Origin of the sequence: Oryzomicrobium sp., from assembly GCF_021287045.1 — a bacterium.
GTDB lineage: Bacteria > Pseudomonadota > Gammaproteobacteria > Burkholderiales > Rhodocyclaceae > Oryzomicrobium.
On sequence record NZ_JAJTBG010000004.1, the window covers coordinates 113069 to 169881 of the forward strand.

Annotated in this window: 50 protein-coding genes and 1 tRNA gene (2 of these 51 running past the window's edge); 17 read left to right on the forward strand and 34 right to left on the reverse strand. The window is 67.5% G+C overall.

Annotated elements, in window-relative coordinates; translation table 11 throughout:
- Together LWW89_RS05680 and LWW89_RS05685 are read right to left on the reverse strand one after the other, a co-directional pair.
- Positions 1-482, reverse strand: partial view of a potassium channel protein gene (locus LWW89_RS05680; RefSeq protein WP_293262489.1) — the start only. Its footprint begins 550 nt before the window's first position; only the first 482 of its 1032 coding nucleotides appear in the window; it begins with the start codon at positions 480-482; the stop codon falls past the left edge of the window.
- Between the two features lie 42 nt (positions 483-524).
- Positions 525-1079 (reverse strand): DUF2062 domain-containing protein, encoded by a 555-nt coding sequence (locus LWW89_RS05685; protein ID WP_293262492.1) that lies wholly within the window; start codon positions 1077-1079, stop codon positions 525-527.
- Positions 1080-1217: 138 nt separating this feature from the next.
- Here LWW89_RS05685 and LWW89_RS05690 point away from each other — a divergent pair, with 138 nt between their 5' ends.
- From LWW89_RS05690 to LWW89_RS05725, 8 genes are all read left to right on the forward strand, one after another.
- Positions 1218-3686 (forward strand): DNA internalization-related competence protein ComEC/Rec2, encoded by a 2469-nt coding sequence (locus tag LWW89_RS05690; protein ID WP_293262495.1) that lies wholly within the window; start codon positions 1218-1220, stop codon positions 3684-3686.
- Positions 3687-4105: 419 nt separating this feature from the next.
- Complete coding sequence (locus tag LWW89_RS05695; RefSeq protein ID WP_293262498.1) at positions 4106-5020, forward strand: alpha/beta hydrolase; 915 nt, start codon at positions 4106-4108, stop codon at positions 5018-5020.
- Positions 5021-5022: 2 nt separating this feature from the next.
- Entirely contained in the window at positions 5023-5832 is an 810-nt protein-coding gene (locus tag LWW89_RS05700; RefSeq protein WP_293262501.1) for an alpha/beta hydrolase, read from the forward strand.
- 299 nt (positions 5833-6131) lie between these two features.
- Positions 6132-6686: an iron transporter gene (locus LWW89_RS05705; protein WP_293262504.1), complete on the forward strand. Its 555-nt coding sequence runs from the start codon at positions 6132-6134 to the stop codon at positions 6684-6686.
- Between the two features lie 3 nt (positions 6687-6689).
- Positions 6690-8297, forward strand: coding sequence for a carbohydrate porin (locus LWW89_RS05710; RefSeq protein WP_293262507.1), 1608 nt, complete (start codon positions 6690-6692; stop codon positions 8295-8297).
- 15 nt (positions 8298-8312) lie between these two features.
- Positions 8313-8690: a cupredoxin domain-containing protein gene (locus tag LWW89_RS05715; protein WP_293262510.1), complete on the forward strand. Its 378-nt coding sequence runs from the start codon at positions 8313-8315 to the stop codon at positions 8688-8690.
- A 63-nt stretch (positions 8691-8753) separates the two neighbouring features.
- Positions 8754-9596 carry an FTR1 family protein gene (locus LWW89_RS05720; protein ID WP_293262513.1) on the forward strand — a complete coding sequence of 281 codons (843 nt, stop codon included), beginning with the start codon at positions 8754-8756 and terminating at the stop codon, positions 9594-9596.
- Entirely contained in the window at positions 9589-11028 is a 1440-nt protein-coding gene (locus LWW89_RS05725) for a 4Fe-4S binding protein (protein ID WP_293262516.1), read from the forward strand. The genes LWW89_RS05720 and LWW89_RS05725 overlap by 8 nt, the downstream gene beginning before the upstream one ends.
- Before the next feature lie 99 nt (positions 11029-11127).
- On the opposite strand, the gene LWW89_RS05730 is transcribed toward LWW89_RS05725, so the two are convergent.
- The 10 genes from LWW89_RS05730 to LWW89_RS05775 form a co-directional block, all read right to left on the reverse strand.
- The gene (locus LWW89_RS05730) at positions 11128-11688 is read right to left on the reverse strand and encodes a TlpA disulfide reductase family protein (protein WP_293262519.1); all 561 of its coding nucleotides are present in this window, start codon (positions 11686-11688) and stop codon (positions 11128-11130) included.
- 2 nt (positions 11689-11690) lie between these two features.
- On the reverse strand, positions 11691-13820 hold the full coding sequence (locus LWW89_RS05735; protein WP_293262522.1) for a TonB-dependent receptor: 2130 nt from the start codon (positions 13818-13820) through the stop codon (positions 11691-11693).
- A gap of 394 nt (positions 13821-14214) precedes the next feature.
- Entirely contained in the window at positions 14215-15099 is an 885-nt protein-coding gene (gene nadC, locus LWW89_RS05740; RefSeq protein WP_293262525.1) for a carboxylating nicotinate-nucleotide diphosphorylase, read from the reverse strand.
- Positions 15100-15153: 54 nt separating this feature from the next.
- Positions 15154-15834: a nucleotidyltransferase family protein gene (locus LWW89_RS05745; protein ID WP_293262528.1), complete on the reverse strand. Its 681-nt coding sequence runs from the start codon at positions 15832-15834 to the stop codon at positions 15154-15156.
- Between the two features lie 10 nt (positions 15835-15844).
- A complete protein-coding gene (locus tag LWW89_RS05750) occupies positions 15845-16918 on the reverse strand; it encodes an XdhC/CoxI family protein (protein ID WP_293262531.1) in 1074 nt (357 codons plus the stop codon).
- Between the two features lie 23 nt (positions 16919-16941).
- A complete protein-coding gene (locus LWW89_RS05755) occupies positions 16942-19182 on the reverse strand; it encodes a xanthine dehydrogenase family protein molybdopterin-binding subunit (RefSeq protein WP_293262534.1) in 2241 nt (746 codons plus the stop codon).
- Positions 19183-19191: 9 nt separating this feature from the next.
- Positions 19192-19695, reverse strand: coding sequence for a (2Fe-2S)-binding protein (locus LWW89_RS05760; RefSeq protein ID WP_293262537.1), 504 nt, complete (start codon positions 19693-19695; stop codon positions 19192-19194).
- Positions 19696-19991: 296 nt separating this feature from the next.
- A complete protein-coding gene (locus LWW89_RS05765; protein WP_293262540.1) occupies positions 19992-20798 on the reverse strand; it encodes an ABC transporter substrate-binding protein in 807 nt (268 codons plus the stop codon).
- Positions 20799-20906: 108 nt separating this feature from the next.
- Complete coding sequence (locus tag LWW89_RS05770; protein ID WP_293262543.1) at positions 20907-22178, reverse strand: aminotransferase class I/II-fold pyridoxal phosphate-dependent enzyme; 1272 nt, start codon at positions 22176-22178, stop codon at positions 20907-20909.
- 274 nt (positions 22179-22452) lie between these two features.
- Entirely contained in the window at positions 22453-23667 is a 1215-nt protein-coding gene (locus tag LWW89_RS05775) for an MFS transporter (RefSeq protein WP_293262546.1), read from the reverse strand.
- A gap of 143 nt (positions 23668-23810) precedes the next feature.
- Here LWW89_RS05775 and LWW89_RS05780 point away from each other — a divergent pair, with 143 nt between their 5' ends.
- Together LWW89_RS05780 and LWW89_RS05785 are read left to right on the forward strand one after the other, a co-directional pair.
- Positions 23811-24722 (forward strand): LysR substrate-binding domain-containing protein, encoded by a 912-nt coding sequence (locus tag LWW89_RS05780; RefSeq protein WP_293262549.1) that lies wholly within the window; start codon positions 23811-23813, stop codon positions 24720-24722.
- A 666-nt stretch (positions 24723-25388) separates the two neighbouring features.
- Complete coding sequence (locus tag LWW89_RS05785; protein WP_293262552.1) at positions 25389-26819, forward strand: autotransporter outer membrane beta-barrel domain-containing protein; 1431 nt, start codon at positions 25389-25391, stop codon at positions 26817-26819.
- Between the two features lie 134 nt (positions 26820-26953).
- Here LWW89_RS05785 and LWW89_RS05790 read toward each other — a convergent pair whose 3' ends face one another.
- Positions 26954-28456 carry a DASS family sodium-coupled anion symporter gene (locus LWW89_RS05790; protein WP_293262555.1) on the reverse strand — a complete coding sequence of 501 codons (1503 nt, stop codon included), beginning with the start codon at positions 28454-28456 and terminating at the stop codon, positions 26954-26956.
- Positions 28457-28820: 364 nt separating this feature from the next.
- On the reverse strand, positions 28821-29093 hold the full coding sequence (locus tag LWW89_RS05795; RefSeq protein ID WP_334158843.1) for a helix-turn-helix transcriptional regulator: 273 nt from the start codon (positions 29091-29093) through the stop codon (positions 28821-28823).
- A 276-nt stretch (positions 29094-29369) separates the two neighbouring features.
- Here LWW89_RS05795 and LWW89_RS05800 point away from each other — a divergent pair, with 276 nt between their 5' ends.
- Positions 29370-31097 (forward strand): diguanylate cyclase, encoded by a 1728-nt coding sequence (locus LWW89_RS05800; RefSeq protein WP_293262561.1) that lies wholly within the window; start codon positions 29370-29372, stop codon positions 31095-31097.
- On the opposite strand, the gene LWW89_RS05805 is transcribed toward LWW89_RS05800, so the two are convergent.
- Together LWW89_RS05805 and LWW89_RS05810 are read right to left on the reverse strand one after the other, a co-directional pair.
- Positions 31084-32025, reverse strand: coding sequence for a sodium-dependent bicarbonate transport family permease (locus LWW89_RS05805; RefSeq protein ID WP_293262564.1), 942 nt, complete (start codon positions 32023-32025; stop codon positions 31084-31086). The two genes, LWW89_RS05800 and LWW89_RS05805, sit on opposite strands and share 14 nt — an antisense overlap.
- A 179-nt stretch (positions 32026-32204) precedes the next feature.
- Entirely contained in the window at positions 32205-32405 is a 201-nt protein-coding gene (locus LWW89_RS05810) for a hypothetical protein (RefSeq protein ID WP_293262567.1), read from the reverse strand.
- Positions 32406-32526: 121 nt separating this feature from the next.
- On the opposite strand from LWW89_RS05810, the gene LWW89_RS05815 reads away from it, so the two are divergent.
- Positions 32527-32751, forward strand: a complete 225-nt coding sequence (locus LWW89_RS05815; RefSeq protein WP_293262570.1) for a hypothetical protein — start codon at positions 32527-32529, stop codon at positions 32749-32751.
- Here LWW89_RS05815 and mnmC read toward each other — a convergent pair.
- The 3 genes from mnmC to prfB all read right to left on the reverse strand — a co-directional run bounded on the left by mnmC (position 32736) and on the right by prfB (position 37570).
- Positions 32736-34715, reverse strand: coding sequence for a bifunctional tRNA (5-methylaminomethyl-2-thiouridine)(34)-methyltransferase MnmD/FAD-dependent 5-carboxymethylaminomethyl-2-thiouridine(34) oxidoreductase MnmC (mnmC, locus tag LWW89_RS05820; RefSeq protein WP_293262573.1), 1980 nt, complete (start codon positions 34713-34715; stop codon positions 32736-32738). The genes LWW89_RS05815 and mnmC overlap by 16 nt on opposite strands.
- A gap of 82 nt (positions 34716-34797) precedes the next feature.
- Positions 34798-36312: a lysine--tRNA ligase gene (gene lysS / locus LWW89_RS05825; RefSeq protein ID WP_293262576.1), complete on the reverse strand. Its 1515-nt coding sequence runs from the start codon at positions 36310-36312 to the stop codon at positions 34798-34800.
- Positions 36313-36465: 153 nt separating this feature from the next.
- Positions 36466-37570, reverse strand: a protein-coding gene (gene prfB / locus LWW89_RS05830) for a peptide chain release factor 2 (RefSeq protein ID WP_293262579.1) whose coding sequence is annotated in 2 segments (ribosomal slippage) — positions 36466-37488 and positions 37490-37570 — 1104 coding nt in all. Because the reading frame shifts where the segments join, the coding sequence is not laid out codon by codon here.
- A 180-nt stretch (positions 37571-37750) separates the two neighbouring features.
- Between prfB and LWW89_RS05835 the strand changes: the two genes are divergently transcribed.
- The gene (locus LWW89_RS05835; RefSeq protein WP_293262582.1) at positions 37751-38743 is read left to right on the forward strand and encodes a DMT family transporter; all 993 of its coding nucleotides are present in this window, start codon (positions 37751-37753) and stop codon (positions 38741-38743) included.
- Here the strand turns inward: LWW89_RS05835 and LWW89_RS05840 are convergent.
- The 14 genes from LWW89_RS05840 to LWW89_RS05905 all read right to left on the reverse strand — a co-directional run bounded on the left by LWW89_RS05840 (position 38740) and on the right by LWW89_RS05905 (position 52349).
- Positions 38740-38979 (reverse strand): hypothetical protein, encoded by a 240-nt coding sequence (locus LWW89_RS05840; protein WP_293262585.1) that lies wholly within the window; start codon positions 38977-38979, stop codon positions 38740-38742. The genes LWW89_RS05835 and LWW89_RS05840 overlap by 4 nt on opposite strands.
- A gap of 4 nt (positions 38980-38983) precedes the next feature.
- The gene (locus LWW89_RS05845) at positions 38984-39298 is read right to left on the reverse strand and encodes a hypothetical protein (protein ID WP_293262588.1); all 315 of its coding nucleotides are present in this window, start codon (positions 39296-39298) and stop codon (positions 38984-38986) included.
- Between the two features lie 126 nt (positions 39299-39424).
- Complete coding sequence (locus LWW89_RS05850; protein ID WP_293262591.1) at positions 39425-40690, reverse strand: transglutaminase domain-containing protein; 1266 nt, start codon at positions 40688-40690, stop codon at positions 39425-39427.
- 87 nt (positions 40691-40777) lie between these two features.
- A complete protein-coding gene (locus LWW89_RS05855) occupies positions 40778-42244 on the reverse strand; it encodes a PhoH family protein (RefSeq protein WP_293262594.1) in 1467 nt (488 codons plus the stop codon).
- A 97-nt stretch (positions 42245-42341) separates the two neighbouring features.
- Positions 42342-42812 carry a peroxiredoxin gene (locus LWW89_RS05860; RefSeq protein WP_293262597.1) on the reverse strand — a complete coding sequence of 157 codons (471 nt, stop codon included), beginning with the start codon at positions 42810-42812 and terminating at the stop codon, positions 42342-42344.
- A 154-nt stretch (positions 42813-42966) separates the two neighbouring features.
- Positions 42967-44439: a methyl-accepting chemotaxis protein gene (locus LWW89_RS05865; RefSeq protein WP_293262600.1), complete on the reverse strand. Its 1473-nt coding sequence runs from the start codon at positions 44437-44439 to the stop codon at positions 42967-42969.
- A 224-nt stretch (positions 44440-44663) separates the two neighbouring features.
- Complete coding sequence (locus tag LWW89_RS05870; RefSeq protein ID WP_293262603.1) at positions 44664-45566, reverse strand: polysaccharide deacetylase family protein; 903 nt, start codon at positions 45564-45566, stop codon at positions 44664-44666.
- A gap of 87 nt (positions 45567-45653) precedes the next feature.
- A complete protein-coding gene (locus LWW89_RS05875) occupies positions 45654-46697 on the reverse strand; it encodes a bifunctional UDP-4-keto-pentose/UDP-xylose synthase (RefSeq protein WP_293262606.1) in 1044 nt (347 codons plus the stop codon).
- A 32-nt stretch (positions 46698-46729) separates the two neighbouring features.
- Complete coding sequence (locus LWW89_RS05880; protein WP_293262609.1) at positions 46730-47671, reverse strand: formyltransferase; 942 nt, start codon at positions 47669-47671, stop codon at positions 46730-46732.
- Positions 47672-47690: 19 nt separating this feature from the next.
- Entirely contained in the window at positions 47691-48686 is a 996-nt protein-coding gene (locus LWW89_RS05885) for a glycosyltransferase (protein ID WP_293262612.1), read from the reverse strand.
- A 26-nt stretch (positions 48687-48712) separates the two neighbouring features.
- Positions 48713-49840, reverse strand: a complete 1128-nt coding sequence (locus LWW89_RS05890; RefSeq protein ID WP_293262615.1) for a DegT/DnrJ/EryC1/StrS aminotransferase family protein — start codon at positions 49838-49840, stop codon at positions 48713-48715.
- Positions 49841-49864: 24 nt separating this feature from the next.
- A complete protein-coding gene (locus tag LWW89_RS05895) occupies positions 49865-50239 on the reverse strand; it encodes an SMR family transporter (protein WP_293262618.1) in 375 nt (124 codons plus the stop codon).
- Between the two features lie 29 nt (positions 50240-50268).
- Entirely contained in the window at positions 50269-51921 is a 1653-nt protein-coding gene (locus LWW89_RS05900) for a glycosyltransferase family 39 protein (RefSeq protein WP_293262621.1), read from the reverse strand.
- Positions 51922-51977: 56 nt separating this feature from the next.
- Positions 51978-52349 (reverse strand): Mth938-like domain-containing protein, encoded by a 372-nt coding sequence (locus tag LWW89_RS05905; protein ID WP_293262624.1) that lies wholly within the window; start codon positions 52347-52349, stop codon positions 51978-51980.
- A gap of 243 nt (positions 52350-52592) precedes the next feature.
- Here LWW89_RS05905 and LWW89_RS05910 point away from each other — a divergent pair, with 243 nt between their 5' ends.
- The 3 genes from LWW89_RS05910 (at position 52593) to LWW89_RS05920 (ending at position 55841) form a co-directional block, all read left to right on the forward strand.
- Positions 52593-53822, forward strand: coding sequence for a pyridoxal phosphate-dependent aminotransferase (locus LWW89_RS05910; RefSeq protein WP_293262964.1), 1230 nt, complete (start codon positions 52593-52595; stop codon positions 53820-53822).
- 44 nt (positions 53823-53866) lie between these two features.
- Complete coding sequence (locus LWW89_RS05915; RefSeq protein ID WP_293262627.1) at positions 53867-55177, forward strand: homoserine dehydrogenase; 1311 nt, start codon at positions 53867-53869, stop codon at positions 55175-55177.
- Between the two features lie 73 nt (positions 55178-55250).
- Positions 55251-55841, forward strand: a complete 591-nt coding sequence (locus LWW89_RS05920) for a DUF1318 domain-containing protein (RefSeq protein WP_293262630.1) — start codon at positions 55251-55253, stop codon at positions 55839-55841.
- Positions 55842-56350: 509 nt separating this feature from the next.
- Here the strand turns inward: LWW89_RS05920 and LWW89_RS05925 are convergent.
- Positions 56351-56426, reverse strand: a tRNA-Asn gene (locus LWW89_RS05925).
- 98 nt (positions 56427-56524) lie between these two features.
- Here LWW89_RS05925 and LWW89_RS05930 point away from each other — a divergent pair.
- Positions 56525-56813, forward strand: partial view of a hypothetical protein gene (locus LWW89_RS05930; RefSeq protein ID WP_293262633.1) — the start only. 1427 nt of this gene lie beyond the right edge of the window; the window shows 289 of its 1716 coding nt (coding positions 1-289); the start codon lies at positions 56525-56527; its stop codon lies beyond the right edge, outside the window.

Below are 56813 nucleotides of genomic sequence, written 5' to 3' on the forward strand. Positions count from 1 at the left end.
AATTTCTCCCGGTTGGCGGCCAGAGTCTCGCCATTCTCCTCAAGGGCGACGAAGTGCCGGTTGGTGCTTTCCAGTTCCCGCCCCACGTTGCGCCCCACCCGGCCGAAGCCGCAGACGATGTAGTGGTCCTTGAGCTGGCGGATCGTCTTGTCCATGCGTTTTCTCTTCAAAGTGCCGTTCAGGTCCGATTCCAGCACCATCACCGTCACCGACGAGAACAGGAACGACAGGGTGCCGGCGCCGAGCATGCCGATGAACACGGTGAACATCCGCGCCGGCGGATTGTCCGTCATCTCGATGATTTCACCGAAACCGATGGTGGTGACGGTGATGAAGGTCATGTAGAAGCAGTCGAACCAGCTGTAGCGGCCGCCGGTCAGAAGGTGGTAGCCGAGGGTGCCGATGACGTGCACCAGGGCGAACAATGCCAGGGCGCCCTGCAAGTAGCGCAGCACGTTGCTCGGTTCGCGTTGCGAGGCCATGGGCGGAAGAGGGGGAGGTGAGGGCGGTCGGGGCGATTCGGCTCAGGAAGAAGACGCGGTGCGATGCCGCGCGCGGCGGGCGTGCCAGGCACGCACCAGATAGTAGCGCCAGCCGGCGCGCACGATAGCGTATCCCGATGCCGCCAGCAAGGCGGCCAGCAGCACCAGCCCCACCCCCAGGGGCTTGCCCAGGGCCAGGGCCCAGTGGGCCATGGCCTCGACCCAGGCGAGCAACTGGCCGCCGTCGAATTCCGGCGGGCTGACGAAGGTGGCGCTGCCGTCCCCCAGCACCAGCCGGCCCAGTTCGAAGGCCACCAGGTAAAGGGGCACGATGGTAAAGGGGTTGGTGTACAGGGTGGTGAACAGGGCGAGGGGCAGGTTCACCCTCAGGAAGACGCAGCAGATGGCCGCGCCGAGCATCTGGAAGGGGCCCGGGATCAGCCCGCAGAACAGGCCCACGGCGATGCCCCCGGCGGCCGAGTGGCGGTTGAGGTGCCACAGGCGGGGGTGGAGCAGGGTGCCGGCGAAGGGGCGCAGCCAGCGGTTGCCGTGGACCGATTCGTGGTGGGGCAGGAAGCGTTTGAAGATTTTGCGCATGGCTCGGAAATAGTAGCGAGAAAACGGGCGGGAAGCCGGACAAACCGTGGACGGGGGCTTTCCGGGGCGTTGCCGATCGGGGTGGCGCCGCTTTGGCGGCCCAGGCATGGAGCGGGCTTTCTGGTTTAATTGAATGTCATGAGACTGGCGTCCCTATCCTTTGCCCTGGGCGTGCTGCTGCTCCAGGCCCAGCCCAGGTTGCCCGGCTGGCCCTGGGCGCTGCTGTTGCTGCTGTCCGGCGCGGGCGTGCTGGCGGCGGCGTGGCAGACCCGGGTTGCCGAGGCCCGCCGCCGCGCCCTGAGCCTGACGGCCCTGGCCACCCTCCTGGCCGTCCTCGGTTTCTCCTGGGCCGGCTGGCGGGCCGACGACGCCCTCTCCCGCCAGCTGGCGGTAGCGGACGAGGGGCGGGATTTCGTCGTCACCGGCATCGTCACCCGCATGCCCCAGGCCATGTCCTGGGGCGTCCGCTTCGAGTTGGAGGTCGAGCAGATGCAGGGTGCCGGCCTGTTGGGAAAAGAGCCGGGGCCCGCCGTCATGCCGCGTCGCCTGTCCCTGGGTTGGTGGGAGGCGCGCCGCGCCGACAGCCTGGCGGGCCGGGACGCCCGGTCCACGCCGGAGCTGCATTCCGGCGAACGCTGGCGCATGACCGTGCGCCTCAAGCGCCCCCACGGTCTGCGCAACCCGGGGGGCTTCGACGCCGAGGCCTGGATGGTGGAGCGGGGCATCGACGCCAGCGGGGCGGTGCGCCTGGTGCCGGTGCGGCTGTCGGCCTTCGTCGCCCGGCCGGACACGATCATCGAGCGGCTGCGCGAAATGGCGCGGGACCGCTTCCTGGCTGTCCTGCCGCGGCCGGACTACCCCTGGGGCGGTATCCTCGCCGCTCTGGCGGTGGGGGACCAGCAGGCGGTGGATAGCGGGCAGTGGCGCGTCTTTGCCCGCACCGGCACCACCCACCTGATGTCCATATCCGGCCTCCACGTCACCCTGGTGGCCGGGCTGGTGGCGGCCCTGGCCGGCGCCCTGTGGCGCCGCCATCCCCGGGCCCCATTGCTCCTGGCGACGCCCCGGGCGGCGGCCTTGGCCGGCATGGTGGCGGCCCTGGTCTACACCTTGCTGGCCGGCGCCGGCGTGCCGGCCCTGCGCACCCTGATCATGGTGGTGGTGGCCGGCCTGGCGGTGGTATGCGGACGGGCCACCCGGGTCAGCCGGGTGCTGGCGGCGGCGCTAGTGGCCGTGCTGGTGCTCGATCCCTGGGCCGTGCTGGTGCCGGGATTCTGGCTTTCCTATGGTGCCGTGGGGGCGCTGCTCTACGTGGGCGGTGGGCGAATTGAGCTTGCCCGGGACGAAGAGGGCGGCACCACCCGGACGTGGCGCGGCCGGATGCGGCTGGCCCTGGCCCGCTTCGGCCTGGCCCAGTGGACCGCCACCCTGGCGACCCTGCCCCTGGTCCTCTTCTTCTTCCAGCAATTCTCCCTGGTGTCGCCCCTGGCCAACGCCGTGGCCATCCCTGTGATCAGCTTTGTGGTCACGCCCCTGACCCTGCTTGCGGCGCTGCTGCCGGTGGACAGCCTGCTATGGCTGGCCCATGCCGTGCTGTCTCCCCTGATGTCCCTGCTCGTCTGGCTGGCGGATCTCCCCCTGGCGGTGTGGTCGCCCCCGGCGCCGCCGATCTGGAGCATGGCCCTGGCGGTGGCCGGGCTGCTCTTGCTGCTGGCGCCCCGGGGGCTGCCCGGGCGGCTGGCCGGTGCCTTGCTGCTATTGCCCCTGGTTACCTGGCCGGTGCCCCGGCCCGGCGCGGGGGAAGCCTGGGTCACCGTGCTCGACGTGGGCCAGGGGTTGGCGGTGGTGGTGCGCACGGCTGGCCACGTGCTGGCCTACGATACCGGCCCGGCCTGGGGCGAAACCGATGCCGGCGAGCGGGTGGTGGCGCCCTACCTGCGCACCCTTGGGGTGGGGCGGCTCGATGCCCTGGTGGTGACCCATTCCGACCGGGACCACTCCGGCGGCGCCCTGTCGGTGCTGCAGGCATTTCCCACCGCCTGGCTGGTGGACACCCTGCCCGAGGCCCACCCCGCCCATGCCTTCGGCGTGCCGCGGGACCTGTGCGAGCACGGGCTGGCCTGGGAGTGGGACGGGGTGCGCTTCACCGTCCTCCATCCGCCCCGGGAAGCCGTGGCGCCGGGCATCAAGCCCAACCGGCAGAGCTGCGTGATGACGGTGGATGCAGCCGGGCGACGCCTGCTCCTGGCGGCCGACCTGGAAATCCCCGACGAGGCCGCCGTGCTGCGCCGGGGCGGCCCGGAACTGCGCGCCGACGTGCTGGTGGCGCCCCACCACGGCGGCGCCAGCGCCTCGTCCCCGGCGTTCGTCGGGGCCGTGCGGCCGGACCAGGTGGTGTTCTCCGCCGGCTACCGCAACCGTTTTTCCCATCCCCGCCCCGAGGTGGTGGAGCGCTACCGGGAGATCGGCAGCACCGTGTGGCGGACCGACCAGGACGGCGCCGTCACCTTCCGCCTGGGAGTCGATGGGGTGTCCGGCAGTTCCGAGCGCCAGGACCGGCCGCGTTACTGGGCGGCCCGCCAGGAAATGTCAGGAATGCCGAGATAGCGACGATTGTTGCCGCGTTAGGTGTGAAATTTTCCCTAAGCCCCGCTGCCGTAAGGACTTTTTTTCTTGTCCACAGAATCTGTGGATAACTTTGTGAATAAGACGGGGATGAATGCCCTAAGTCGCCTCGGGGCAAGGGTTTTTGTTACTTTGCCTAGAAACCGGGCTGGAAAATTACTTATTTAAAAACAGTGGGTTAATATAATTTTCTGCTTGGCAAGCGGTTTTTGTGACGGGCGGACAAGTTTTGTTACAGGAAAGGTCGAGGTGTGCATAAGTCAAGCCCCGGGGCGCACTTTTTTTGTTCCGGCGGGCCTTGACAGCCGTGTTTGCCCTTGTCCGCTGGAGGGGCATGGCGTGAGGGGTCATCCTCATTGGTTATCATGCCCCCTGTCCTGTTTTACGGAATCGATTACGCCATGTCCGTCCTGACTCCGCTGCATCGCTGGTGGACACGTTTCTCCGGCCGCACCGAGCCCCTGGTGCCACGCCAGCGAAGCGTGCTGTGCGCCGATCCCCATGGCCTGCACCGCATGGCCTACACCGAGTGGGGCGATCCGGCCAATCCCCGGGTGGCGGTGTGCGTCCACGGCCTGACCCGCAACGGGCGCGACTTCGACGAGCTGGCCCGGGCCCTGGCCGCCGATTACCGGGTGGTCTGCCCCGACGTGGTGGGACGCGGGCAGAGCGACTGGCTGACGGAGCCGGCCGACTATGGCTTCCCGACCTACATCGCCGATATGGTGACCCTGATCGCCCGGCTCGACGTGGAGTCGGTGGATTGGGTCGGCACCTCCATGGGCGGGCTGATCGGCATGCTGCTGGCGGCCCAGAACAAGGCGCCGATCCGGCGGCTGGTGCTCAACGACGTGGGGCCAGTGATCACTGCCGAATCCCTGCAACGCATCGGCCAATACGTGGGCAATGCCCCGCGCTTTGCCAGCCTGGCCGATGCGGTGGCCTATGTGCGTACCGTGTCGGCCCCGTTCGGCAATCTCAGCGATGACCAGTGGCAAGCCCTGACCCGGCATTGCGTGCGCCAGGGCGAGGACGGAAGCTGGACCATGGTCTACGACCCGGGCATCGGCGCGCCCTTCCGCAACGGCTTTGTCTATGCGGACGTGAATTTATGGGGCTTCTACGAATCCCTGCGCCTGCCGGTGCTGGCGATCCGGGGAAAGGAATCGGACCTGCTCACCTCTGAGGTGCACCAGGCCATGGGCGCCCGAGGGCCCCGCGCCTCGCTGGCGGAAGTCGCCGAAGTGGGGCACGCCCCCATGTTTACCGACGCCGGCCAGATTCGGCTGGTGACCGATTTTTTGCTTCAGGAGTGAGGATGAAGGTCGACACGAACATTTCCGCCCGGACCCTGCGGGTCGCGGTGCGCGACCTGGAACTGGAAGTGGGCTGTTGGAGCCCGGCCGGCGCCCCCGCCGGGGCGGATCTGGTGCTGCTGCACGAAGGGCTGGGCAGCCTGTCGCTGTGGCGCGATTTTCCCGAGCAGCTCGCCGCGGCCACCGACCGCCGCGTCTGGGCCTGGTCGCGTCAGGGCTACGGGGCTTCGGGCCACGACCCGGTGCCGCGCACCCCGGACTACCTGGAAATCGAAGCCCGGGACTGGCTGCCCGCCACCCTGGTGGCCCTGGGCATCGAACGTCCGGTGCTGGTGGGCCATTCCGACGGCGGGTCGATTGCGCTGCTGCACGGCCTGCTTTTCCCCGGCGCCCAGGCGGGGGTGATCGCCATCGCTCCCCACAGCTGGGTCGAGGAGGAATCCCTGGCCGGCATCCGCATCGCAGGCCAGTCCTGGCGCGACAGCTTGGGCAAGGCAGGGGGCTTCCAGGCGCGCCTGGCGCGCCATCACGGTGACGCCGACCGGGTTTTTTCCGACTGGCACGATACCTGGCTGTCGCCCCCGTTCCGCCATTGGGATATCCGCTCGCGGCTGCACACGATCGCCTGTCCGACCCTGGCGGTGCAGGGACGCCAGGACGAGTACGCCACTCTGGGCCAGATCGAAGTGGTGCGCGATTCGGTGCCGGGCGCCGAGATGGCGGTGATCGAGGACTGCGGCCACTCGCCCCACCGGGAGCAGCCGGCGGCGCTGATCGCCATTCTGCGCACGTTCCTGGCCGGAAAACCCTGATTCCTGGTCAGGGAATTTAGTGCGACACCTGGAAATCTGACTGTAATCTGACGAAAATTGCTTCAAAAACCCGGTTTCAGGGCCCTGGAGTGGGCCGTGCCGGGTTTTTGGCGGCTTTTTTCGCTTGATCCAGCGCAAAAAACGGCGATTTTTGCCATTTTTTACACGCGCCATATTGCAGTGCGCCAGAGGCTTTACGATAATTATTCTCAGTTGCAGTCCGAGCAAGCTTGCCAGAACCGTTCCGCCGGTCCCCGCAAGCCAGCTCAACACCAAATAAAACCAACTGGGAGTTCGATATGCGCTGGCGTTCCTTGCTCGATAAAACCGTTTTTGCCCTGGCTGTTTCCTGTCTCGCCTCCGTTTCCGCCCACGCCGTGGAATACCCGATCGGCACCCCGCAGCAGCGGGCCGGCATGGAAATCGGCGCGGTCTACCTGCAGGCCGTGACCATGGAGCCGGACGGCATGATGCGCAAGGTGGAGGAATCGGATATCCACCTGGAAGCCGACATCCACGCCATGGGCGGCAACCCCAACGGTTTCGAGGAAGGCGCCTGGATTCCTTACCTGGTGGTGAAGTACGAGGTCACCAAGATCGGCACCAGCCAGAAGGTGAGCGGCGAGATGATGCCCATGGTGGCCAACGACGGCCCCCACTACGGCGACAACATCAAGCTGTTCGGCCCGGGCAAGTACCACGTCAAGTACACCGTGATGCCGCCCTCCGCCAATCCCCATTCCCACTTCGGCCGCCATACCGACCGCCTCACGGGCGTGCGCCCCTGGTTCAAGCCCTTCGATGTGGAGTACGAGTTCACCTACGTCGGCGTGGGCAAAAAAGGCGGTTACTGAGCCATGTCCGCCCGATCCCTGTGGCGGCCCGCTCGCGTGGCCGCGATGGTAGCGCTCGCCCTTTCGCCGGCGGTCAGCCAGGCCGATACCGACCCGGAAGTGCGCAAGCTTCTGGAAAAATTGACCCAGCGCCTGGACCGGCTGGAAAAGCGCAACGCCGAACTCGAAGCCGAGCTGAAGGCGGCCAAGACCGCGCCGGCCCGGGCCGTGGCACCGGCATCCGCCGCGCCCGCGGTAGCAGCCCCGGCCGCGCCCGCGGCCACCGCCAGCCTGGAAGCCCGGGTGAAGACCCTGGAGGAGCAAAGCGCCCGGGTGAATGACGGCCTCAACCGCGAAGACGTGAGCGAGAACGAGCCCGAGCTGACGGCCCGCCTCAAGGCGGTGGAATACCAGTCCCTGGGCATGCTCAAGCAGGCCCGCATGGCCGAGGCCCTGGATGGCATCACCGCCGGCATGAGCCTGTCCACCGTGGCCCAGCGTCCCAGCAATGGCAGCGGCCCGGCCGGTTCCGACCTGGTCGGCAAGTCCAACAACAGCCAGCTCAACTACCGGGGCGACGTCTATGTGACCTTGCCCCTGGAGAACATCGGCGACATCGAGAGCCGCATCTTCGCCCAGTTCCGCTTCGGCCAGGGGTTCGGCCTGAACGACCTGTACAGCTTCTCCAAGCCCAACGCCACGGCCTTCCGCGTCACCAGCCTGAGCCCGGACGACTCGGTGGCGATCCTGGGGCAGGCCTGGTACCAGGCCACCATTCCGCTGCCCTACGGCGGCTTCAAGCCCCACTCCAAGGAAAGCCTGGAGATCACCTTCGGCAAGATGGACCCCTTCGTCTTCTTCGACCAGAACGCGGCCGCCAACGACGAGACCAAGCAGTTCCTCAACACCGCCTTCGTGCACAACCCGCTGCTCGATGCCGGCGGCGACATCGGCGTCGATGCCAACGGCTTCGCACCGGGCTTCCGCGTCTCCTACGCCAACAGCGTGAACAAGCGCGAGGTGTGGCGCCTGTCCGCCGGCGTGTTCGGTGCCGGCAAGGGGTCCAACTATTCCCGCTTCTTCTCCTCGCCGCTCCTGATCGTCCAGGCCGAAACCCAGCAGCGCTTCTTCGGCGGCCTGCTCGGCAACTACCGCCTGTACTACTGGCGCAACGGCCAGGCGCCGACCTTCGAGGACACCGCCGCCCACCGCTCCGGCTGGGGCCTGTCGGTGGACCAGCGGGTTGGGGACACGGTGACCCTGTTCGGCCGCTACGGCCAGCTGGTGCAAAATACCGGCGCCCGCTTCGACCGGGCCCTGACCGTGGGGGCCGAGTTCAACGGTTCCACCTGGAACCGGGGCGGCGACTCCCTGGGCATCGGCCTGGGCATGATGCGGGCGGCCAGTTCGTTCCGCAGCACCTCCAGCCTGATCGACATCGACGGCAACGGCGTGCCCGACTACGGCTTTGCCGCCACCGGCAGCGAGCGCCTGGTCGAGCTGTACTATCGCTACCGCATCAACAAGCAGTTCGAGCTATCGCCCGACCTGCAATACATCGCCCGGCCCGCTGGCAACCCCGACGCCAAGGGCATCACCTTGATCGGCTTGCGCGCCCAGCTCACTTATTGATCTTGAGGTTTGCCCGTGAAAATCGTGTCGCTATCACTATCGCAACCGTTCCGCCGCCTGGCCCGGCAGGCTGCCGCCCTGGCGGCCCTGGCCTGCATGGCGGCGGGCGCCCCGGCCCTGGCCGATGAACTGCCCACCTTCAACCTCGTCATCCGCGCCGGCAAGTTCTACCCCGACGTGATCGAGGTGCCGGCCAACACCAAGTGGAAGCTCACCATCCACAACGAGGGGCCGGGGGCCGAGGAGTTCGAGAGCATCGAGCTGCGCAAGGAAAAGGTGCTGGCCCCCGGGGCCAGCAGCTTCCTCGTCTTCGCGCCGATGAAGCCGGGCACCTACAAGTTCTTCGGCGATTTCCACCCGGAAACCGCCCAGGGCAAGATCGTCGCCAAGTAATGCGGCCGCAGGTGCGGCCGTTCGCTTTCGTATATCGCAGTCTTCGCAGTTGGAGTTCGCATCATGGGAAATGCCCTGTTCATCGTCTGGCGTGAGAGCCTGGAGGCCATGCTGGTGGTGGGGGTGCTCTACGCCTGGCTGGCGCGCAACGCCCCCGAGCGCCTGCGCGCCCTGTGGGCCGGCACTGCCGGCGGCCTGGCCCTGGCCGGCGGTCTGGCCTACGCCATCGTCAGCGTCCAGGACGAGCTTTCCGGCGAGGCGGTGGAATGGTTCCAGACCGGGGCCCTGCTGCTCGCCGCGGTGCTGATCGCCCAGATGGTGCTGTGGATGCAGAAGCACGGCCGGCACATGAAGAAGAGCATCGAGGCCGACGTGGCCGCCGCCGCCGAGAAGTCCGGCGGCCTGGGCATCGCCCTGGTGGCGGCCCTGGCCATCGGCCGCGAAGGCGCCGAGACGGTGATCTTCCTCTACGGCGTCGGCCTGGAGCAGGGCAGCGCCCTGACCACCCTGGGCGGTGCGGCTATCGGCCTGGCCTTGGCGGCGCTCACCGCCTGGGCGGTGAGCCGGGGCCTGCGCGGCCTCACCTACGCCACCTTCTTCCGCGTCACCAGTCTGCTGCTGCTGATGTTCGGCGCGTCCCTGCTGGTGGCCGGCGTGGACCGTCTGGTGGGTGCCGGCCTGCTGCCGGCCCTGGTGGATCCGCTGTGGGACACCTCGGCCCTGCTCGACGACGGCGCTGGCCTGGGCAAGCTGCTCTACGCCGTGGTGGGCTACCGGGCCATGCCGTCCCTGTCCCTGGTGCTGGCCTACGCCGCCTACTGGGCGGCGGTGTTCCTGGTCGGCCGGATCGGGGGTGGGGCGCCCAAGCCGGCGGCAGCGCCGGCCCGGGAGAACGGCCGTGGCTAGATCGGCGACGATCCCCATCGTCCCGGTGGCGTCAGTGGCGCCACCTTCTCCCCGGTCACCCCTGGCGACCACCTTCCTCGGCCGCCTCGGTGAGGCCATGCGCCGCCACCGCCGCGTCATCCTGGCCATCCAGTGGGTGGTCATCGTCGTTTACGTGGGCCTGGTCACCGTGCCGGCCTTCATGCCCCTGCCGGAAACCGGCGCCACCATCGTCTCCAACCTGACCCTGGCCGCCCAGTTCGCCTTCTGGGGCATCTGGTGGCCCTTCGTCATCTTCACCACCCTGTTCGCCGGACGGGTCTGGTGCGGCGTGTTCTGCCCCGAAGGGGCCCTGGCCGAGCACGTCAGCCGCTTCGGTCTCAACCGGCGGGTGCCCAAGTTTATCCGCTGGAGCGGCTGGCCCTTCGTCGCCTTCATCCTGACCACGGTCTACGGCCAGCTGGTGAGCGTCTACGAATACGCCCAGGCAGCCTTGCTGGTGCTGGGCGGCTCGACCCTGGCGGCCATCGCCGTGGGCTTTCTCTACGGCCGGGAAAAGCGCGTTTGGTGCCGCTACCTGTGTCCGGTGAGCGGCGTGTTCAGCCTGCTCGGCCGGGTGGCGCCGCTCCAGTTCAAGGTGGATCGCCAGCTGTGGCGCGAGCACCGGCCCAATTTCCGCCTCGAATGCGCCCCCCTGGTGGACGTGAAGGGCATGACCGGCTCGTCCGACTGCCACCTGTGCGGTCAGTGCAGCGGCTTCCGCGAGGCGGTGCACCTCACCGCCCGGCTGCCCGGCAGCGAGGTGGCCCGGCTGCCCGACGGCGAGGTGTCGAAGTGGGACGCCCGGCTGGTGGTGTTCGGCATGCTCGGCGTGGCGGTGGGGGCCTTCCAGTGGAGTTCCAGCCCCTGGTTCGTCATGGTCAAGCAGGCCCTGGCCGAGTGGCTGGTGGAGCGCAACTGGTTCGCCCCCCTGGAATCGGACATCCCCTGGTGGGTCCTGACCCACTATCCGGAAGCCGGTGATGTGTTCACCTGGCTCGACGGCGGCCTGGTGCTCGGCTACATCGGTGCCATGGCCCTGGTGCTGGGCAGCTGGATCAGCCTGTGGCTGGCGGTGGCCGGCCGGATCACCGCCACGGCCGGCGAATCCTGGCGCCACGCCGCCCGGCGCCTGGCCTACACCTTGACGCCCCTGGCCGGCCTGGGCATCTTCCTCGGCCTGTCCGCCCTGACCGTCACCCTGCTCAAGGCCGAGGGCCTGCGCTTCCCCTGGCTGGGCAGCGCCCGGGGCGCGGTGCTGGCCATCGGTGTGCTGTGGAGCCTGGGCCTGGCCTGGCGCCAGTTGCACCACCGCAAGGCCCCCCTGCCACGCCTGGCCGCCGCCCTGGCCTGCGTGGCCGTGGCCTTGGCGCCGGTGGCGGCAAGCTGGATGCTGCTGTTCTACGTCTGGTAAGCGTGTGGGTCCGTTCCCCGGACGCTCTCCGGATTTTCCAAGCAGGTTGCGATGAACCGCCCGGCATTGTCCGGGCGGTTTTTTTCATGCCGGTTCATGTCAATTGCCCCGGCAGGCGGGGCTGGTCAGGGCCAGGTGCGCCCAGGCGCGGTCGATTTCGCCGGTGCGGGCGGCGCAGGGTCGGCGCCCGGCGGTGAGCACCACGCTGTAGGGCAGGGCCTGGGGACGGTCGCCGAAGCGGGCCAGCACTCCGGCCGGATTCGACGGCGCCGTGAGGGCCAGCACCGGCGGCAGCAGGGCTTGGCGTACCGATTCCGGTGCCGCCAGGGTTTCGGAGGGGCGTTGGACCGCGACCGCGATCACCCGCAGCCGACCCTCCCTGGCAATGGCCGCCAGTTCCGCCATTTCGCGCACGCAGCCGGGGCAGTCGCTGCGCCAGAAGTTGACCAGGGTCGGCGCCGGAGCCAGGGCGGACAGGCGTACGAAGCCATCGTCGCCGGCCAGTTCGAAATCCAGGGAGGTGGCCGGGTCGAGGGCGGCGGAAGCGAGGGTGGGGAGGCTGGCGAGCAGACAGGCGGCGATCCGGTTGCGGGCCCGGCCCCATCGGGGCCGGGAGGTTCCTGCGGCAACGCCCTGCCGCATCGAAGGGGAAATGGGCACGGTCAGAGGGTGAATTTCACGCCGGCATAGAGGAAGCGGCCGCGGTTGGGGCCCCACAGATGGGTGACGTCCAGGCTGCCGTTGCGGTCGATCCAGAGAAAGCTCTCCTTGGTGGCCTGGCGGTAGTCGAACAGGTTGTCGGCCCCGGCGTAGGTGCTCCATTGCTTGTTCACCCGGTATTCGGCGCGCAGGTCCACGGTCCAGAAGGTCGGGCTCTTGTCGCGCTTGGGCGTGCCGTCCAGGTTGTAGCGCGGGTTGTTGGCGTAGTCGTAGAACTTGGCCAGGTTCTGGCTGCCGGTCCAGGTGGCCCGGGTAAACACGTCCCACGGACCGCTGGCGTAGTCGAGGCGGAAATAGGCGCGCTCTTCGGGGCGGGCGAACACCAGGGTGCCGGGGGTGAAGGTGTAGTGGTATTTCTCGACGCCCACCGTGCCTTCTAGGGTCGTGGTCAGCTTGTGGGTGAGGGTGAAGTCGCCGCCGACCACGGTCACCGGGGTGGTGGCCGAGCTGAACACGGTGATCGGGTTGCCGGATGCATCGGTGTGGTTGGGGTCGAGCAGGGCCATGTTGTAGATGCGGTTCCACGACAGGTTGCCCGACCAGGCGGTGCGGTCCCCGGCGTAAGCCAGGGTGTAGGTGGCGTTGTGGGAGACCTCGGGTTTGGTCACTTCGCGCACGATGCGCACCGTGTCCAGAATGCCGTGATCCTGCTCGAAGAACGAGGTGGGGGCCCGGTAGCCCTTGCCCACGGCGAAGCGGCTGTTGAGGTGGTCGGTGTGGTTCCACAGCACGTTCAGGCGCGGGCTGGTGATATTGCCGAACACGTTGTGGTGATCCACCCGGACCGACCCGTTTACTTCCACGGCGCCGTCGAAGAACGGGCGGTAGGCTTGGAAGAAGGCGCCCGGGGTGCGATAGACGTAGTTGTCGATGCCGTTGTTGACTTCGCCGGCTGCATCCGCGCCCCGGCTGGAAAGGTCTTCGTAGCGATAGTTGAGGCCGGCGGTGACCAAGCTGCTGCCCAGGGGCTGCTGGGTGCTGGCTTCCAGGTAGTACTGGGTCTGGTCGGCCTTGTAGACGGCCTTTTCGTAGAACGAGTCCTGCTTGTGCCGGGCATAGCCGACGGCTAGGCGCAGGGTGCCGTCTCCCAGGCCGCGGGTGCCGCTGGAGACGAACTGGGTACGGTCGGTGAAGATGATTTCCGACATGCCGGCGCGGCCGTTGTCGTAGGGCACCAGGGCCCCGGTGGAAGGATCGATCCAGCCGTCGGGGGAGGGGGAGCCGTGGGGGCCCTTGGACCAATCGAAGGGATTGCCCGAGCCATCCGCCTTGACGCCGCCGTAGTCCTTGCCCATCGCGCCGCCCATGCGTTTTTCGCTGACCACGTCGAAGCGGCCCCGTACCTTGAAGCCGCCCCAGTCGTCACCGAAGAAGCCCAGGCCGCCCATGTCGCGCTGGTAGCCGGTGTACTGGGAAATGCCGCTGCCCACCGCATCCACCGTGTTGTGGCCGGTATGGCTGGCGCTGAGGGTGACGGCGCCGCCGTCGAACATCCGGGCGCCAAACAGGTTGGTCTGGTTGTGGCCGTAGCTGCCGAACTGCTGGTTGGCGATGAACTCGTTGGCGGTGGGTCGCCGGGTCACCAGGTTCACCGCACCGGCCAGGGCCTCGGGCGCGATCAGGCTGGCGCCGGCACCCCGGGAAACGTCGATCCGCTCCAAGCCCCCCAGGCTGACGCTGTCCAGGCCGTAGGCGGAGGAGACGGACGAATAGATGGGAATGCCGTCGATCAACAGGGTGGTGAAGCGGCCGGGCAGGTTGTTGAGCACCACATTGCGCACGTTGCATATCGAGCATTCGGTCTGCACCGCGATGCCGGGACGCTTGTCCAGGGCCTCGGTCAGGCTGGTGGCGCCGCTGCGCTCGATGTCCCGCTGGGAAAGGCTCTCGGTGGCAACGATCTCGTCCCGCAGAATCGCACGCCCGGTGCCACGGCTATTGGTTACGGTCACCTCGCCCAGTTGCTGCTCGGCAGCGAGGGCCGACGCAACGGGAATGCAGGCGAAGGCCATGGAGACGGCCAGACTGAGCGGGAGGGGCGAGGTGGGGAACGGGCGGTGTGAGCGGGTCATGGCGTGGAATGTGTAATGAGTTCTGTTGTTGTGCGCAGATTTGTATCGAATCTGTTGCAAAACATAATAATACGAATTGTTCTCAATACACAATATGTGCAACTTTGTTGCGTTTATTCTGGCCGTGCCGCGGCCGAATCCGGGAAGGGCGACGTAGAAATGGAAACGGCCCGCAGGAGCGGGCCGTGGAAGGCAGGGAAAGGGCTAGGGTTAGTGCCCACAGGGGCAGGTTGCCAACCTGCGCAATGGTGTGCCGATGGGGCTGAGAGGTTTTCAGGATGAAAAATTGGCCGGCATCAGGAGCGGGGTCAGGGGCGGGAAAAGCACCGGGCCCACGATTGCGGGCCCGGTGGCGAGGAAAAGCGAGCCTTGTATCTTTCGAGCTCGGACCGCTTCAGTCCTGCACGAAGCGCATCGACAGGTCCAGGGCGAGCACATCCTTGGTCAGGCCGCCGATCGAGATGCGGTCCACCCCGGTTTCGGCGATGCCGCGCAGGGTGTCGAAGTTGACGCCGCCGGAGGCTTCCAGGACCGCTCGGCCGGCGGTGCGGGCCACGGCCTCGCGCATCTGCTCGTTGCTGAAGTTGTCGAGCAGCACCATGTCGGCGCCGGCGGCCAGGGCTTCGTCCAGCTCGGCCAGGTTCTCCACTTCTACCTGGATGAACTTGCAGCGCCCCTCGGCACCGGCTGCCACCTGGCGGGCGGCGGCCATGGCGGCGGTGATGCCGCCGGCGGCCATGATGTGGTTTTCCTTGATCAGGATGGCGTCGTAGAGGGCGATGCGGTGGTTCTCGCCGCCGCCGCAACGCACGGCGTATTTCTGCGCCAGGCGCAGGCCGGGCAGGGTCTTGCGCGTATCGACGATGGCCGCCTTGGTGCCGGCCACCGCCGCGACGAAGCGGGCGGTCTTGGTGGCGACGCCGGAGAGCAACTGGAGGAAGTTCAGCGCCGAGCGCTCGGCGGTGAGCAGGGCCGGGGCATTGCCGCGGATCTCGCACAACACCTGGTTGGGCGCCACCCGGTCGCCGTCGGCGGCGTGCCAGACGATCTGCACGCTGGGGTCCAGGGCGGTGAAGCAGCGTTCGAACCAGTCCCGGCCGGCTAGCACCGCGTCTTCTCGGGAGATCACCGTGGCGCGGCCGGGGCGGCTGGCGGGCACCAGGGCGGCGGTCAGGTCGCCGGGGCCCACGTCTTCGTCCAGGGCGGCGGCGACGTTGCGGTCGATGACGTGGGAAGGGGGCAGGGCCGCGGCCAGGGCGGCGGAGGCAGCACGGGACATGAGGTGCTCGGCGGAGAGTGACGGGAAGGCGGGCATTCTACCCGCTCCGCCGCGTCACGCGGGGTTGGACGGGCGCGGCCCGGGCCAGGCGGCGGGCCAATCGGCGCTATGGTCCAGGTCCACCAGGCAGCCCGGGTCGTTCACTTCGACGAGGCGGGTGTCGGATTGCAGGATCAGGTGGCGCGCTCCCTGGTCGCCGCTCAGGGACGACAGGTCCGTTTCGAAGTGCCGGGCGAAGGCTACCGGGTGCCCGCGCCGGCCTTGGTACACCGGGGCGGCGACTGCGGCGCCCTTGCGCAGGGCTGCCGCCACCGCTCGGCTGGTGTCCGGGTGGATGAAGGGCATGTCGGCCAGGGCCACCACCCACCCCAGGGGGTCGAAGGCCAGGCTGCGGCGGATGCCGGTGGACAGGCTGTCTCCCAGGCCCGGCTCCGGATCGGTGGCCACCGGCACCAGGGCGATGCCTTCATGGCCGAGCAGCACCGAGGCCGGCGAGCCGGGGCGCACCACCGCTAGCACCAGGTCGCAGGCGGTCCGCAGGGACTGGGCCGCCGCCAAGGCCACGGGGGTGCCGCGGTCGGCGTGGGGCAGGTTGTAGGGCAGGGGTTCGAGAAGTTTTTCTGCACCATAGCGGCGGGAATAGCCGGCGGCGAGCAGGATGCCGATTATCGGCCGGAGGGGCGTGCGCACCGTGGTGCGGCGGGGGCGCTCGTGGCTCGTAATGGGCGGGGCCATGCTGACTACCTCATGAACGTAGGCCGCAAAGGGCGGTGGGATAGGGGGCCGGTGCCATGTCGGCGCCTTCGGCGGGGGCGGTTCCGGCGCTTTGTTCCGGGGTGCCCCGGGCGGTGGCCACAAGGTCGGCGGCGATGGCCACGGCGATCTCGGCCGGGGTTCGGCTGTTAATGGGCAGGCCGATGGGGCCGTGTAGCCGCGACAGTTCGGCTTCGCTGAAGGCGAAGTGCTCCATCAGCCGGGCCCGGCGCAGAGCCTGGCTGCGTTTCGAGCCCAGGGCGCCGACGTAGAAGGCTGGCGAGCGCAGGGCTTCAAGCAAAGCCAGGTCGTCGAGCTTGAGATCGTGGGACAGGGCGACGATGGCGCTGCGCGGGTCGGGGCAGAAGGCCTGCACCACGTCGTCCGGCATGTCGGCCAGGGGAACGGTGCCGGCGATGCCAGGGGCGCCGCCGGCCTGCAATTCGGCCCAGGCGACACGGGCCTCGGGGCGCGGGTCGCACAGGGTTATCCGGTAGCCGAGCAGGGCGGCCATGGGCACCAGGGCGGCGCTGATCTGGTTGGCCCCCACCACCAGCAACCGGTGGCGCGGGCCGTAGGTGGCGGAAAAACCGTCGGGCCAGGCGAAAAAGTCGGCAGCGGTGCCTGGGGCCGGGGTGTCGTCAAGCAGGGGCGGCGTGCCCAGGCGCACGGTGCGCCGCACCAGCCGGCCGGCGGCGAGGCGTTGGCGCCACTCGGCCAGGTGGGCCTGCGGCACCGCCGGCTCCAGGGCGATGGACAGGCGGCCGCCGCAAGGCAGCCCCCAGCGCACCGCATCGGCCTGGTCCACGCCGTAGTGGCGCAGGGCCGGACGGGCGATCTGGCCGGCCCGGATGGCCTCGGCCAGGTCGTCCTCGACGCAGCCGCCGGACACCGAGCCAACCTGGACGCCGTCGCCGCGGAAGAAGGCCACCGACCCCACTGGCCGGGGGGCGGTGCCGAAGGTGGCCACCACCGTGGCCACGGTGACGGCCTCGCCCTGGGACGCCCAGCGGACGGCGGTTTCCAGGGCGGCCTCGTCAGGATCGAGGAGGGGCGCGGGGTTCATGGGGTGATCCTTGGAAACCCGCGTCAGGCCTTGATCAGCGGCAGGTCGGTGGTCCAGGTGCCGGTCATGCTGGCCAGGGCGTTGGCCACCGCCGGGGCGATCACCGGGGTGCCCGGTTCGCCGACCCCGGTGGGGGCGCCGGCCGAGGGCACGATGTGCACGTCGATGTGGGGCATCTCGTCGATGCGCAGCACCCGGTAGGCGTCGAAGTTGCGCTCCCGCACCGCTCCCTTGTCCACGTGGATGGCGCCGTACAGGGCGCCCGACAGGCCGTAGCCGATGCCGCCTTCCATCTGGGCCCGGACCACGTCCGGGTTGATCGCCAGGCCGCACTCCACGGCACAGGTCACCTTGTCCACGGTAAAGCTGCCGTCGCCGCGCCGGGTGACTTCGGCCACCTGGGCCACCATGGTGTTGAAGGATTCGTGCACCGCCACGCCCCGGGCGCGCTGCTCGCCGGCCTTGCCCGGGGCCAGGGGCGTGCCCCAGCCGGCCTGTTTGGCGGCCAGTTCCAGGGCTGCCAGGTGGCGCGGGTGGCCGGCCAGCAGGGCGCGGCGACCGGCCACCGGGTCGGTGTCGGCTTCGCGGAACAGGCGGTCGAGGAAGGTTTCGGTGGAATAGGCGGTGTGGGTGGCGCCGACCGAGCGCCACCACTGCACCGGCACCGGCTGGGTGGGGGAGTGCAGATCCACGGTGAGGTTGGGGATGCGGTAGGGCAGGTTGGCGGCCCCTTCCACCGAGGTGCCGTCGATGCCGTTCTTGACCAGGGCGCCCTCGAAAGCGGTGCCGGCGATGATCGACTGGCCGACGATGCGGTGCTGCCAGGCGACGATCTGGCCTGCCTTGTCCAGGCCCGCCACCAGCTTGTGTACGTAGAGCGGCCGGTACCAGCCGGCGCTGGTGTCGTCCTCCCGCGTCCATACCAGCTTCACCGGCAACCGCTTGCCCTGGTCGGCCAGGCCCTTGGCGATGTGGGTGGCTTCCAGCAGGTAGTCGGAGTGGGGGTTGGCGCGGCGGCCGAAGCTGCCGCCGGCAAACAGCATGTGCAGGGTGACCTTTTCCGGCGGCAGGCCCACGGCCTTGCCCAGGGTGATCTGGTCCACGGTCTGGAACTGCTCGCCGTTCCAGATTTCCAGGGCGTCCCCGGTGAAGTGGGCCACCCCGTTCATCGGCTCCATGGCGGCGTGGGCCAGGTAGGGGAAGGTGTAGGTGGCTTCCAGCACCTTGGCCGCATTGCCCAGGGCCTGGGCGCTGTTGCCGTCGTTGCGCGCCACCAGGCCGGGCTTCTGCGCCAGCTGGCGGTAGTCAGCGATGATCGAGTCGCTGCCGCCGGCGAAGGCGCCGGTTTCGTCCCACTGCACCTGGAGCTTTTCCCGGCCCTGGCGGGCCGACCAGAAGTTCTTGGCCACCACGGCCACGCCGGAGGGGATTTGCACCACCGCCACCACGCCCTTCACCGCCAGGGCCGGGGCCGCGTCGTAGCGGGCGACCTTGGCGCCGAAGCGGGGCGGGTGGGCGACCACGGCGGTGAGCATGCCGGGCAGCTTGAGGTCCTGGGTGTAGATGGCGCTGCCGTTGGTTTTGGCGGCGGAGTCGGTGCGGCCGACCTTCTTGCCGATCAGGACGAAGTCCTTGGGGTCTTTCAGGACCACCGTTTCGGGTACCGCCTCCTTGGCGGCGGTGTCGGCCAGTTCGCCGAAGCTGGCCTGGTGGCCGCTGGCGGCGTGGCGCAGCACGCCTTCCTTGACCGTGATCTCGCCGGCCGGCACGTTCCAGCGCTTGGCTGCGGCGGACACCAGCATGGCCCGGGCGGTGGCGCCGGCCTTGCGCATCTGCTCGAAGGAATTGGCCATGGCGGTGCTGCCGCCGGTGCCCTGGGTGGGGCCCCAGAACAGGTTGTTGTAGCGTTTGGCATCCGCCGGGGCCCCCTCGACCTTGATCTGGCTCCAGGCGGCGTCCAGTTCCTCGGCCACCAGGGTGGGCAGGCCGGTGAAGGTGCCCTGGCCCATTTCCAGGTGCTTGACCACCACGGTCACGGTGTTGTCCGGGGCGATGCGCACGAAGGCGTTGGGGGTGAGGGTGGCGCCAGCAGCGGTCTTCTTGTCGGCGGCCAGGGCCGGGGGCAGACCCATCCACACGGCCAGGGCCAGCCCGCCGCTGGCCTTGATGAAGGTGCGCCGGCCGGCGCTGGCCGGGGCGTTGGCGTCGTCGGCCGGGAGGGCGGGGGAGGCGTCATCCACAGCCAGGGTGATCTTGGCGTCCATGGAGCCTCCTTACGCCTTGGCGGCGGAAAGATCGCGGGCCGCTTCGTGAATCGCGGCCCGGATGCGGTGGTAGGTGGCGCAGCGGCAGACGTTGCCGGCCATGGCGGTGTCAATGTCGGCGTCGGTGGGCGATGGGTTGTCGGCCAGCAGCGCCACGGCGGACATGATCTGGCCGGACTGGCAGTAGCCGCACTGGACCACGTCGAGGCGGTTCCAGGCGCCCTGCACCGCCTTGGCGGCCCGGGCGCGGCGGTCCTTGGCGGGCATGGCCGAGGCCGGGGCGGAGACGCCCTCGATGGTGGTGACGGCCTTGCCGGCCACGGCGGAGACGGGCAACTGGCAGGAACGCACCGGGGCGCCGTCGAGATGGACGGTACAGGCGCCGCACTGGCCGATGCCGCAGCCGAATTTGGTGCCGGTGAGGTTGGCGTGGTCGCGGATGGCCCACAAGAGGGGCATGTCGGCGGGCACGTCGAGGCGGACGCGCTTGCCGTTGAGGGTGAACTGAATCATGGCGTCTCCAGGCGAAACCAGGGGAACCGAGGGAATCGGAGGCTGGGGCGCGGCCCGTCTCTGCCCGGTGACAAGCGGCGTGGGAATCCTGAATCCTGAATGCCGAACGCTGGGCTGGGTGCAGGATGCGGGGACGGGCGGCCGGGTAAAAACCGAAGTAAGACCCCGGACGCCGTCCGGGCGTTCCGTGAAATTTGTTACGGTTCGGCGGACGGAATGGACGGGGGTGTGGCAATGCGTTTCACCAATCCCCTTTTGAGGCGCGGCCGACGAAAACCGTTGGTTTGGCCGGCCGCTCAGGCCCGGTCGGCGGCCTCGGCGGCGGCGCGGATGGCCGCCGCCAGGGCGGGCAGGCCGAGGCGGATGGCGGCAGGGCCCGGGGCCAGGATGTCGGCGGACTTGACCTCGGCCAGCTGGCCCCGGGCCAGGGCCGGGATGGCGTCCCAGCCCGGGCGGGCCCGGACCTTCTCGGGGCGGAAGTGCTTGCCGCACCAGGAGCCGACGATCAGGTCCGGGGCGCGGCGCACCACCTCGTCCGGGTCGGCGATGATGCGCTCCCGGGCCCCGGGCTTGGCCGCCAGTTCGGCGAAGATGTCCTCGCCGCCGGCGATGGCGATGAATTCCGACACCCAGCGGATGCCCGAGATCATGGGTTCATCCCACTCCTCGAAATACACCCGGGGGCGGCAGGGCAGGGCGGTGGCTTCCCGGCGCACCGCCTCGACCCGGGCCGCCAGGTCGTCGGCCAGGGCGTGGGCGCGTTCCGCCGCGCCCACCAGCCGGCCCACGGTTTCGACCATGGCCAGGATGCCGGCCACGTCGCGCTGGTTGAACAGATGCACCTCGATGCCGGCCTTGACCAGTTCGGCGCAAATGCCCGCCTGGAGGTCGGAGAAGGCCAGCACCAGGTCCGGGCGCACCTCCAGAATCTTGTCCGCCTTGGCCGAGGAAAAACCGCTCACCTTGGGCTTTTCCTTGCGCGCCCGGGGCGGGTAGACGGTGAAGCCGGAAATGCCGGCGATGCGCTCTTCCTCCCCCAGGTCGTAGAGCACCTCGACGGTTTCGGTGGACAGGCAGACGATGCGTTGCGGCAGACGGGGCATGGCGGCGGAAAGCGGAACGGGGAACAAGGGGGCATCATAAAAAGAATCGGGGCGCCGGGAAAACCGTTGCCGGTCTTCCGGGCGCCCCGGGGGCATGGCGTGGCGCGCTTAGACGGCGGCCAGGGCCTGCTCCAGGTCGGCGATCAGGTCGTCAATGTGCTCGATGCCGATGGACAGGCGCACGGTGTCGACGGTGACGCCGGCCTTGGCCAGCTCTTCGGGGTTGAGCTGGCGGTGGGTGGTGGAGGCCGGGTGGCAGGCCAGGGACTTGGCGTCGCCGATGTTCACCAGGCGGGTGAACAGTTGCAGCGCATCCTGGAACTTGGTGCCGCCGACGATGCCGCCCTCGACGCCGAAGGTGAGGATGCCGGAGGGCTTGCCGCCCATGTACTTCTTGGCCAGGGCGTGGTCCGGATGGTTTTCCAGGCCGGCGTAGTTCACCCACTTCACTTTCTTGTGACTTTGCAGGTATTTGGCCACGGCGATGGTGTTGTCGGTGATGCGCTCCATGCGCAGGGCGGCGGTTTCGATGCCCTGGAGGATGAGGAAGGCGTTGAACGGGCTGATGGCCGCGCCCATGTTGCGCAGGGGCACCACCCGGGCGCGGCCGATGAAGGCGGCGGGGCCCAGGGCTTCGGTGTAGACCACGCCGTGGTAGGAGACGTCGGGCTCGTTGAGGCGCTTGAAGCGTTCCTTGTGCTCGGCCCAAGGGAACTTGCCGCTATCGACGATGATGCCGCCGATGGAGTTGCCGTGGCCGCCCAGGTACTTGGTCAGGGAGTGCACCACGATGTCGGCGCCGAATTCGATGGGGCGCAGCAGGAAGGGCGAGGGCACCGTGTTGTCCACGATCAGCGGAATGCCGTGGCGGTGGGCGATCTCGGCCAGCTTCTCGATGTCGGTGATGTTGCCCAGGGGGTTGCCGATGGTTTCGGCGTAGAGGGCCTTGGTCTTGCCGTCGATCAGCTTTTCGAAGGAAGAGGGATCGCGGTAGTCGGCGAAGCGCACCTGGATACCCAGTTGGGGCAGGGTGTGGGCGAACAGGTTGTAGGTGCCGCCGTACAGGGTGGCCGCCGAGACGATGTTGTCGCCGGCTTCGGCGATGGTCTGGATGGCGTAGGTGATGGCGGCCTGGCCGGAAGCCAGGGCCAGGCCGGCGATGCCGCCTTCCAGGGCCGCGACGCGCTTTTCCAGCACGTCCTGGGTGGGGTTCATGATGCGGGTGTAGATGTTGCCCGCCACCTTCAGGTCGAACAGGTCGGCCCCGTGCTGGGTGCTGTCGAAGGCGTAGGAGGTGGTCTGGTAGATGGGCACCGCCGCCGCCTTGGTGGTCGGGTCGGGCGAATAGCCGGCGTGGACGGCCAGGGTTTCGAGCTTCATGCAGCTTCCTTTGGCTGGGACGGAGCGCTTGAGGCGCCCCTCGGTCGGGTTGTTATCGCTCGCTGCCGGACCGGTTGGGTCCGGAGAGTGGGGCGAGTTTAGCACCGCGGAATTTCCCGCTTATACGGAATGGGAATACGCAAAGAAGACGCGCAAAGAAGGCGTGCCACCAACGTATGGGGAAGGTGCAACAAAGCCCCGCTGCCGCCGCGCCGGGTGCGAGGCTCGGCGCGGCGGAATCTAATGTGGGCCAGCGGGGGGCTTGCCGGGGCGGTCAGGCCACCCGGCGGCGCGCCCATGCCCAGGCGGCGAAGCCGAGCACGCTCACCGCCAGCCCGGTGGCCACCACGCCGGTCCAGCCGGCATGGCTGTAGGCGGTGGCGGAGGCGAGGGAGCCGGCGGCGGCGCCGATGAAGTTGCTGGTCATGTAGCCGGCGGTGATGCGGTTGCGGGCCTCGGGGCGGATCTTGTAGATGGCGCCCTGGTTGCTCACGTGGACGCCCTGCACTGCCAGGTCCAGGGCCAGGATGCCGACGATGAAGGCCGTCAGGGACTGGCCGGCGAAAGCCAGGGGCAGCCAGGAAAGCAGCAGCAGGGCCAGGCCGATGCCGGTGGTGGCCTCGCCCTTGCCGTGGTCGGCCAGCCGGCCGACGGCGGAGGCGGCCAGGGCGCCGATGGCCCCGGCCAGGCCGAACAGGCCGATGGTGCCTTCGGAAAAGCGGAAGGGCGGGGCAGCGAGCAGGAAGGCCATGGAGGTCCACAGCACGCTGAAGTTGGCGAAGGTCAGGGCCCCGAGCACGGCCCGCACCCGCAGCACCCGCTCTTCCTTGAACAGGGTGGCGATGGAAAGCAGCAACCGGGGGTAGGGCAGGCCGGCGGTTTCGTGGTGGCGGGGCAGGGCGCGGTAGAGGATGGCAGCCATGGCCACCATGGCCATGGCGCCGACCCAGTACACAGTGCGCCAACTGCCCAGGGCGGCCAGGGAGCCGGCCACGGTGCGGGCGAGCAGGATGCCGAGCAAGAGGCCGCTCATCACCGTGCCCACGGTCTTGCCGCGCTTGTCCGGAGTGGCCAGGGTGGCGGCAAAGGGCACCAGCAGTTGGGCCACCACCGAGAGCAGGCCGGTCAGGGCCGTGCCCAGCAGCACCACGCCAAAATGGGGGGCGAAGGCGGTGGTGAGCAGGCCTGCGGCGCACAGCAGGGTCATGGTGACGATCAGCCCACGGCGCTCGAACAGATCCCCCAGGGGCACGATCAGGAGCAGGCCCAGGGCGTAGCCGAGCTGGGCGGTGGTGACGATGAAACCGGCCTGGGTAGCGCTCAGGCCCAACTCGTCGGCCATGGTCGGCAGCAGGGGCTGGGGGTAGTAGTTGCTTGCCACGGCCAGGCCGGTGGCCATGGCCATGATCAGGACCAGCAGGGGGGAAAGAGGGGCAATGGGGGTAAGGGGCGCGGTGCCCGGCCGGGCAGCGGTGGAGGCGGTCGTCATGGTCGGTTGGGGTTGGGGCGCGAAGCCTGGGCGGGACGCCCGGCCGTGCGTTGTATTGTGATTGTTCGCGCAGTATCGGCCAGGGCGTTCAATCACGCCAATGCATTGTTTTCATCGGATTGATGATGAAATAAGATCAATCCATGAACCTGCGCCAACTCACTTACGCCGTCGCCGTGGCCGAGGAAGAGAACTTCACCCGGGCCGCCGAACGCTGCCATACCGTGCAATCGGCCCTCAGCCACCAGGTGGCCCGGCTGGAGTCCGAACTGGGGGTCCAACTGTTCGAGCGCACCTCGCGGCGTGTGCGCCTCACCCCTGCCGGGCGCACTTTTCTCATCCATGCCCGTCAGGTGCTGGACGCCACCCGCCGCCTCGAAGACGAAGTCGCCGCCAGTAGCGGCGTGATCCGCGGCACCCTGAGCATCGGCACCATCTCCACCCTGACCGGGGTGGATCTGGTGGAACTGCTGGCCGAGTACCAGGGCCTGCACCCCCAGGTGGACGTACAGATCCGCATGGGCATGAGCGACCGGATGCTCGACGAGCTGCGCGAGCAGAGCACCGACGTGGCCTTTCTCGGCCTGTGGCCCGGGGAAGACGTGGCGGGGGTGGAAGCCCGTCTGCTCTGCGACGAGAGGCTGATGGCGGTGCTGCCCCTGGGGCATCCCCTGGCCGCCGCCGAGGCGCTCACTCTGGCCCAGTTGGCCGCCTATCCTCTGGTGGATTTCCACGGCGGCACTGGCCCGCGCCGCCAGACCGACGAGGCCTTCGCCGCAGCCGGGGTGCAGCGCCGGGTGCAATACGAGGTCAGTCATGTGGACCTGATCAAGGCCATCGCCCGCCGGGGCCTGGCCCTGGGCCTGGTGCCTGCTGCTTCGGCGGTCGAGTTCCGCGATCAGGGGCTTGCCGTGGTGCGGGTCCGGGACGCTCCCCGCCGCCGGGTCTATTTCGCCTGGGGCCGCCACCCGACCCCGGCAGCCGCCGCCTTTCAGGCCCTGGTCCTCGCCAGATTAGATGCCATCGCTCCGGTCGCCGATCCGGTGGACGGGTGACCTGACCCAGTTGTGCGCTGTGGTACGGGTGCAGAATCGACGGGGGAACTACCCTTTAGCCGGCCGGATTGCTTGGCTGTCTTGGGGGAGTGGAGAATTCATTGTCATGTGAAATAGTTGCTCAAGCCGATGGCGTGATGACAGTTTTTGCCAGCTTTCTGGGCGGGTGTTTGGCTAGAATCCCGAGTGCTAGAAGGCCTTCTTCCGCTTGAGAATATGGTTGCCAAGAGGGATAAGTAACGCAAGGCCGTTGCGTTGTTGTGCGCTTCGATGTTCTTGGCTGGGACAGAAAATCTGACTAGAAGCCAGGGGAGTAGCGGTGCATGCTTGGCTGAAAGCCTGTGTATGGGTCTGCTGAATCAAAATTTTACGGGTGGGGACTCTTAATGAACAATGTGGTTCGTTTCAAATACGGGGTGTTGGCCGTTGCCATGGCACAATGTTTCAGTGCGCCGGTTCAAGCCCAAGTTACCAGTACTTATATGGTAACTTCAGGATTGTCGAGCATACAGCAGATGGGGCTGAATACATCTTTATCTTAGTGATGGTACATCTGCTGCTCTTAGCTCGGGCACCAATAATTTTTATTTTAGCGGTGTATCCATAGTGCCGACAGTTACTGGGGTTTACACCCTTGGACAAACCAGTGCGCCTACCGATACCGTGATGCTGATTTATAACGGCACTTTCAACAAGAATGCGCCAACTGCACCGAATGCTTTTAATGATGATGGCAGCGGTGGAACAATTGGCTCCGCATCGGTGGGGAGTTGCGGTGGGCCGAGCTATTGCCCCAAGATCGTTGGTTATTCAATGACGGCTGGGGTCAAGTATTATTTGATCGTTTCCACCTATAATGCGGGTGACGCCAGCTTGCAATTGCCGCTTGGCTTTGCCGTCGATGGTCCTGGATATTTGAATTTTTATACCATTTCAGCAGTGACCGGGCAGTTTGTTCCCAATTCAACGACCAGAACCGGCGGTGTGGCGTCTGTCCTGGATTCCCTGAATGGTGGTGCCGGCAATATGGCGCCGGCGATTGCCGCGCTTTCCGCGCTTTCGCCTGCCCAGCAGACGGGGGCGCTCGAGAAACTTACGCCTTCGACTTCCCGCGGCGCCCAGATCGCAGCCCAAAATAGCCTCTTCTCGGCCTTCGGCCAGATCGGCCAGCGCCTGGATGGCCTGCGCCTGGCGGGGGGCGAATTCAATGCCCGCTCCCTGGCCGCCGATGGCAGCGTGAGCATGGGCCTTTCCTCCGGCGATGGCGTTGCCAAGCAGGGGTTCTGGCTGAAGACGTATGGCCTGGAAAGCACCCAGGGGCAAAAGGATGGTTTCGCCGGCTATAAGGGTAGCGGGTGGGGCGTCGCGGCGGGCCTGGATCGTCAGTTCGCCCCCGGCCTGATCGGCGGTGTGGCGCTGAGTTATTCCGACACCTCGATTTCCTACCGCAATCAACTGGATGGCAACAGCAGCGGCGCCAAGAGCACCCAGCTGTCGCTGTACGGCACGAAGACCATCGGCAGCGCCTACGTCGATGCGGTCATTGCCTACGCTCAGCAAAAGAACAGCAGCAGCCGCGATACGGTCGTCAGTGGCATTGCCCGGGGGAACTTCAACGGCGATCAATGGGGTGCCCGCCTGGGCGTCGGCCTGCCGGTCGCCCTGGGACGCGATCTTTCTATCGTTCCCCAGGCCCGGATCGAGTGGTCCCGTGTGCACCAGAAGTCTTACACCGAAACCGGCAGCGATCTGGCGCTGAACGTCGGTTCCTCTTCGGCCGAACGGCTGCGTAGCAGCCTGGGGGCCCAGTTGAATTACGACACCCTGGTGGCCGACGTCAAAGTCCAGCCGTTCGTGCGGGCCTTCTGGAACTACGACTTCAAGAACAACGGCGTGGATTCCGTGGCCAGCTTTGTCGGCGGTGGCGCATCGTTCGTCACCCCCGGGCAAAAGCTCGATCGCAATACCTACTCGGTGGGCGCCGGTGCGAATCTCTTCACCAAGGGTAATTTCACGGCCACCGTCGGCTATGACTTCACCAGCGGTGATTCCTATCGCGCCCACGTGGCCCAGGCGAGCACCCGTTGGGCGTTCTGACGGAGTTGTCGTTTGCCTGATGTGCAAAAGCCCGGCAGTTTTCTGCCGGGCTTTTTTTTTCTGCTTCGAATCGTCGAATTGCGTGCTTTAGTACGTGATGGAACGTCGCGGCTGCGTTTTCCAAATGCGGCGCACTACTTGGCTACCGTCAGCAGCCCGAGGAAGTTCCACCAGGTCAGGGCGAAGAGCAGCAGCATGGCGTAGCCGATGGCGGTGATCCATAGGCCGAACTTGGTGAACTGCTTGCTGGTGAAGGTTTCGGTGCCCAGGCAGACCATGTTTTGCGGTGCGTTCACCGGCAGGATGAAGCCGAAGCTGACGACGAAGCCGAGCAGCATGGTCATGCCGCCCACGTTGATGTCGCCGCCCAGGCGTTGCAACACGGCGATCAGGATGGGAATCATGGCCGAGGTCAGGGCCGTGGCGCTGGCGAAGCCCAGGTGGATGAGGATCAGGAAGGCCGACAGGGCGGCGAACACGCCGAAGGGGCTGAGGGTTTCCAGGTGCAGGTTGCGCACGGCGATGTCGGCCAGCCAGATGGCCGCCTTGGTGTCGAGCAGGGCGGTACCCAGGCTGATGCCCACGCCGAACACCACCAGGGTGCCCCAGGGCACCTTGGTCTGCACTTCCTTCCAGGTCATCACGCCGATGCCGGGCAGGAGCATCAGGGACAGGCCGACGATGGTGGTGGAGGTGGTGTCGAAGTCGTGCAGTTCCTTCTCGGTGGTCCAGAAGCACAGCAGGCCGAGGGCGATCAGCAGCACCCGCCATTCCTTACCGCTCATGGGGCCCAGTTCGGAGAGGGCCTTCTTCATCGCCTCGCGGCCGCCCTGGATGCGTTCGGTCTCGGGCGGGAACAGGCGGCGGGCGATCACGTAGAGGGCCACCGACATCAGCACGCTCCACGGCGCGCCGGCCAGCAGCCAGTCCATCCAGCTCGGCGCATCGCCCAGGGATTTGCGCATGAAGCCGATGGTCAGCACGTTCTGGGCGGCGGAGGTGAGGATGCCCACGTTCCACACGCTGGTGGCCTGGGCGATCATCATCATGATCGAGGCGGCGAACACCGAGCGCTTGTCCACGCCGAAGGCGGTGATGATGCCGGCCATGATCGGCACCACGCAGGCGGTACGCGCCGTGGCCGAGGGCACGATGAACGAGAGCAGGATGGTGACGACGATGGCCCCGAGCAGGATGCGCCGGGCACCGGTGCCGATGGTGGACAGGGTGCGCAGGGCGATGCGCTTGTCGAGGCCGCTGGCGGTCATGGCCACCGAGATGAACAGGGCGGCGCCCACCAGGGCCAGGGCGGTGTTGGAAAACCCGGCCAGGGCCATCTGCAGGCCGCCGTTGGTGCCCAACACCACGTCCGGGTTCTTGGGGCTGGGTGCGGTGCCGAGCATGAAGGCCATCAGGGCCACGATCAGTACCGAGGACACGGCGTAGTCCAGGGCTTCGGTGAGCCAGACGATCACCGCGAAGGCCAGGACGGCGAGCATGCGCTGGCCGGCGACCGACAGGCCGGCCGGCTCGGGCATGAACAGAATGGCGGCGGCTGCGACGGCGCCTACGAGCACGCCCCAGGGAATGGCCGGGGCCTTGGCGGCGCCTGGTGTCGGGGAAACGGTGGCGGTCATGTTGTTCTCCTTGTCGCGTGGGGATTCCCGCAAGCGCGGGCCGGAACGGGAGCGCGGCGCCGGGCCGGTACGTTCGATCCGGCGGCGGGTGCATGCCAAAGTGATTGTGGCGGAATTCGGACTCCGCCGGGTTGCGGAATCCTTGACACCGTTTCCGGCGCTGCCTTTCCTGTGGGCCCTGCGTTGGTGCGGGATCAGGAAAGTATACGGTGCGTAATTATTTGTTGCCTTGAATGTGGCGTGGATGCCTGTTGTACGTCAACAACAGTCACTGGCTACCACATTGCGTAATAGCGTTTCGGGGAAAAGAACTCCATCCCCGGACGGCACCGGCAGCCATCGATACGCGCGATGGGCCACTGGACTAGTTTTCCAGCCCCTTGAACATCTCCGGGTTGAGCAGGTCGTGCAGGGGCACCTGCAAGGCATCGGCCAGCAGGCCCATGTTGTCGATGGAGATGTTGCGTTCGGCGCGTTCCACCTCGGACACGTAGGTACGGCTCAAGCCCGCCTGGAGGGCCAAGGCCTCCTGCGACAAATCCTTGAGACGGCGAACGCGCCGCAGGTTTTGGGCGAAAACCTTGCGTGCGGTTTGCGATTTGGATGCATTTCCCATAGGGCGAAGCATCCATTTCATTCAAGTAACTATCTACCAGCTATAAGCAGATAAATTATCACTATGAGTGACAATATGATGCCTTTAAGATAAATTCAGTCCTTCTATCGTTGTAGATAGACACAAAGCCTGACAGTTGAAAGTCGGGCCAAGAACAAGGGGTTCGCCCCGGCGGCGCGGCCATGCCCCGCGCCGCAAAACGGCCTCCGCCGGCCAGCGTCACGCTCCGGCGCCGGAGGCGGCCGCCGTGGCTGGGGTACGCAGCCCAGGTGGGCAGTTTCCCCAGGGATTCATTTCATGAGCGCCACCGACAAACCGGCCGACGTCTCCGCCATGGCGGGAGACGACCCGGGCCTTGCCAACGAACGCAGGATCTTCCAGGGCATCGTCCTGGTGATCGGCCTGGCCGTGGCCGTCGCCCTGGGCTCGGTGCTGGGTATCACCCAGCTGCGGGAGGACGGGCTGTGGGTGGCCCGGGCCCAGGAAGCGAGCGAGGCCCTGGACGAGGTACTGGTGACGGTCACCGAGGCCGAGGCGGCGAGCCGGGGCTACGCCCTGAGCGGCGACGCGGCCTATCTCAAGCTCCACGGCGAGACGGCGCTGGCGATCGGCCCCGCCCTTTTGCGCCTGGGCCGCTTGATCGACGACGACGCCGTGCAATTGCAGCGCTTCGACCGCTTGTCCAACCTGGTGGAGCGGCGCCTGGGCGTTATCCGCCTGCTCATCGAGACCCGCCGCCGCGATGGCGTGGAGGCGGCCCGGACCGTGGTGGCCGGGGGGGAGGGCAAGCGCTTGCAGGACGATATCCGCGCCCTGGCCGGCGAGATGCGGGCGCGGGAGAAGGGGCTGCTCCAGCAGCGCTTGGTCCAATCCGAGCGTAGCGCCCGCATGGCCCTGGTGGCGGTGGCTCTGGGCAGCCTGCTCGCCATCGGCATCGCTGCGATGGCCAATTACCTGATCCGGCGCGATTTTTCCGGCAGTCGCCGGGCCCACGCGGCGCTGCGCGAGGCCAATGCCTTGCTCGACCGGCGGGTCGCCGAGCGCACGGCGGAACTGCAACGGGCCAACGACCGCTTGCAACTTGCCGACGCGGTGTTCCGCAACACCCAGGAAAGCATCGTCATCACCGACCCGGAAACCCGCGTCGTGGCGGTCAACCCGGCCTTCAGCATGGTGACCGAATACCCGGCCGATGAGGTGATCGGCCAGTCCGTGCGCCTACTGCGTTCCGGCTGGCACGACGAATCGTTCTACCAGCAGCTGTGGGCCAGCCTGGACGCCACCGGCAACTGGCAGGGCGAGATCTGGAGCCGCCGGCGCGGCGGCGACATCTACCAGGAATGGTTGAGCATCAGTACGGTCCACGACGCCCAGGGCAAGCTGACCCACTACATCGGCGTCGGGGTGGACCTGAGCCGCATGAACCACGCCAAGACCCTGCTCGAACATCTGGCCCACCACGACGCCCTGACCGGCCTGCCCAACCGGCTGCTGCTCCATTCCCGGCTCGAACACTCCATCGAGCGGGCCCGCCGCGACAAGACCCTGTGCGCGGTCCTGTTCATCGACCTGGACCGCTTCAAGGAGGTCAACGACAGCTTGGGCCACGCCGCCGGCGACGAATTGCTCAAGCTGGCCGCCGAACGCATGCAGTTACGTCTGCGCGACGTGGACACCCTGGGCCGTCTGGGGGGCGACGAATTCGTCGTGGTGCTGGAGCGGGTGGGCAGCGAGGAGGGCGCGGCGGAGGTGGCCGGCGCCCTGGTCGAACAACTCAGTTCCCCGTTCCTGCTCTCCAGCGGGCGCCAGGTCCGCATCGGCGCCAGCGTCGGCATCAGCCTCTTTCCCCGGGACGCGGAGCGCTGGGACGAGTTGCTCGACCGGGCCGACGTGGCCCTCTATTCCGCCAAGAACGGCGGCCGGGGCCGCTGGTGCTTCGCCGCCCCGGACCGGAGTCCTTTCGCGCCCTTTACCGCCGACCCGGCCTCCCTGCCGGCGGCCGGCGTTCGGGTCAGCCCCGGTTGAGCAGGGTGAAGACCTGGGTGGCGGCGGCCAGGTAGAGGGGCACGCCCACCACCACGTTGAAGGGGAAGGTGATGCCCAGGGCCAGGCCGATGGACAGGGCCGGGTTGGCTTCGGGCACGGCGATGCGCATGGCGGCGGGGGCGGCAATGTAGGAGGCGCTGGCCGCCAGGGTCATCAGCATGACGCAGCCCCCCAGGGAAAGGCCGGCCACGGCGCCCAGGGCCAGGCCCACGCCAGCGGCGAGCAGGGGAAAGAGCATGCCGAAGGCGAGCAGGAAGGCGCCGGACTTGCGTACTTCCGCCACCCGGCTGGCGGCCACCAGCCCCATTTCCAGCAGGAACAGGCACAGGGCGCCCTTGAACAGGTTGAAGAAGAACGGGGCAAGGGGCTCGGTGCCCGCCGGGCCGGCGATCCAGCCGATGGCCAGGCCGCCGATGAGCAGCAGTACGCTTTTGCCGGCGAACACTTCCCGCAGCAGGTGGGCGTCGAACAGGGAGCGGCCGCCCCGGGCGTTGGCCAGCAGCACCCCGGTAATCACCCCCGGGGCCTCCAGCAGCACCACGAACAGGGGCAGGTAGGCCTCGAATTCCACGTCCCGGGCCGCCAGGAAGCTGCTGGCCACGGCGTAGGTCACCACCGACACCGACCCGTAGTGCCCGGCGATCGCCGCCGCGTCGGGCCGGCCGAAGCGCCGGCGCAGCAGCGGGTAGGCCAGCAGGGGCAGCAAAAGGCCCAGGCTCAGGGCCGCCAGGGCCTGGGGCAAGATGGTCAGCACGTCCTGCCGGGCGAGTTCCACCCCGCCCTTGAGGCCGATGGTCAGCAGCAGGAAGACCGAGAGGGTTTCATGGACCGCCGCCGGAATTTTCAGGTCCGAGGCGGAGAAGCGGGCGATCACGCCCAGAAGGAAGAAGAGAGGTATGGCATCCATGGGGGGCGATTCTAGGGGCCCCGCTTTTTGGTCGCTTGCGAATTAAATTGTGTTTTATATAGATAAAAATCTATGTATTTGACCGACGCATTATGGCTGGCGGGATCTGGCCGCCGGGCAGGCAAGTGCGTGCGGACGGTTGCGGTGGGCGGGGGCGAACGGCTGCGCAAAGGGGCCGCTCAGGCCGTGGCGTCGAAGGCTCGGTGGTAGGCGACATTGCCTTGCGGGCGGCTGTCGCCGAAGGCAAGGGCTAGGAAATACTCCGTGGGAACGTCGGGAAGCACCAGGCCAGCCATGGGGAGAAAACCGAAGCGTTGGTAATAGGCCGGGTCGCCGAGCAGCACGCAGCCGGCGGCCGAGCACTGGCACAGGCACCGCATGGCGGCGTCCATGAGGGGGCTGCCGATGCCTTGGCCTTGAACGGCGGGTGCTACGGAGAGGGGGCCAAGCCCGAACCAGCTTGGGGCTACCATCGGCGATGGCGACGGGGGAGACGGCTACATGCCCGACAAGCTTGCCGTCGATTTCTGCAACAAAGGAAAAGGTCAACGCACCCGATGCGCACAGGGCTCGGACGATGAACTGTTCCGTATGGCTGCCATGCGGCGTAGCCGCGAAGGCGGCGACGGTGACATTCTCGATGGCTTGGGTGTCGCCGGGGGCTCTTCGGGGCGGATGCACGGGCGCATTCGCTCAGCCTCATCCATTTTTCACTCCCCGCCCTGATCCCGCTCATTGCGCCAGCGCCGGCCGGGTAGGAGGAAGCGGGCCGGGTCCAGGGCGTCGGCCAGGTCGGCCTCCAATGGCAGGGGGTCGCCGGCCATGCGCGAGGCCAGCAGCTCGCCGGCGTGGGCCGACCAGACCAGGCCCCGGGCGCCGAAACCGTTGAGCAGCCACAGCCCGGGCAGGCGCGGGATGGCGGCGAGGGACTGGCCCGGTGCGGCTTCCGCCGCCGGCAGGGCGCCGACCATGGGCAGCCGGTCCGGCGACACCGGGCGAAAGCCGACCCGGCCTTCCAGGGTGTCCGGGTCCAGGGGCGGTTCGGCCTGGGCGGTCAGGCCGGGCAGGATGAAATCGAGCTTTTGCAGGTTTTCCCGGTGCTCGGCGGGGCGCAGGGCCGGGTCCGTGTCCCCGGCGATGAAGCTGGCGCCGCACACCCGGTAGCCGTCCACCACCGGGGTGACGTAGCCGAGGCGGCACACCACCACCTTGGGAGCGGGCAGGGCGGCCGCCGGGATCACCGTGGTCTGGCCCCGGGCCGGGCGCAGGGGCAGCCAGGGCGCCGGGTAGAGCGCCTTGGCCGCGGCGGCGTTGGCCAGCACCAGATGGGGCGCCCGGCCGAGCAGGGTGCCGTCTTCGGCATGGGCCTCCCATTCGCCGTCGCGGTGGGCGATGGACGCCACGGCCTGTCCGAAGCGGGTGCGGATGCGCTCGGGAAAGCGGGCCAGGTTGGCGCGGCACAGCGATGGGGGCACGCCCCAGCCGCCACCGGGAAAGAACCAGCCGCCGGCAGCGGTGGGCCAGCCGGCAATGGCCGCGGCTTCGTCCTGGCCGACATAGCGCAGGTAGTCGGCGGGGGGCTGGTGCAGCTCCACCACCTTGCGCTGGGTGGCCTCGTGCACCGGGTCCCGGCCCAGGTGCAGCACGCCGCTGGCGCCCCACTGGACGGGCAATCCTTGGGCGCTGAGGGCCTGTAGGTGGTGCCGGGTATAGAGGAAGGCGGCCCGGGTGAGGCGGGCCAGCCGGTTGTCGTCCACCGCCGGCAGGGGGCGCAGTACGCCGATGCGGTTGCCCGAGGCACCGGCCCCCGGGCCGACGGCGTCGATCACTTCCACCTGCCAGCCTCGGGCGGCCAGCCGCTCGGCTACCGAGGTGCCGGCGAAGCCGGCGCCGATGACGAGGGCGCGGCGGTCGTCAGGGCCTGCGCCGCTGGTTTCTGCCGGGGCCGGATCATTGTCCCGGGCCGTCCGCTCGCCCACCAGCCGTTCGCGCTTGGTGCCGAAGCCCGGCACCTTGTCGACGCAGAAACCGGCCCGGGCCAGGCCCTCGCGCACGGCGCCGGCCACCGACCAGGTGGCGATGCGCGCCCCGGGGGCGGCCAGCCGGGCCAGGGGGTAAAACACCTGGGGCGACCACAACTCCGGGTTCTTGGCCGGGGAAAAGCCGTCCAGGTAGATGGCATCCACCCGGGCCTGGAGTTGGGGCAGGGTCGCGAGGGCGTCGCCGAACAGCAGGGTCAGGGTGACCCGGTCGCCGTCGGCGCCGGAGCCCAGGTGCAGGCGGTGGGTGCCCGGCAGCAGGTCGGGCCATGCGCGGCGCAGCTCGTCGGCTAGGGGCTCCAGTTCCGGCCAGGCCCGGTGCAGCACCGCCAGGTCGGCGGCGGAGAAGGGGTGCTTCTCGGTGGAGACGAAGTGCAGCTCCCGGGAACGGGCCAGGTCGGCGCGCCAGGCGGCCCAGGTGGCGAGGAAGTTGAGCCCCAGGCCGAAGCCGGTCTCCAGGATGGTGAAGCGCTCCCGCCCTTGCCAGCGCTCCGGCAGGCCGCAGCCGGCCATGAACACCTGGCGGGCCTGCTCCAGCCCGCCGGCGGCAGTGTGGTAGACGTCGCCGTAATCCGTGGAGCGGGGCGTGCCGTCCGGGGCGAAGTCGAGGCGGGCCGGCTGGATCGGGGTGAAGGGGTGGGCGGCGGACATGGGCAGGAGCGGAGAGGGCCGAATGGACAACGGCCCGCGGTCAGGCGGGCCGTTGCAGCACGGTGGCAAGGCTTGAGCGGGCTCAGTCCTTGCGCATGTGCGGGAAGAGGATTACGTCGCGGATTGCCGGGCTGTCGGTGAGCAGCATCACCAAGCGGTCGATGCCGATGCCGCAGCCGCCGGTGGGGGGCAGGCCGTATTCCAGGGCGCGGATGTAGTCGGCGTCGTAGAACATGGCTTCCTCGTCGCCGGCGTCCTTGGCCTTGGCCTGGGCGAGGAAGCGCTCGGCCTGGTCTTCCGGATCGTTCAGCTCGGAGAAGCCGTTGGCGATCTCGCGGCCGACGATGAACAGCTCGAAGCGTTCGGTGATCTCCGGGTCGGAATCGCTCTTGCGCGCCAGGGGCGACACTTCCACCGGGTAGTCGATGATGAAGGTCGGCTCCCACAGCTGGGCTTCGGCGGTTTCTTCGAAGAACATCAGTTGCAGGGCACCCAGGCCCATGTCGCCGCGGGGGTCCGCCTTCATTTCGCGCAGCTTGTGGCGCAGCCAGGCGGCGTCGGTCAGCTGGGCCTCGGTGTACTCGGGGCAGTGCTTCATCACGGCCTGGACGATGGTCAGGCGGTGGAAGGGCTTGGACAGGTCGAGCACCCGGCCCTGGTATTCGAACACCTCGGTGCCCAGGGCGTCCCGGGCGGCGTGGCGCAGCAGGCCTTCGGTGAAGTCCATGAGGGTGCGGTAGTCCGCGTAGGCCTCGTAGAACTCCATCATGGTGAATTCGGGGTTGTGCCGGGGCGAGACGCCTTCGTTGCGGAAGTTGCGGTTAACTTCGAAGACCTTCTCGAAGCCGCCCACCACCAGGCGCTTGAGATAAAGCTCGGGAGCGATGCGCAGGAACATTTCCATGTCCAGCGCGTTGTGGTGGGTGACGAAGGGCTTGGCCGAGGCGCCGCCGGGGATGGGGTGCATCATCGGCGTTTCGACTTCGAGGAAGCCGGCGTGGACCATGTAGTTGCGGATGGATTGAATCATCCGGCTGCGGGCGAGGAAGGTGAAGCGGGAATCCTCGTTGGTGATCAGGTCCAGGTAGCGCTGGCGGTAGCGCTGCTCGATGTCGGTCAGGCCGTGGAACTTCTCGGGCAGGGGGCGCAGACACTTGGAGAGCAGCTTGACCTCGCTGGCCTTGACGGTCAGCTCGTTGGTCTTGGTGCGGAACAGGGTGCCGGTGACGCCGACGATGTCGCCGATGTCCCAGTGCTTGAAGTCGGTGTAGGTGTCCTCGCCCACGGCGTCCTTGGCCACGTAGACCTGGATGCGGCCGGACAGATCCTGCAAGGAGATGAAGGACGCCTTGCCCATGATCCGCTTGAGCATGACCCGGCCCGCCACTTTCACTTCGACGGGCGTGGCTTCCAGGGTTTCGCCGTCTTTCTCGCCATAGACCTCGAGCAGCTTGCCGGCGGTGTTCTCACGCTTGAAGTCGTTCGGGTAGGCGGTGCCGGATTCGCGCCATTTGCCAAGCTTGGCGCGGCGTTCGGCGATGATGTGGTTTTCGTCCTGGGGCAGCTCGTTGTTTTGCGGTTGGGCAGCGTCGGTCATGGTGGTCTTTCGTGCGAAGCCTGGGGAAGCTCCGGGGTCGTGCGGTTTGCGCGTGGCGCGTTGCAATGCGTCATTTTCGCACATCGCGCCTGTGCTGACGCGGGCGATGAGGGGCGCGCGCCGCCGGAAAACGGCTCCGGCGGCGCGGCAGGGTCAGACGCCCTGCTTCAGGCTAGCCTCGATGAAGGGGTCCAGGTCGCCGTCGAGGACGCCCTGGGTGTTGCCCACTTCCACGTTGGTGCGCAGATCCTTGATGCGCGACTGGTCGAGCACGTAGGAGCGGATCTGGTGGCCCCAGCCGATGTCCGACTTGGCGTCCTCCAGCTTTTGTTGCTCGGCCTGGCGCTTGCGCAGCTCATGCTCGAACAGGCGGGCACGCAGCATCTTCCAGGCTTCGTCCCGGTTACGGTGCTGGGAACGGTCGTTCTGGCACTGCACCACGATGCCGGTGGGCACGTGGGTCAGGCGCACCGCCGAGTCGGTCTTGTTGATGTGCTGGCCGCCGGCGCCGGAAGCCCGGTAGGTGTCGGTGCGCACGTCGGCCGGGTTGATCTCGATCTCGATCGAGTCGTCCACTTCCGGGTAGATGAACACCGAGGTGAAGCTGGTGTGGCGCCGGGCGTTGGAGTCGAAGGGGCTCTTGCGCACCAGGCGGTGGATGCCGGTCTCGGTACGCAGCATGCCGTAGGCGTAGTCGCCGCTGATCTTGATGGTGGCGCTCTTGATGCCTGCCACTTCGCCCTCGGACTCTTCCAGCACCTCGGCGGTGTAGCCGCGCCGCTCGCAGTAGCGCAGGTACATGCGCAGCAGCATGGAAGCCCAGTCCTGGGCCTCGGTGCCGCCGGCGCCGGCCTGGATTTCCAGGAAGCAAGGGTTGGGGTCCTGGGGGTTATTGAACATGCGCCGGAACTCCAGCTCATGCACGGACTTCTCCAGGCCCTCGGCATCGCCGGCGACGGACTGGAGCATGTCCTCGTCGCCTTCCTCACGGCCCATCTCGAACATCTCCCGGGCGTCGCCCAGGGTCTGGGAAATCCGGTCGAGGCTGAACACCACGCCTTCCAGGGACTTCTTCTCCCGGCCTAGTTCCTGGGCGGCCTTGGCATCGTTCCAGATGGCGGGGTCTTCGAGCTGCTTGGTGACTTCGACTAGACGCGCTTGCTTGGCATCGTAGTCAAAGATACCTCCGTAGGTCGGCGGCCCGCTGGGCCAGGTCGGCAAGGTGGTTGGCGATGCTGTTGAGCTGTTCGGCTTCCATGGCGGTTTTCCTGTTGGGCGTGCGGAGCGCCGCGGGGCGGGCGGCCAGGCTTGGCCGGCGCCGATGGCGGCGGAAAAACCGGTAAGTATACCGCAGCCGATGGGAGCCTTCGCTCGTGCTACAGTCCGCTGCCCTGCACTTTTTCCGCCGCCGGGCTCCGCCGTCCGGCCGTACCGCTCCGTGACCGCTCCAGATTCCAGCCGCGCCGCCGCGGCCGCGCCTTCGTCCTCGCCATCGGCCGAGGCTGCTACCAGCTCTTCTTCCACCTTCGCCGGGCACGCCCCGGAACGGGACCGCCTGCCTGCCAGCGGCCTGCTCCTGCTGGCCGCCATCGCCCTGGGCTGGGGCCTCAACTGGCCGATCATGAAAGTGGTCCTGAGCGAAGTGCCGCCCCTGACCTTTCGCGGTTCCTGTCTGACCCTGGGCGGCCTGGGCATGCTGCTCCTGGCCCGCCGCACCGGCCAGTCGGTGGCGATCCCGCCGGGCAGCCTGGGGCGTCTGGTGGCCCTCTCCGCCGCCAACATCATCGGTTGGAACGTGCTGGTGGTGTACGGGCTGCTCACCCTGCCGTCCGGGCGGGGGGCGCTACTCGGCTACACCATGCCGCTGTGGGGCATCTGCCTGTCGGTCTGGCTGCTGCGCGAACGGCTCACGGCGCGCAAGTTGGCCGGCCTGGGACTGGGTTTCGCCGGGGTGGCGCTGTTGATCGGCGAGAGCCTGGGCGCCCTGTCGGCGGCCCCGGCGGGCGTGGCCTGCATGCTCGGCGCCGCCTTCTGCTGGGCCCTGGGCATCGTGCTGCTCAAGCGCCTGCCGCTGGCCATGCCGACCATGTCCCTGACCGGCTGGATGATGCTGTTGGGCGGGGTGCCGATCGCCGTCGCCGCGCTGATCGTGGACGCGGGCCGCTGGCACGTCCCATCGTTCTGGCCGGCTTTCGGCCTGGCCTACAACCTCTTCATCGGCTTCATGTTCTGCTACTGGGCGTGGAACCGCATCGTGCTGATGGTGCCCGTGTCGGTGTCATCCCTCTCGTCCCTGGTTACGCCGCTGATCGGCCTGTTCGGCGGCATGATCTTTCTCGGCGAGCGGCCGGGCTGGCAGGAAGGGCTGGCGGCACTGTGCATCCTGGGTGCCCTGGCGGTGGTATCCCTACCCGGGCGCCGCCGGGGTTAGCTTTTATCAGCGCCCCTCATGCCTGGACATTCCTGGGGGAGCGGCGGGTCGCCCGGCTGGGCGCGTCGGGCCAGTTCTTCGAGGATGCGGGAGCGCACCAAGCGGCGGAACGCCGCCTTGCAGGCCGGGCCGCAGGTGAGCTGGCGGCCGTAGCTGAGGCGGTGGAGTATTTCCGGCACGTCGTGGGCCGTGCCGCATACCGGGCAGCGATGCCGGACGGTGGCGGGATGAATCACGGCGTTACGGTGCCCGGGAGGCGAAACGGGCGAGGTCGGCGGGCTGGGAGGCGACGGCCGGGGAAACCAGGATCACTTCCCGGCGTGGCACGTCGGCCAGGCCCACGGCCAGGGTGACGGCGGCGGCGCCGGCAGCGGCCACCGCCAGTCGCAGAGGGGCTTCCCAGCGCTTGAGAGCCTGGGCGAGGGCGGCATGGCCCTGGGAGTCGGAGGCGAAGGTCTGGAAAACGATCTCTTCGCCCTGTCGTTTGGGAATGCGGGTGGCGACCCGCAGCAGCCCCTTTTCCAGGGCGATGCCGACGCAGATGGCGCGCTTCATGAGGCTTCCTCGTAACCCGGATCGCTGATCCGTATGGCTTCAGAGTAGGCCCTGCCGCGCAAGACGTCCGTCAAGAAGCGGGCCGGGACGGTAAAAAAGCCGTCAAGGCCCGCCCCGGACCGGCTATCAGCTATCCACGCCCCGGGATTCCTGCTGCCAGACGACCGCATCCGCCGGCAGCAGGACGGCCTCGGGGCCGTCGCCCAGGGCGACCTGGGGCGCGATCACCCAGCCCAGGGGCCGGTCCGGTCCGCCGGGCAGGCGCACGTCGCCGCCGGTGTGGTAGGCGATCCAGTTCATTTCCCAGAAGCCGAACAAGCGGCGCTTCAGGGCGACGGTCTTGGCGTCATCGCTGCGCAGGTTGTCCTGGATCATGGCACGACGCGCATCCGCCGGGTCCACCGGCACCCAGCCGTAGGCGGCCACGTAGAACTCGGCCCGGCAGTGCTGGGCCGTGGCCACGTTGCCGGTGGCGCCCAGGCTGGGGAATTGGCGCGATTCGCCGATGCGCTGGCCATAGACCACCCGGGCGGGGATGCCCGAGGCGCGGCACAGGCCGACGAACAGGGCGCTGGCGTTCCAGCCCAGGGCGTCGTCGCACAGGGTGATCTGGCCGCCGGGGCCGACCAGGGCCTGGAGGTCGCCGCTGGCGCACTGGTTGGCGGCGCTGGACTTGAGGGGCTGGTCGATGATCCAGTCGTAAAAGGCCCGGGCCTGGGGCATGGGTTCGCGGATGCGGCCGGTGATGCGTTCGGCGGCGTCGGCGATGGCACCGTCCAGGGGCAGTTTGCTGCTGCCCTGGAGAAAGCGCTGCAGGGTTTCCTCGTCCTCGTTGCGGTTGCCGCGCCGGGTGATGTCGAAGAGGCGCTGGCGGGTGGCCACCCGGGTGGTGATTTCCAGTTCCGGCGTGGTGCCGTCCTTCCAGTCGGCCACCAGGAAGGTGAGGTCGCTGCCCGGGTCACGCTTCAAGCCGATGCGCTCGAAGTTGCCCTTCCAGGTCACGTCCATGTCCCGCTGCCAGTCGGATTCCCGGGGGAGGGGAATCCAGGCGCGGCTGCGGCCGCGGCCGGGCAGCTTGGCCTGGAGCTTGCCGGTGATCTGGTATTCGCGCCACTCGAACTGGGGCGGCGGGGTAAGGGAGGCGGCCGCCATGGGGCGGCTCTGGCGGAAACCGCTGCCACCGCCGGTATCGCGCAGGCCGGCGGTGGTGCCGCGATGATGGAGCGCGGGTTTGCCGTGGCCTTTGGCGACGGGTTTGGCGGCAGTCTTGGCAGTGCCCTTGGCGGGTGTCTTGGCCGTTGCACCTTTTTTCTGGACCGGCTTGGCCAGGGCGGGGGCGGCGGAAAAGAGGGAGAGGAACGCCGAAGCGGCGAGGAAGGCGCGTCGTTTCATAAACAGCTCTGTCCGTTACGCGTGAAAAGACACGACCGCCGGGAGCGGTGCTCGGGGCGGTCGCGGGAGGTTCATATGGTCAGCAAATCATAGCACCTCGGCGGCGTGATCGGCCAGGCGGGAGCGCTCGCCCCGCGCCAGGGTGACGTGGCCGGAGTGGGGCCAGCCCTTGAAGCGATCCACCACGTAGGTGAGGCCCGACGAGCCCTCGGTCAGGTAAGGGGTGTCGATCTGGGCGATGTTGCCCAGGCAGACCACCTTGGTGCCCGGGCCGGCCCGGGTAATCAGGGTCTTCATCTGCTTGGGCGTGAGGTTCTGGGCCTCGTCGATGATCAGGTACTTGCTGAGGAAGGTGCGGCCGCGCATGAAGTTGAGGGATTTCACCTTGATGCGGCTGCGGATCAGGTCCTGGGTGGCGGCCCGGCCCCAGTCGCCGGAGCCGGCCTCGTCGTCGGTCTTGTTGAGGACCTCCAGGTTGTCCTCCAGGGCACCCATCCAGGGGGCCATCTTTTCTTCCTCGGTGCCGGGCAGGAAGCCGATGTCCTCGCCCACCGGCACGGTCACCCGGGTCATGATGATCTCGGCGTAGAGCTTGCTCTCCAGCACCTGGGTCAGGCCCGCCGCCAGGGTCAGCAAGGTCTTGCCGGTGCCGGCCTGGCCGAGCAGGGTGACGAAGTCGATCTCCGGGTTCATCAGCAGGTTGAGGGCGAAGTTCTGCTCCCGGTTACGGGCGGTGATGCCCCACACGGCGTTCTTCGGGTGGGAATAGTCGGTGAGGGTCTCCAGCACCGCGGTCTTGCCGGCCACTTCCTTGACCCAGGCGGCCAGCGGATTGCCCTGGCCTTCCTGCCAGACGAACTCGTTGACCATGAACTGGGGGCACATGGGGCCGCTCAGGCGGTAGCGGGTCTTGCCGTTTTCCTTCCAGGACTCCATGCCCTGGCCGTGCTTGTCCCAGAAGTTGGCGGGCAGTTCCTGGGTGCCGGCGTAGAGGATGTCCGTGTCCTCCAGCACCTTGTCGTTGAAGTAGTCTTCGGCGGCCAGGCCCAGGGCGCGGGCCTTGATGCGCATGTTGATGTCCTTGGACACCAGGATCACCTGGCGCTTCGGATGCTTGCGCTGCAGGTGCACCAGCACCGACAGGATGTGGTTGTCGGCCTTGCCGGTGGGCAGCGCCGTGGGCAGTTCGCCGGAGATGGCCTCGGTCTGCAGGAACAGTCGCCCGGTGGCCAGCTTGCTGGAGGGGCCGGTGAGGTCCACCCCTACGTCGATGTCCTCGCTGCTGGAAACCAGCTCGTCCAGGGTGCGCGACACCTGGCGGACGTTGCGCGAGATTTCCGACATGCCCTTCTTGTGGTTGTCCAGCTCCTCCAGGGTCATGATCGGGAGGTAGATGTCGTGCTCCTCGAAGCGGAACAGACTGGTGGGATCGTGCATCAGCACGTTGGTGTCGAGGACGAACAGCTTGGAGGGGGAGGCGGCAGCCGTTTTCTTGGCGGACTTGGCGGCGGCTTTCGGTACGGCTTTGGCTTGCGCGGCGGATTGGCGGGCCATGGAGTTTCCTTGCGTTCGTTGATGACGATACTGGGGACAACAGGCGCTGCGACAACGGGGGCTGCGGTACTGCGAGGTGAAAGAGGGGGCGGTGCGGCTACAGGGCGCGCAGGGCGGCCAGCACGGCTTCGGCGTGGCCCGGGACCTTCACGCCGCGCCATTCCTGGGCGAGCTTGCCGGCGCGATCGAAGAGGAAGGTGCTGCGCTCGATGCCGCGCACCTGCTTGCCGTACATGTTCTTCATCTTGATCACGCCGAAGGCATTGCAGACGGTTTCGTCGGCGTCCGAGAGCAGTTCGAAGGGCAATTCCAGCTTGGCCTTGAAGTTGGCGTGGGACTTCAGGCTGTCCCGGGAAATGCCGACGATCACCGCGCCGGCGGTGGCGAACTGGGGATGGAGGTCGCGGAACTGGGCGGCCTCGGTGGTGCAGCCTGGGGTGCTGTCCTTAGGATAGAAATAGACCACGACGGCCTGGCCGGCACGGGTGGCCTCCGCCAGGGTGAAGTCGCCGCCGGTGCCGGGTAGGGTGAAATCGCTGGGAACGGTGGCGGGGATGCTGCTGCTCATCGGGGTCTCCTGAAAGGGCGGAAGTGGTTTCCGCCGGCGGCTTCATTCTCAGGAAACTGAGGCGTTACGGCAAGTGCTGCGGTGCGGCGGGCGCCGCCCCGGCCTGCCCGGAGGTCCGCCACTGGCGCGGCTTTCCGGGCAGGGTCCGGCGGCTTCAGGCCGCCTGGGGCCGGGCCATGGCGCCGTCCAGCTCGCCCATCAGGTGGTCGAGCCGGGAGGTGGCGGCGGCGATGCCCTGGGTCTCCCGGGATAGGAGGCCGGTGGAATGGCCGAAGGTGGCGATCTCGCTGGAAAAATCGCCGAACCGTTCCTGCTGGGCCTGGGCTCCGGCGGAAATGTCGCCGAGCAGGCCGGCGATCACCCGGGCCTCCCGGATCACCGCGGCGAGGCGTTCCTGGGCGGCCAGGGCGTTGTCGCGGCCGCCGCCCATCTGCTCGCCGCCATGGCGTACCGCGGCCAGGGCTTCCTGGGTGGCGCCGAGGATCTCGGCGATGCGCCGCTCGATGTCGCCGGTGGCGTGCTGGGTCCGCTCGGCCAGCTTGCGCACCTCGTCGGCCACCACGGCGAAGCCCCGGCCGGTGTCGCCGGCCCGGGCCGCCTCGATGGCGGCGTTGAGCGCCAGCAGGTTGGTCTGGTCGGCTACGTCGCGGATGATCTGGACGATGGCACCGATCTCGTTGTTGCGCGCCCCCAGCTCCTCGATGCGCGCCACGGCCTGGCCGATGGCGCCGTGGGCCTGCTCCAGGCGGGTCACTGCTGCGTCCATCACCTCGCCGCCGGCCGTGGCCTGGCTGCCGGCGGCTTCGGCCAGGCGACTGGCTTCGGTGGAACGGCGGGCGTTCTCGGCGGCGGCGGCGATGATGGCGTCGGCGGTGCCAGCCATGCTTTCCGCCCGCTGCCGCTGTTCGTCCATGGTATCGGCGATGCGCCCGGTGGCCCCGGCGATGCCCGCGCTTTCCCGGGAGGCGGCACCCACCGAATTGGTGATCTGGGTCAGCAGTACCTCCAGGTGGCGGGAGGCTTCTTCGGCGTGCCGGCGGGCGTCCTCCAGGTTGGCGAAGGAATGCTGGCGGGCCCGCTCGAAGGCCAGGGCAAGGGTGAACACCACCACCAGCAGGCCGATCAGGGATTTGCCCTGGAGCGCCGGCAGCAGGTCGTGGGGCAGGGGCGAGGGCGGCAGCAGACCCTTGCCCTCGATGGTCATCAGCAGCGCCACTGCGGCCAGGGTCAGGCCGCTCCACAGGTAGCCGGCGCCCCGCCCGGCGATGAACACGGCGGCCAGGGGGATGGTGGCGAACCAGACCACGCTGGTGGAGAACAACCCACCATTGACCGCCACCATCCACGCGACCATGCCGAACATGGACGCGGTGACGAACTGGGCGGCCAGGCGCACGCTGCCGGTGCCCTTGAGCAGGAAGGGGCCGAGCAGGAGGCCGAGACTGCCGACGAGGATGCCGTTGGCCATGGGGTAGTGGCCGTGCTTGTAGTAGGACAGGGCGAAGAGGGGCGCCACCAGGGCGGCGATCAGCCCCACGCTGACCACGGTGCGGGCGCGCACCGAGGCTTCGGGCGACGTGCGCACCGCTTCGGGAAGGAACCAGGCAACGACCTGGGCGAGAGCCATGACGAAAACCTCGGTGATGGAAAGTTTCGGAATGTAGATCAAACGATCGTTTGAATCAATTGCCGAGGTCTGGGAAAAAAGTTCCCGATGGCGAGAAAAAGATGGGCAGGCGAAAGGAAGGGACGCTGCCGCCGATGGCGGGTGATGGAAACGAAAAGGCCGGAGCGCATGGGCTCCGGCCTTGGGCGGGAAAGGCGGCTAATCCGCCCGGGAGGTCGTAGGGTTCAGCAGGTGGCGCCCTGGACCATGAGCTGGCCCGAACGGCCTGGAATCTCGCCCCAGCCGATCTCGTGGCGGGGCAGGGCGGCCGGGTCCAGGGACTCGAACAGGGTGCGGGTGGCGACGAGCTGGTAGCCCTGGGCCTTCCACCCGGCCAGCAGGCGGTCGAATACCGGAGCCAGCTTGCCCCCTTCCAGCTCGGCGTGAAGGGTGTAGACCTGATCCCGGTCGGCGGCCTGGGTCAGGCCGAGCAGGTGGTCGGCCACGGTGGCCTCGGTGATGCCGTCGGCGCCGATCAGTTCGTCCAGGGTGGGCAGGGTGGTGGGCAACTGGGGCACGGCCAGTTCACGGCCCTGCCAGACTGGGCGGAAGGGATGGCTGCCGCGGCCGTCGGAGGCGTAGTCCATGCCGGTTTCCCCTTCCAGGGCCAGGGCGGTGCCGTTCATCTGCCAGCCGGCGGCGCCGTGGGTGCGGGGGGGCGTGCCGAACACCTCGGCGAAACGTTGCACCGCTTTGCCGAATTCGGCTCGGGTCCAGGCCTCGGAGGCCTTGCCGACGCCATCCTGCCATTTCACGTGGTCCCAGCAGTGGATGCCCACCTCGAAGCCCGCATCGCGCACGGCGCGCATCACGTCGGCGCTCTTGCGGCCGATATCCGGCCCGGGCAGAAGGGTGCCGTAGAGCAGGGTCTTGATACCGTAGTGGGAGACCACCGAGGTGCGCTGCACCTTCTTGGCGAAGCCCGGGCGCAGGGCGCGCTTGACGGCGCGGCCGGTGTGGTCCGGGCCGAGGGAGAAGAGAAAGGTGGCGCCGGCCTGGTGGCGGCGCAGCAGTTCGACCAGGGCGGGCACGCCTTCCCGGGTGCCGCGGAAGGTGTCCACGTCGATCTTGAGGGCGAGGTAGGGCATGGCGATGGGGGATGTGAAGGGGGCGACACAAAACGAACGCGCCGCCGCGGAAGATCCGGACGGCGGCGCGTTGCGGAGCGGGTGGGTTTAGTCCACCAGCTTGCGGGCTTCCGCCACCTGGCCACGGTAGGCGTCGAAGATGTTCTTGAGGGCATCCTCGAAGGTCACTTCCGGCGCCCAGCCCAGTTCGGACATGGTGTTGGCGATCTTGGGCACCCGGTGCTGGGTGTCCTGGTAACCCTTGCCGTAGTACTCGCCGGAGGTGGTTTCGACCATCTTCACCTGGCCGGCGGTCTCGGCGTACTCGGGGTACTTCTTGGCCAGGTCGAGCATCAGGGTGGCCAGTTCGCGTACTGAGTAGTTGTTCTTCGGGTTGCCGATGTTGTAGATCTTGCCGGAGGCCACGCCGTCCTTGTTCTCGATGATTTTCATCAGGGCGGCGATGCCGTCGGAGACGTAGGTGAAGGAGCGCTTCTGGCTGCCGCCGTCCACCAGCTTGATGTTCTCGCCGCGCACGATGTGGCCGAGGAACTGGGTGATGACGCGGGAAGAGCCTTCCTTCGGGGTGTGGATGGAATCCAGGCCCGGGCCGATCCAGTTGAAGGGGCGGAACAGGGTGTAGTCCAGGCCCTCTTGCTGGCCGTAGGCGTGGATTACCCGGTCCATCATCTGCTTGGCGCAGGAGTAGATCCAGCGTGGCTTGTTGATCGGGCCGAGGATGAATTCGGAGTTCTCGGGGTCGAACTCGGCGTCCTTGCACATGCCGTACACCTCGGAGGTGGACGGGAAGATGACGCGCTTGTTGTGCTTCACGGCCTGGCGAATGATCGGCAGGTTGGCCTCGAAGTCCAGCTCGAAGACGCGCAGGGGTTCCTTGACGTAGGTGGCCGGGGTGGCGATGGCCACCAGGGGCAGGATCACGTCGCACTTCTTGACGTGGTACTCGATCCACTCCTTGTTGATGGTGATGTCACCCTCGAAGAAGTTGAAGCGCGGGTGGTCGAGCAGGCTGGCAACCCGGTCGTTGGCCATGTCCATGCCGTACACCTCCCAGTCGGTGGTGTCGATGATGCGCTGGGACAGGTGGTGGCCGATGAAGCCGTTCACGCCGAGGATCAGGATTTTTTTCATGGTGTTGTCAGGAAACAGGAAATCGGTGGAAATCAGAGCCGGATCGAATTGTGCTCTTTTCCGGATACAAGTGCGCTAAAACGTTCCGCATCGAGAGGACTGCCGTCGAGCTGGGCGGCCAGCAGGCGCAGCTTGCGGCCGTCGCCACAGCGCGCCGTGAGCCGGCCCTCCTCGACCGCCAGGGCGGGCACCGTCTCGCCGGCAGCGGCGGGGCCGTCCACGGGCAGGGTCCGCAGCACGGTCAGGCGGCCCAGTTCCGTGTCGCTGAAGGCGCCCGGGTAGGGGGGCGCCACGGCGCGGACGAGATTATGAACGCTCCGGGCCGGGTTCCGCCAGTCGATCCGTCCATCCTCGGGTTTGCGACCGCCGAAATAGCTGCCCTGGGCCAGGTCCTGGGACTGGAGGGCGGCGGTGCCGGCGAGGAGGCCGGGCAAGGCCCGGTGCAGGCAGAGTTCCGCCGCCACGGTGACCTTGTTGAACACGTCGAAGGCGGTGTCGTCGGCCAGGATGGGCACGGCCTGCTGGTCCACCAGGCGGCCGGCGTCGGGTTTTTCGACCATCTCGTGCAGGCTGGCACCGGTTTCCGTCTCGCCGTGGATCACCGCCCAGTTCACCGGCACCCGGCCCCGGTATTTGGGCAGCAGCGAGCCGTGCATGTTGAAGGCGCCCCGGGGCGGCACCGCCAGGAGCGGCGCCTTCATCATCTGGCGGAAATAGAAGGAAAAGAAGAAGTCCGGCTCTAGGGCGGCGATTCGGGCCACCACCTCGGGGGCGTTCACGTCCTCCGGGGTAATCGTCGGGATACCGCGCTCGTGGGCGATGTCGGCCACCCGCTGGAACCAGATGTTCTCGCGGGGATCGTCCTCGTGGGTGACGACCAGGGGAATGTGCACGCCGCCGTCGAGCAGGGTCAGGAGGCAGCGGGCGCCTACGTTGTGGTAGGCGAAGACGACGGCGCTGGGGCGCGTGGGCATCGTGGCGTTTCCGGGAAGGTCAGGGCTGCTGGGTGGCCGGCGCGGCGACCGGGGCGGCATCGTCGACGGGGGATTCGAGGATCGCGCCGATGCGGTAGCGGGGCCGGTAGCGGACCTGCATGTGGATGCGGCCGATGTATTCGCCCAGGATGCCCTGGCCGAACAGCACCAGGCCGACCAGGAAGAAGGCCAGGATGTCCCGGTCCCAGATCACTTCGAGCAGGCCGGTGATCTCGTGGTTGAACAGGCGGTGGATGATCACCCCGACGTAGGTCAGCAGGGAGAGCAGGGAGACCAGGATGCCGAGCAGGGAGAAGAATTGCAGCGGCGCTACCGAGAAGCCGGTCATCAGGTCGAAGTTGAGGCGGATCAGGCTGTACAGGGAATACTTGGATTCGCCTGCGGCGCGGGCCTCGTGCTCCACCACCACTTCGGTGGGCTGGTGGGCGAAGGTGTAGGCCAGGGCCGGGATGAAGGTGTTGACCTCGCGGCAGTCGAGCATGGCCTCGACGATCTCGCGCCGGTAGGCGCGCAGCATGCAGCCCTGGTCGGTCATCTTGATGCGGGTGATGCGCTCGCGCAGCCGGTTCATGGCCTTGGAGGCCACCGAGCGCCACATGGCATCCTCGCGCTGGCGGCGGATCGAGCCCACGTAGTCGTGGCCGGCGCGCACCGCCTCGAGCAGCTTGCCGATCTCTTCCGGCGGGTTTTGCAGGTCCGCGTCCAGGGTCACCACCACGTCGCCGCGGCACTGTTCGAAGCCGGCCATGATCGCCATGTGCTGGCCGGCGTTGGCGGCCAGCAGCACCACCCGGGTCACGTCGGGGCGGCGCTGGAACTGCTCGCGCAGCATGGCCGCGGAGCGGTCGCGGCTGCCGTCGTTGACGAAGATGATCTCGTAGGTGGCGTCGAGCTTGTCGAGGGCGGGGTAGAGGCGGTCGTAGAGGGACTGCAGGCCGGCTTCCTCGTTGTAGACCGGGATGACGACGGACAGCTCGGGATGGGCGTGGCTCATGGTTCGGCGGAAATGTCGGGAGGTGTTCAACGGGGCAGCAGGTCGGCCAGGGCGGCGACCACGCGATCCACGTCGCCATCGGCCATGGCCGGGAAGAGGGGCAGGGTGAGGATGCGGCGGCCCACGTCCTCGGCTACCGGGCAATCCCCTTCCTGCCAGCCGAGGCGGCGGTAGAGGGTGGTCAGGTGCAAGGCCGGGTAATGGACCCCGGTGCCGATGCCGCGCGTCTTGAGGGCCGCCATCAGGTCGGCCCGGTTGCAGCCCTGGGGTACCAGTACCTGGAACATGTGCCAGTTGGACTGGGCGAAGTCGGCCAGGGGGAGTTCCAGCACCCGCTCCAGGCCGGCGGCGGCCAAGGCGGCGAAGTAGCGCTGCGCCAGGGCGCGGCGGCGTGCGGTGAAGCCGTCCAGCTGTTTGAGCTGGCCCAGGCCCACGGCGGCGGCCACGTCGGTGAGGTTGCCCTTGTGGCCGGTCATGTCCACGTCCAGGGTGCCGTCGGGGAAGCGCTGCACGCCTTGCAGGCGCAGCCGCTCGACCCGGGCCGGGTCCACGTCCGGAGGCAGCACCAGGGCGCCGCCCTCGCAGGTGGTCAGGTTCTTGTTGGCGTGGAAGCTGAAGGAGACGAAACCCGAGCCGTCGCCGAAGGCCTGGCCGATCGGGGTGCCGTTCCAGTTGGCGCTCAGGGACTGGGCGGCGTCCTCGATCACCCGCAGGTTGTGGCGGGCGGCCAGGGCGTAGATGGCGTCCCGGTCCAGGGGCAGGCCGGCCAGGTCCACCGGGATGATGGCCTTGGTGCGCGGGGTAACGGCTGCCTCGAGCTTGCCCAGGTCGAGCATGCGGGTGGCCGGGTCGATGTCCACGAACACCGGCCGGGCACCGCGCTTGATCACCACATTGGCGGTGGCCGCCCAGGTCAGGGGGCTGGTGATGACTTCGTCACCATGGCCGATGCCGGCCAGTTCCAGGGCGATTTCCAGGGTCAGGGTGCCGGAGTTGAACACCTTGACCGGCCGGCCGCCGCACAGGGCGGAGAGTTCGGCCTCGAACTGCTGGCACTTGGGACCGGTGGTGATCCAGCCGGAGCGCAGCACGTCGGCCACGGCGGCGATGGTGGCCTCGTCGATGCTCGGCCGGGTGAAGGGGAGGAAATCCATGGAAAGACCTTGACGCTTCGATGCTTAGTGGGACCGGGCGACGAGCCAGACGCCGACGATGATGAAGCCGATGCCCATCAGCTTCTGGGTGACCAGTGGTTCTCCGAACCATTGCCAGGCGATGAAGGCGTTGATCACGTAGCCGATGGAAAGCATCGGGTAGGCGATCGACACCGGCACCCGGGACAGGGCCATGATCCACACCACCAGGCTGACGGCGTAGCAGGCCATGCCGCCCATGATGTGGGGCTCGAAGGCGAGCTTGAGTCCCACGGGCAGGACGTTTTGCAACTGGAAGTCGAAATGGCCGACGGCGTTGGTGCCGGCCTTGAGCAGCAATTGGGCGGCGGCGTTGAGCAGCACGCCGGTGAGGATGAGGGCGAAACTGATGGCAGTCATGAGGCGGTGGAAAAGTCAGGCGGGCAGGTTCAGGGCTGGGGCTTGCGCACGATCACCCGGCGGGAATCCCGGGCCAGCACTTCCATGGGTACGCCCTGGGCTTGCAACTGCTCGAAGGCGTCCGGCGGAAGCAGGGCGAAGGCCTTCTGGTCGGCCTCCCAGCGCTTGACGAAGTCGGCGATGGTGGGCAGGAATTTCTCCGGTTCCTGCTGGATGCCGAAGTCGAGCTCGTCCTTGTACTGCACCATGGTGGTGGTGCGCTTGAGATAGGGCTGCAGGGTCTGGTCGTAGGTGTTGACGCTGTAGAAGGGCAGGCTGTCGTCCATGTAGGGCTTGACCTTCTGCACGATGTCCCATGCTGACATGGATTCGCGCTGGGTCTCGTGGCCGGTCAGGGTCAGCTGGGCGCAGATCAGGCCCCCCAGGGCGACCACCATGGTGGCCAGGGTTTTGCGCTCGCGCTGGAAGAGGATGAAGCCGACGATGGCACCCACGGTCAGGGCGAGGGCGGCGCCGATCAGCCACGGCTGGTAGGCGGGCACGTCCGGGTTGTCGTTGCGGATCGATTCCAGGTTGGGCACCCACAGGGCGGCGCCGACGTAGATCAGCCCGAACAGGATCACCGGCACCATGTGCCAGCGCAGGGTGCGTCCCGCGTCCCGGTCGATGGCCCGGCCCACCAGCACGGCGCCGGCGGGGAAGAGGGGGATGATGTAGGAGATCAGTTTGGAGTGGGAGGCGGAGAAGAAGCCGAAGATCACCACCGCCCAGATCAGCAGGAAACGGTCGGCGCGGAACTCGCCGCGGACCCGGGTGGGGGTGCGCACGGTCTTCCAGCATTCGGCCAGGAACAGGGTGACCCAGGGCATGAAGCCTACCAGCAGCACCGGGATGAAGTACCAGCCGGGCTGGTAGCGGCCGTGGACCTTGGTGAGGAAGCGCTCGAAGTGCTCGTGGATGAAGAAGAAATGGAAGAATTCCGGGTTCTTCAGGCTGACGATGACGAACCAGGGCACGGTCACCAGCAGCAGCAGGGCCAGGCCGGAGAACCAGCGCATGCGCAACCAGAAGCCGAACTCGCGCTGCACCAATGAATAGAGCACCAGGGCGGCACCGGGCAGCACCAGACCAATCAGTCCCTTGGACAGCACGGCCAGGCCCAGGGCGACCCAGGCCAGCCAAAGCCAGTTGCGTTCGATGGCGTTGTCGATGCCCGGGCGCCGACTCAGGGCGAAGGCGAACACCGCCAGGTTGAGGAAGAAGCACACCCCCATGTCCAGGGACAGCACATGGGCGAGCACTACATACAGGATGCTGCCGGTCAGGGCCGCCGCGCCGAGGAAGCCGGCCCGGGCGCCGAACAGGCGGGCGCCGGTGAGCCAGACCGCCAGGATGCCGAGCAGTCCGGTGAGGGCCGGCCACAGGCGGGCGGACCAGTTGTGCTCGCCGAACAGCTCATAGGACGCGGCGGTAGCCCAGTATTGCAGGGCCGGTTTTTCGAAGTACTTGAGGTCGTTCAGGCGTGGGGTGACCCAGTCGCCGCTGGCCACCATTTCCCGGGGGATCTCGGCGTAGCGGCCTTCGTCGGGCCGGACCAGCTTGCGGTATTCCAGGTTGCTGAACCAGACCACCACCACGATGAGGAGAAAGAGGAAGAGGGAGCGTCGGCTGCGGAATTCCATTGTTTTTTATGGGCGATGAGCGGGCAGGGCGCGGGTGGCGGGACGGCAGGAGCCGTTCAGGGCAGGAGCAGGGCGCAGGCGACCTTGCGGTCCTCGGCGGCCAGGATGTTGTAGGTGCGGCAGGCGGCCTGGGCATCCATCACCTCCAGGCCGCGCCGGGCGGCGAGCAGGGATTGGGTCAGGCGCGGATGGGGAAAGCGCAGGGCGTTGCCGGTGCCGAGAATGACGATCTCGGCGTCGGTGGCGGCGAGCAGCTCGAAATCCTCGGCGGTCAGGGCGTCGAAGTCATGGCCGGTCCAGCCCGGGGTGAGGCGGGTGGGGGTGACCAGGACGTTGTTTTCGTGGCGTATTCCATTGACCAGCACGTAGCCCTCGCCGTACCCGGAGAAGGTGTAGAGACCGTCGGTTTTGGAGAGGTGGAGCTTCATCGGTGCCGGGGATGTCCGTTGCGATGCACAACGCGTTAAGAAAGGGTAGGATTATAGGCTTTCCCGACAAGTTAGGCCGGGCCGTTTTTGCAGGGTGCGCATCCGTGCGATGCGATCCCGCCGGGATGGCTCAGGGGGCGCCGCGGGCGGCCCCGTCCGGCCGCCAAAGCCATGAGTGATCTTTCAAGCCCTTCCGGCACGCTTACCGAATCTTTTTCCGACGCCAACGACGCGCCCACTGCCATGCAACCGATCCTGAAATCCGCCAAGCTCGCCAACGTCTGCTACGACATCCGTGGACCGGTGCTGGCCCGAGCTAAGCAGATGGAGGAAGAGGGGCAGAAGATCATCAAGCTCAACATCGGCAACCTGGCCTCCTTCGGCTTCGACGCGCCCGAGGAAATCCAGCAGGACATGATCCGCAACCTGCCCAATTCGGCGGGCTACTCCGACTCCAAGGGCATCTTCTCCGCCCGCAAGGCGATCATGCACTACACCCAGGAGAAGAAGGTCAAGGGCGTGGGGCTGGAGGACATCTACATCGGCAACGGCGTGTCCGAGTTGATCGTGATGGCCATGAACGCCCTGCTCAACCACGGCGACGAGGTGCTGGTGCCGGCGCCCGACTATCCGCTGTGGACCGCCGCCGTGAGCCTGTCCGGCGGTACGCCGCGCCATTACATCTGCGACGAGGGCGCCGGCTGGCTGCCCGACCTGGACGACATCCGCAGCAAGATCACCGACAACACCCGGGCCATCGTCCTGATCAACCCGAACAACCCGACCGGGGCCCTGTACCCGGACGACCTGCTGCGCGAGATCGTCGAGATCGCCCGCCAGCACCAGCTGATCATCTACGCCGACGAGGTGTACGACAAGGTGCTCTACGACGGGGTGACCCACACCTCGATCGGCTCCCTGTCCGAGGACGTGCTGACCATCACCTTCAACGGACTGTCCAAGAACTACCGGTCCTGTGGCTACCGGGCCGGCTGGATGGTGGTGTCCGGCGACAAGCGCCACGCCCAGGATTACATCGAGGGCCTCAACATGCTGGCCTCGATGCGCTTGTGCGCCAACGTGCCGGGCCAGTTCGCCATCCAGACCGCCCTGGGCGGTTACCAGAGCATCAACGACCTGGTGGCCCCGGGCGGCCGCATGCGCCGCCAGCGCGACCTGGCCCATGAGCTGATCACCTCGATCCCCGGGGTGAGCTGCGTCAAGCCCAAGGCCACGCTCTACATGTTCCCGCGCCTCGATCCCAAGATGTACCCGATCGCCGACGACCAGCAGTTCATCTGCGAACTGCTGGAAGCCGAAAAGGTGTTGCTGGTGCAGGGCACCGGCTTCAACTGGGGCCATCCGGACCACTTCCGGCTGGTCTTCCTGCCGCACGAGGACGATCTGCGCGAGGCCGTCGGCCGCATCGCACGCTTCCTCGACGGCTACCGCAAGCGTCACGGCCACGCCTGAGGCCGCTTACTAGAACGATTCCTTTCACCTACAAGTAAGAGTCTATGAAACCCATCAATGTCGGCCTTTTGGGCATCGGTACCGTCGGGGGCGGTACGTTCACCGTTCTGCAGCGCAACGCCGAGGAGATTACCCGCCGCGCGGGGCGTCCCATTCAGATTACGGTGGTGGCCGACAAGGACGTTGCCCGGGCCCAGTCGGTCACCGGCGGCGCCTGCAAGGTGGTGGACGACGCCTTCGCGGTGGTCACCGATCCCAGCGTCGACATCGTGGTGGAACTCATCGGCGGCTACGGCATAGCCAAGGAGCTGGTGCTCAAGGCCATCGAAAACGGTAAGCACGTGGTCACCGCCAACAAAGCGCTGCTGGCCGTCCATGGCAACGAAATCTTCGCCAAGGCCCGTGAAAAGGGCGTCATGGTGGCCTTCGAGGCCGCCGTGGCCGGGGGCATCCCCATCATCAAGGCGGTGCGCGAAGGCCTGACCGCCAACCGCATCCAGTGGATCGCCGGCATCATCAACGGCACCACCAACTTCATCCTGTCCGAGATGCGCGACAAGGGCCTGTCCTTCGAGACGGTGCTCAAGGAAGCCCAGCGTCTGGGCTACGCTGAAGCCGATCCCACCTTCGACGTGGAAGGGGTGGACGCGGCCCACAAGGTCACCATCCTGTCCTCCCTGGCCTTCGGCATCCCGGTCCAGTTCGACAAGGCCCACGTGGAAGGCATTTCCAAGCTCGACGCCACCGATATCCGTTACGCCGAGCAACTGGGCTACCGCATCAAGCTGCTGGGCATCACCCGGCGCCGCGCCGAGGGCATAGAACTGCGCGTCCATCCGACCCTGGTGCCGGCCAAGCGCCTGATCGCCAACGTCGAAGGCGCCATGAACGCCGTCCTGGTCCAGGGCGATGCCGTGGGCGCCACCCTGTACTACGGCAAGGGTGCCGGCGCCGAGCCGACCGCCAGTGCCGTGATCGCCGATCTAGTGGACGTGACCCGCCTCGCCACTGCCGATCCGGAAAACCGGGTGCCGCACCTGGCCTTCCAGCCCGACCAACTGGCCGATCTGCCGGTGCTGCCGATCACCGAGGTGGAGACTGCCTACTACCTGCGCATGCGGGTGGAAGACAAGCCGGGCGTGCTGGCCGACATCACCCGCATCCTGGCCGACGAAGGCATCTCCATCGACGCCATGCTGCAGCGCGAGCCGGACGAGGGCGAGGCCCAGACCGACATCATCATCCTGACCCACGTCTGCGTCGAAAAGAAGGCCGACGCGGCAATCGCCAAGGTCGAAGCCCTGCCCGTGGTCCAGGGCAAGGTCACCCGCCTGCGCCTGGAAAACCTCCAGTAACGCCAGACGGGGCTCCCCGGCAACGAAAAAGCCTGCGACACTGTTCGCAGGCTTTTTCGTTTGGAGAGGCGCCATGGGAATCCTGAATCCGGCCCGCCGCCGCGTGCTGGCGGGCTGTGCGGTTTGTACCGGGCTGGCCATGTTGTCGGCCTGCACCAGCGTCGGGCTGTACACCGGGGCGGCTGGTACCCAGGAAGATGCGCGAGAAGTGGTACGCCTAGTCTACGGCCAGGGTAGCCCCGCCGAGATCCAGGTGCTGCCTTACGAGGGGGGCGATCTGAGCAAGGCCGTGCAGCGCCTGCGCGACCGTTACCCGCGCCTGCAACCCTGGTACGCCCAGGGTGTGATCGGCAATACCTCGGGAGGCTTCGTCGCTGTCCGGGATGTCCGCCGGCGCAGCGAGGTGAGCGAGCTGGTGCGGGCCGAGAATCGGGACCGGGCGTTGCTCTACGTGCGGGGCTCGGTGGAGGTCGGCCATGGTACCGACGACCTCGAATCCTGGCTGCCCTACGAGCGGGAGAGCTTCGGCACCGAATGGATCGAGCAGTCGCCCGCCGGCTGGTGGTTCCTGGGCAAGGACCGGCAATGGCACGAGAAGACAACCTCGGCCCGCGTACCGCCGGCCCGTGAGCCGGGTCGCAGCGACAGCCGTTTCATCTGGTGAGTGTTTTCGTGCTGGGGCCGGTACGGACGCCACGAGCTACCAGCATGGGCGGGTGCCAGATGGCGCCTCGGCTTTTCAGCGGTTTTGCCGCACGTTTGCACTTTTGCGCCCTAACCGCCCCGTTTGTAGTAGTCGTCTTCCTGCGTCTTACCTGTTACGGGGCTTTGCTTGGGGTGTTGCTGCATTCCAGGAAATTCGCCGGGCACCGCTTGCCGTGCCCATGGAGAGGCATGTCAGGCATCAAGGCCGAAGTGGCCGGTGCGGTCGGCTGGGACTGGTAGACGGCGAGGTGGTGCCCCCGGGACTCTGCGGAGGGGAGGGGGTTGCCCGTGGGTGCTGGGGGAAAACGTGCGACTGGAGGGGGCTTGGCGGCGATTCCGCAATCGGGATGCGAAGCGGAATTTTCCGCGTCATGCCATTGTCGAACGGCCAACCAAGGTGCATGAACCTAAAACGGCCCGGCACAAAAGCGAAAGGGGTTGCACCGAAGTGCAACCCCTTGTTTTGTTTGGCTCCCCGACCTGGGCTCGAACCAGGGACACACGGATTAACAGTCCGTTGCTCTACCGACTGAGCTATCGGGGAATCGCGTTGATGCAGTTTGTTGCTGCGTCGTTGCGAGAGCCCGAATAATAGAGATGCACCGTACCCAAGTCAACACTTTTCTTGCGAGAATGTCGTTTATGGATGAAAACCTCGTTTATTCCAAGACTTCCGCAGGCGAAGAGGCGGTGCGGCAGCGGACCCGGGTGGTCCAGCGCAATCTCCGCATGGTCCTTATCCTGGTGGACGGCAAGACCACGGCCGGAGAATTGTCGGCCAAGGTGGGCAATCCCCAGTTGGTCGAGCAGTCGTTGCGCGAACTGGAAGAAGATGGCTTTATCGCTCCGGCGGACGAGGCGGCCTCGAAATGGGCGCGCAGCTTTGCCAATCTTTACCAGTCGGCAAAACCGGGGACGCCCGAACGGCCCA

Coding starts and splice junctions, on each gene's coding strand:
- LWW89_RS05805 (WP_293262564.1), bottom strand. CDS start 32,025: ATGGATGCCATACCTCTCTTCTTCCTTCTGGGCGTGATCGCCCGCTTC.
- LWW89_RS05760 (WP_293262537.1), bottom strand. CDS start 19,695: ATGATTCAGTTCACCCTCAACGGCAAGCGCGTCCGCCTCGACGTGCCC.
- LWW89_RS05910 (WP_293262964.1), top strand. CDS start 52,593: ATGCAACCGATCCTGAAATCCGCCAAGCTCGCCAACGTCTGCTACGAC.
- LWW89_RS05885 (WP_293262612.1), bottom strand. CDS start 48,686: ATGAGCCACGCCCATCCCGAGCTGTCCGTCGTCATCCCGGTCTACAAC.
- LWW89_RS05790 (WP_293262555.1), bottom strand. CDS start 28,456: ATGACCGCCACCGTTTCCCCGACACCAGGCGCCGCCAAGGCCCCGGCC.
- LWW89_RS05855 (WP_293262594.1), bottom strand. CDS start 42,244: ATGGCCCGCCAATCCGCCGCGCAAGCCAAAGCCGTACCGAAAGCCGCC.
- LWW89_RS05900 (WP_293262621.1), bottom strand. CDS start 51,921: ATGGAATTCCGCAGCCGACGCTCCCTCTTCCTCTTTCTCCTCATCGTG.
- LWW89_RS05915 (WP_293262627.1), top strand. CDS start 53,867: ATGAAACCCATCAATGTCGGCCTTTTGGGCATCGGTACCGTCGGGGGC.
- LWW89_RS05865 (WP_293262600.1), bottom strand. CDS start 44,439: ATGGCTCTCGCCCAGGTCGTTGCCTGGTTCCTTCCCGAAGCGGTGCGC.
- LWW89_RS05860 (WP_293262597.1), bottom strand. CDS start 42,812: ATGAGCAGCAGCATCCCCGCCACCGTTCCCAGCGATTTCACCCTACCC.
- LWW89_RS05720 (WP_293262513.1), top strand. CDS start 8,754: ATGGGAAATGCCCTGTTCATCGTCTGGCGTGAGAGCCTGGAGGCCATG.
- LWW89_RS05810 (WP_293262567.1), bottom strand. CDS start 32,405: ATGCGGTGCCTGTGCCAGTGCTCGGCCGCCGGCTGCGTGCTGCTCGGC.
- LWW89_RS05895 (WP_293262618.1), bottom strand. CDS start 50,239: ATGACTGCCATCAGTTTCGCCCTCATCCTCACCGGCGTGCTGCTCAAC.
- LWW89_RS05695 (WP_293262498.1), top strand. CDS start 4,106: ATGTCCGTCCTGACTCCGCTGCATCGCTGGTGGACACGTTTCTCCGGC.
- LWW89_RS05815 (WP_293262570.1), top strand. CDS start 32,527: ATGCCCGACAAGCTTGCCGTCGATTTCTGCAACAAAGGAAAAGGTCAA.
- LWW89_RS05770 (WP_293262543.1), bottom strand. CDS start 22,178: ATGAAGCTCGAAACCCTGGCCGTCCACGCCGGCTATTCGCCCGACCCG.
- LWW89_RS05745 (WP_293262528.1), bottom strand. CDS start 15,834: ATGGCCCCGCCCATTACGAGCCACGAGCGCCCCCGCCGCACCACGGTG.
- LWW89_RS05700 (WP_293262501.1), top strand. CDS start 5,023: ATGAAGGTCGACACGAACATTTCCGCCCGGACCCTGCGGGTCGCGGTG.
- LWW89_RS05800 (WP_293262561.1), top strand. CDS start 29,370: ATGAGCGCCACCGACAAACCGGCCGACGTCTCCGCCATGGCGGGAGAC.
- LWW89_RS05710 (WP_293262507.1), top strand. CDS start 6,690: ATGTCCGCCCGATCCCTGTGGCGGCCCGCTCGCGTGGCCGCGATGGTA.
- LWW89_RS05690 (WP_293262495.1), top strand. CDS start 1,218: ATGAGACTGGCGTCCCTATCCTTTGCCCTGGGCGTGCTGCTGCTCCAG.
- nadC (WP_293262525.1), bottom strand. CDS start 15,099: ATGTCCCGTGCTGCCTCCGCCGCCCTGGCCGCGGCCCTGCCCCCTTCC.
- LWW89_RS05845 (WP_293262588.1), bottom strand. CDS start 39,298: ATGAAGCGCGCCATCTGCGTCGGCATCGCCCTGGAAAAGGGGCTGCTG.
- LWW89_RS05765 (WP_293262540.1), bottom strand. CDS start 20,798: ATGCCCCGTCTGCCGCAACGCATCGTCTGCCTGTCCACCGAAACCGTC.
- LWW89_RS05755 (WP_293262534.1), bottom strand. CDS start 19,182: ATGGACGCCAAGATCACCCTGGCTGTGGATGACGCCTCCCCCGCCCTC.
- LWW89_RS05775 (WP_293262546.1), bottom strand. CDS start 23,667: ATGACGACCGCCTCCACCGCTGCCCGGCCGGGCACCGCGCCCCTTACC.
- mnmC (WP_293262573.1), bottom strand. CDS start 34,715: ATGTCCGCCGCCCACCCCTTCACCCCGATCCAGCCGGCCCGCCTCGAC.
- LWW89_RS05780 (WP_293262549.1), top strand. CDS start 23,811: ATGAACCTGCGCCAACTCACTTACGCCGTCGCCGTGGCCGAGGAAGAG.
- lysS (WP_293262576.1), bottom strand. CDS start 36,312: ATGACCGACGCTGCCCAACCGCAAAACAACGAGCTGCCCCAGGACGAA.
- LWW89_RS05880 (WP_293262609.1), bottom strand. CDS start 47,671: ATGCCCACGCGCCCCAGCGCCGTCGTCTTCGCCTACCACAACGTAGGC.
- LWW89_RS05890 (WP_293262615.1), bottom strand. CDS start 49,840: ATGGATTTCCTCCCCTTCACCCGGCCGAGCATCGACGAGGCCACCATC.
- LWW89_RS05785 (WP_293262552.1), top strand. CDS start 25,389: ATGCTGATTTATAACGGCACTTTCAACAAGAATGCGCCAACTGCACCG.
- LWW89_RS05795 (WP_334158843.1), bottom strand. CDS start 29,093: ATGAAATGGATGCTTCGCCCTATGGGAAATGCATCCAAATCGCAAACC.
- LWW89_RS05850 (WP_293262591.1), bottom strand. CDS start 40,690: ATGAAACGACGCGCCTTCCTCGCCGCTTCGGCGTTCCTCTCCCTCTTT.
- LWW89_RS05875 (WP_293262606.1), bottom strand. CDS start 46,697: ATGAAAAAAATCCTGATCCTCGGCGTGAACGGCTTCATCGGCCACCAC.
- LWW89_RS05685 (WP_293262492.1), bottom strand. CDS start 1,079: ATGCGCAAAATCTTCAAACGCTTCCTGCCCCACCACGAATCGGTCCAC.
- LWW89_RS05705 (WP_293262504.1), top strand. CDS start 6,132: ATGCGCTGGCGTTCCTTGCTCGATAAAACCGTTTTTGCCCTGGCTGTT.
- LWW89_RS05750 (WP_293262531.1), bottom strand. CDS start 16,918: ATGAACCCCGCGCCCCTCCTCGATCCTGACGAGGCCGCCCTGGAAACC.
- LWW89_RS05735 (WP_293262522.1), bottom strand. CDS start 13,820: ATGACCCGCTCACACCGCCCGTTCCCCACCTCGCCCCTCCCGCTCAGT.
- LWW89_RS05920 (WP_293262630.1), top strand. CDS start 55,251: ATGGGAATCCTGAATCCGGCCCGCCGCCGCGTGCTGGCGGGCTGTGCG.
- LWW89_RS05870 (WP_293262603.1), bottom strand. CDS start 45,566: ATGCCCTACCTCGCCCTCAAGATCGACGTGGACACCTTCCGCGGCACC.
- LWW89_RS05905 (WP_293262624.1), bottom strand. CDS start 52,349: ATGAAGCTCCACCTCTCCAAAACCGACGGTCTCTACACCTTCTCCGGG.